Source organism: Mesorhizobium sp. M1143, assembly GCF_040318435.1.
Taxonomy (GTDB): domain Bacteria; phylum Pseudomonadota; class Alphaproteobacteria; order Rhizobiales; family Rhizobiaceae; genus Mesorhizobium.
In genome coordinates this window covers 1-54,805 of the sequence record NZ_JAMYMJ010000016.1, presented here as the reverse complement: position 1 = coordinate 54,805, position 54,805 = coordinate 1, and the positions used below count along the sequence as shown (strand labels likewise).

The 54,805-nt window shown below is 63.7% G+C and carries 58 protein-coding genes and 1 pseudogene (1 of these 59 cut by a window edge); 20 read left to right on the top strand and 39 right to left on the bottom strand.

Annotation, left to right across the window (positions count from 1 at the left end; genetic code table 11):
* Positions 1 to 111 carry the final stretch of a GNAT family N-acetyltransferase gene (locus tag NKH35_RS14030; protein ID WP_023668403.1) on the top strand. Its footprint begins 486 nt before the window's first position, so 111 of the gene's 597 nt are visible here — the last part of the coding sequence; the start codon falls outside the window, past its left edge; its stop codon occupies positions 109 to 111.
* Between the two features lie 3 nt (positions 112 to 114).
* Positions 115 to 3,003, top strand: coding sequence for an EAL domain-containing protein (locus tag NKH35_RS14025; protein WP_023706671.1), 2,889 nt, complete (start codon positions 115 to 117; stop codon positions 3,001 to 3,003).
* Between the two features lie 196 nt (positions 3,004 to 3,199).
* Here the strand turns inward: NKH35_RS14025 and NKH35_RS14020 are convergent, their stop codons facing one another.
* Complete coding sequence (locus NKH35_RS14020) at positions 3,200 to 3,808, bottom strand: YqgE/AlgH family protein (protein WP_023668405.1); 609 nt, start codon at positions 3,806 to 3,808, stop codon at positions 3,200 to 3,202.
* A 215-nt stretch (positions 3,809 to 4,023) separates the two neighbouring features.
* Between NKH35_RS14020 and NKH35_RS14015 the strand changes: the two genes are divergently transcribed.
* From NKH35_RS14015 to NKH35_RS14005, 3 genes are all read left to right on the top strand, one after another.
* Positions 4,024 to 4,830: a protein-disulfide reductase DsbD domain-containing protein gene (locus NKH35_RS14015; RefSeq protein ID WP_352914966.1), complete on the top strand. Its 807-nt coding sequence runs from the start codon at positions 4,024 to 4,026 to the stop codon at positions 4,828 to 4,830.
* 111 nt (positions 4,831 to 4,941) lie between these two features.
* On the top strand, positions 4,942 to 5,424 hold the full coding sequence (locus tag NKH35_RS14010) for a peroxiredoxin (RefSeq protein WP_023698522.1): 483 nt from the start codon (positions 4,942 to 4,944) through the stop codon (positions 5,422 to 5,424).
* An 87-nt stretch (positions 5,425 to 5,511) separates the two neighbouring features.
* Positions 5,512 to 5,991 (top strand): DUF2938 domain-containing protein, encoded by a 480-nt coding sequence (locus NKH35_RS14005; RefSeq protein ID WP_023731307.1) that lies wholly within the window; start codon positions 5,512 to 5,514, stop codon positions 5,989 to 5,991.
* A 63-nt stretch (positions 5,992 to 6,054) separates the two neighbouring features.
* On the opposite strand, the gene NKH35_RS14000 is transcribed toward NKH35_RS14005, so the two are convergent.
* The 13 genes from NKH35_RS14000 to coxB form a co-directional block, all read right to left on the bottom strand.
* Positions 6,055 to 6,639: a histidine phosphatase family protein gene (locus NKH35_RS14000; protein WP_352914963.1), complete on the bottom strand. Its 585-nt coding sequence runs from the start codon at positions 6,637 to 6,639 to the stop codon at positions 6,055 to 6,057.
* Positions 6,640 to 6,669: 30 nt separating this feature from the next.
* Positions 6,670 to 7,206, bottom strand: coding sequence for a ribonuclease HI (gene rnhA, locus NKH35_RS13995; protein WP_023706667.1), 537 nt, complete (start codon positions 7,204 to 7,206; stop codon positions 6,670 to 6,672).
* The gene (locus NKH35_RS13990; RefSeq protein WP_027050051.1) at positions 7,203 to 8,165 is read right to left on the bottom strand and encodes a homoserine kinase; all 963 of its coding nucleotides are present in this window, start codon (positions 8,163 to 8,165) and stop codon (positions 7,203 to 7,205) included. The genes rnhA and NKH35_RS13990 overlap by 4 nt, the downstream gene beginning before the upstream one ends.
* 7 nt (positions 8,166 to 8,172) lie before the next feature.
* A complete protein-coding gene (gene ispH / locus NKH35_RS13985; RefSeq protein ID WP_023692071.1) occupies positions 8,173 to 9,183 on the bottom strand; it encodes a 4-hydroxy-3-methylbut-2-enyl diphosphate reductase in 1,011 nt (336 codons plus the stop codon).
* A gap of 163 nt (positions 9,184 to 9,346) precedes the next feature.
* Complete coding sequence (locus NKH35_RS13980; RefSeq protein WP_352914961.1) at positions 9,347 to 10,102, bottom strand: SURF1 family protein; 756 nt, start codon at positions 10,100 to 10,102, stop codon at positions 9,347 to 9,349.
* Positions 10,099 to 10,485 (bottom strand): DUF983 domain-containing protein, encoded by a 387-nt coding sequence (locus NKH35_RS13975; RefSeq protein ID WP_023709870.1) that lies wholly within the window; start codon positions 10,483 to 10,485, stop codon positions 10,099 to 10,101. Before NKH35_RS13975 ends, NKH35_RS13980 begins: the two co-directional genes overlap by 4 nt.
* Positions 10,486 to 10,498: 13 nt before the next feature.
* The gene (locus tag NKH35_RS13970; RefSeq protein WP_502906978.1) at positions 10,499 to 10,639 is read right to left on the bottom strand and encodes a L,D-transpeptidase family protein; all 141 of its coding nucleotides are present in this window, start codon (positions 10,637 to 10,639) and stop codon (positions 10,499 to 10,501) included.
* A gap of 76 nt (positions 10,640 to 10,715) precedes the next feature.
* A complete protein-coding gene (locus tag NKH35_RS13965; RefSeq protein ID WP_023668416.1) occupies positions 10,716 to 11,597 on the bottom strand; it encodes a cytochrome c oxidase subunit 3 in 882 nt (293 codons plus the stop codon).
* A gap of 1 nt (position 11,598) precedes the next feature.
* Positions 11,599 to 12,225 (bottom strand): cytochrome c oxidase assembly protein, encoded by a 627-nt coding sequence (locus NKH35_RS13960; protein ID WP_023692073.1) that lies wholly within the window; start codon positions 12,223 to 12,225, stop codon positions 11,599 to 11,601.
* An 8-nt stretch (positions 12,226 to 12,233) separates the two neighbouring features.
* Positions 12,234 to 12,389, bottom strand: a complete 156-nt coding sequence (locus NKH35_RS13955) for a cytochrome c oxidase system small membrane protein (RefSeq protein WP_023668418.1) — start codon at positions 12,387 to 12,389, stop codon at positions 12,234 to 12,236.
* Positions 12,386 to 13,330, bottom strand: a complete 945-nt coding sequence (locus NKH35_RS13950; protein ID WP_023668419.1) for a heme o synthase — start codon at positions 13,328 to 13,330, stop codon at positions 12,386 to 12,388. The genes NKH35_RS13955 and NKH35_RS13950 overlap by 4 nt, the downstream gene beginning before the upstream one ends.
* Positions 13,331 to 13,401: 71 nt before the next feature.
* Positions 13,402 to 15,054: a cytochrome c oxidase subunit I gene (ctaD, locus tag NKH35_RS13945; protein ID WP_352914958.1), complete on the bottom strand. Its 1,653-nt coding sequence runs from the start codon at positions 15,052 to 15,054 to the stop codon at positions 13,402 to 13,404.
* Positions 15,055 to 15,092: 38 nt separating this feature from the next.
* Positions 15,093 to 15,947, bottom strand: a complete 855-nt coding sequence (coxB, locus tag NKH35_RS13940; RefSeq protein WP_023685420.1) for a cytochrome c oxidase subunit II — start codon at positions 15,945 to 15,947, stop codon at positions 15,093 to 15,095.
* 405 nt (positions 15,948 to 16,352) lie between these two features.
* On the opposite strand from coxB, the gene NKH35_RS13935 reads away from it, so the two are divergent.
* From NKH35_RS13935 to NKH35_RS13915, 5 genes are all read left to right on the top strand, one after another.
* Positions 16,353 to 16,937, top strand: coding sequence for an invasion associated locus B family protein (locus NKH35_RS13935; RefSeq protein WP_023668422.1), 585 nt, complete (start codon positions 16,353 to 16,355; stop codon positions 16,935 to 16,937).
* Between the two features lie 73 nt (positions 16,938 to 17,010).
* Positions 17,011 to 17,478, top strand: coding sequence for a YbjN domain-containing protein (locus NKH35_RS13930; protein ID WP_352657863.1), 468 nt, complete (start codon positions 17,011 to 17,013; stop codon positions 17,476 to 17,478).
* Positions 17,479 to 17,688: 210 nt separating this feature from the next.
* Positions 17,689 to 19,101: a metalloprotease TldD gene (tldD, locus tag NKH35_RS13925; RefSeq protein WP_023738485.1), complete on the top strand. Its 1,413-nt coding sequence runs from the start codon at positions 17,689 to 17,691 to the stop codon at positions 19,099 to 19,101.
* A gap of 79 nt (positions 19,102 to 19,180) precedes the next feature.
* The gene (locus NKH35_RS13920) at positions 19,181 to 19,456 is read left to right on the top strand and encodes an AbrB/MazE/SpoVT family DNA-binding domain-containing protein (protein ID WP_081725433.1); all 276 of its coding nucleotides are present in this window, start codon (positions 19,181 to 19,183) and stop codon (positions 19,454 to 19,456) included.
* Positions 19,443 to 19,832: a type II toxin-antitoxin system VapC family toxin gene (locus tag NKH35_RS13915; protein ID WP_352914997.1), complete on the top strand. Its 390-nt coding sequence runs from the start codon at positions 19,443 to 19,445 to the stop codon at positions 19,830 to 19,832. Before NKH35_RS13920 ends, NKH35_RS13915 begins: the two co-directional genes overlap by 14 nt.
* 66 nt (positions 19,833 to 19,898) lie before the next feature.
* Here the strand turns inward: NKH35_RS13915 and NKH35_RS13910 are convergent, their stop codons facing one another.
* Entirely contained in the window at positions 19,899 to 21,134 is a 1,236-nt protein-coding gene (locus tag NKH35_RS13910; RefSeq protein WP_352711119.1) for a class I SAM-dependent RNA methyltransferase, read from the bottom strand.
* Positions 21,131 to 21,925: a TlyA family RNA methyltransferase gene (locus tag NKH35_RS13905; protein ID WP_023732097.1), complete on the bottom strand. Its 795-nt coding sequence runs from the start codon at positions 21,923 to 21,925 to the stop codon at positions 21,131 to 21,133. Before NKH35_RS13905 ends, NKH35_RS13910 begins: the two co-directional genes overlap by 4 nt.
* Positions 21,926 to 22,071: 146 nt before the next feature.
* Between NKH35_RS13905 and NKH35_RS13900 the strand changes: the two genes are divergently transcribed.
* Positions 22,072 to 22,473 (top strand): GFA family protein, encoded by a 402-nt coding sequence (locus NKH35_RS13900; protein WP_023687142.1) that lies wholly within the window; start codon positions 22,072 to 22,074, stop codon positions 22,471 to 22,473.
* Here NKH35_RS13900 and NKH35_RS13895 read toward each other — a convergent pair.
* The 8 genes and pseudogenes from NKH35_RS13895 to NKH35_RS13860 all read right to left on the bottom strand — a co-directional run bounded on the left by NKH35_RS13895 (position 22,470) and on the right by NKH35_RS13860 (position 29,089).
* Complete coding sequence (locus tag NKH35_RS13895) at positions 22,470 to 22,754, bottom strand: hypothetical protein (RefSeq protein ID WP_023668429.1); 285 nt, start codon at positions 22,752 to 22,754, stop codon at positions 22,470 to 22,472. The two genes, NKH35_RS13900 and NKH35_RS13895, sit on opposite strands and share 4 nt — an antisense overlap.
* A gap of 145 nt (positions 22,755 to 22,899) precedes the next feature.
* Positions 22,900 to 24,813: a 1-deoxy-D-xylulose-5-phosphate synthase gene (dxs, locus tag NKH35_RS13890; protein ID WP_023732098.1), complete on the bottom strand. Its 1,914-nt coding sequence runs from the start codon at positions 24,811 to 24,813 to the stop codon at positions 22,900 to 22,902.
* Positions 24,814 to 24,914: 101 nt separating this feature from the next.
* Positions 24,915 to 25,834, bottom strand: a pseudogene (locus tag NKH35_RS13885) (pirin family protein).
* Positions 25,835 to 25,844: 10 nt separating this feature from the next.
* A complete protein-coding gene (locus NKH35_RS13880; protein ID WP_023668432.1) occupies positions 25,845 to 26,111 on the bottom strand; it encodes a DUF2277 domain-containing protein in 267 nt (88 codons plus the stop codon).
* A 38-nt stretch (positions 26,112 to 26,149) separates the two neighbouring features.
* Positions 26,150 to 26,401 carry an exodeoxyribonuclease VII small subunit gene (locus tag NKH35_RS13875; protein ID WP_023668433.1) on the bottom strand — a complete coding sequence of 84 codons (252 nt, stop codon included), beginning with the start codon at positions 26,399 to 26,401 and terminating at the stop codon, positions 26,150 to 26,152.
* A gap of 3 nt (positions 26,402 to 26,404) precedes the next feature.
* Positions 26,405 to 27,331, bottom strand: coding sequence for a histone deacetylase family protein (locus NKH35_RS13870; RefSeq protein ID WP_023747548.1), 927 nt, complete (start codon positions 27,329 to 27,331; stop codon positions 26,405 to 26,407).
* Positions 27,332 to 27,402: 71 nt separating this feature from the next.
* Positions 27,403 to 28,386 (bottom strand): hypothetical protein, encoded by a 984-nt coding sequence (locus NKH35_RS13865; RefSeq protein ID WP_352914953.1) that lies wholly within the window; start codon positions 28,384 to 28,386, stop codon positions 27,403 to 27,405.
* Between the two features lie 94 nt (positions 28,387 to 28,480).
* A complete protein-coding gene (locus NKH35_RS13860; RefSeq protein ID WP_023708733.1) occupies positions 28,481 to 29,089 on the bottom strand; it encodes a TetR/AcrR family transcriptional regulator in 609 nt (202 codons plus the stop codon).
* 118 nt (positions 29,090 to 29,207) lie between these two features.
* On the opposite strand from NKH35_RS13860, the gene NKH35_RS13855 reads away from it, so the two are divergent.
* On the top strand, positions 29,208 to 30,431 hold the full coding sequence (locus NKH35_RS13855) for an MFS transporter (protein WP_352914950.1): 1,224 nt from the start codon (positions 29,208 to 29,210) through the stop codon (positions 30,429 to 30,431).
* A 319-nt stretch (positions 30,432 to 30,750) separates the two neighbouring features.
* Here the strand turns inward: NKH35_RS13855 and ribB are convergent, their stop codons facing one another.
* Entirely contained in the window at positions 30,751 to 31,851 is a 1,101-nt protein-coding gene (gene ribB, locus NKH35_RS13850; protein WP_023668438.1) for a 3,4-dihydroxy-2-butanone-4-phosphate synthase, read from the bottom strand.
* Positions 31,852 to 31,924: 73 nt separating this feature from the next.
* Positions 31,925 to 33,040: a chorismate synthase gene (gene aroC, locus NKH35_RS13845; RefSeq protein ID WP_352914948.1), complete on the bottom strand. Its 1,116-nt coding sequence runs from the start codon at positions 33,038 to 33,040 to the stop codon at positions 31,925 to 31,927.
* A gap of 183 nt (positions 33,041 to 33,223) precedes the next feature.
* Here aroC and NKH35_RS13840 point away from each other — a divergent pair, with 183 nt between their 5' ends.
* Positions 33,224 to 33,478, top strand: coding sequence for a DUF1344 domain-containing protein (locus NKH35_RS13840; RefSeq protein ID WP_023685405.1), 255 nt, complete (start codon positions 33,224 to 33,226; stop codon positions 33,476 to 33,478).
* An 84-nt stretch (positions 33,479 to 33,562) separates the two neighbouring features.
* Here the strand turns inward: NKH35_RS13840 and NKH35_RS13835 are convergent, their stop codons facing one another.
* From NKH35_RS13835 to mddA, 3 genes are all read right to left on the bottom strand, one after another.
* Positions 33,563 to 34,150 carry a histidine phosphatase family protein gene (locus tag NKH35_RS13835; protein WP_352914946.1) on the bottom strand — a complete coding sequence of 196 codons (588 nt, stop codon included), beginning with the start codon at positions 34,148 to 34,150 and terminating at the stop codon, positions 33,563 to 33,565.
* Positions 34,151 to 34,196: 46 nt separating this feature from the next.
* Complete coding sequence (gene fabI / locus NKH35_RS13830) at positions 34,197 to 35,018, bottom strand: enoyl-ACP reductase FabI (protein ID WP_352760765.1); 822 nt, start codon at positions 35,016 to 35,018, stop codon at positions 34,197 to 34,199.
* Between the two features lie 224 nt (positions 35,019 to 35,242).
* Complete coding sequence (gene mddA / locus NKH35_RS13825; RefSeq protein WP_023702030.1) at positions 35,243 to 35,977, bottom strand: methanethiol S-methyltransferase; 735 nt, start codon at positions 35,975 to 35,977, stop codon at positions 35,243 to 35,245.
* A gap of 187 nt (positions 35,978 to 36,164) precedes the next feature.
* On the opposite strand from mddA, the gene NKH35_RS13820 reads away from it, so the two are divergent.
* Positions 36,165 to 36,800, top strand: a complete 636-nt coding sequence (locus NKH35_RS13820; RefSeq protein WP_352914944.1) for a TetR/AcrR family transcriptional regulator — start codon at positions 36,165 to 36,167, stop codon at positions 36,798 to 36,800.
* Between the two features lie 19 nt (positions 36,801 to 36,819).
* Here the strand turns inward: NKH35_RS13820 and NKH35_RS13815 are convergent, their stop codons facing one another.
* Together NKH35_RS13815 and NKH35_RS13810 are read right to left on the bottom strand one after the other, a co-directional pair.
* Entirely contained in the window at positions 36,820 to 37,749 is a 930-nt protein-coding gene (locus NKH35_RS13815; protein ID WP_352914942.1) for a DnaJ C-terminal domain-containing protein, read from the bottom strand.
* A 124-nt stretch (positions 37,750 to 37,873) separates the two neighbouring features.
* Positions 37,874 to 38,335 carry an RT0821/Lpp0805 family surface protein gene (locus tag NKH35_RS13810; RefSeq protein ID WP_023687129.1) on the bottom strand — a complete coding sequence of 154 codons (462 nt, stop codon included), beginning with the start codon at positions 38,333 to 38,335 and terminating at the stop codon, positions 37,874 to 37,876.
* A gap of 28 nt (positions 38,336 to 38,363) precedes the next feature.
* Between NKH35_RS13810 and pdxH the strand changes: the two genes are divergently transcribed.
* Complete coding sequence (gene pdxH, locus NKH35_RS13805; RefSeq protein ID WP_352914939.1) at positions 38,364 to 38,993, top strand: pyridoxamine 5'-phosphate oxidase; 630 nt, start codon at positions 38,364 to 38,366, stop codon at positions 38,991 to 38,993.
* A gap of 8 nt (positions 38,994 to 39,001) precedes the next feature.
* Here pdxH and NKH35_RS13800 read toward each other — a convergent pair whose 3' ends face one another.
* Together NKH35_RS13800 and NKH35_RS13795 are read right to left on the bottom strand one after the other, a co-directional pair.
* Positions 39,002 to 39,754, bottom strand: a complete 753-nt coding sequence (locus tag NKH35_RS13800) for a crotonase/enoyl-CoA hydratase family protein (RefSeq protein WP_352914937.1) — start codon at positions 39,752 to 39,754, stop codon at positions 39,002 to 39,004.
* A 31-nt stretch (positions 39,755 to 39,785) separates the two neighbouring features.
* Positions 39,786 to 41,555, bottom strand: a complete 1,770-nt coding sequence (locus tag NKH35_RS13795; RefSeq protein WP_352914934.1) for an acyl-CoA dehydrogenase family protein — start codon at positions 41,553 to 41,555, stop codon at positions 39,786 to 39,788.
* A 448-nt stretch (positions 41,556 to 42,003) separates the two neighbouring features.
* Between NKH35_RS13795 and NKH35_RS13790 the strand changes: the two genes are divergently transcribed.
* Complete coding sequence (locus tag NKH35_RS13790) at positions 42,004 to 43,116, top strand: glycoside hydrolase family 25 protein (protein WP_033003791.1); 1,113 nt, start codon at positions 42,004 to 42,006, stop codon at positions 43,114 to 43,116.
* A 3-nt stretch (positions 43,117 to 43,119) separates the two neighbouring features.
* Here NKH35_RS13790 and purD read toward each other — a convergent pair whose 3' ends face one another.
* Both purD and NKH35_RS13780 read right to left on the bottom strand, forming a co-directional pair.
* Entirely contained in the window at positions 43,120 to 44,403 is a 1,284-nt protein-coding gene (gene purD / locus NKH35_RS13785; protein ID WP_023732108.1) for a phosphoribosylamine--glycine ligase, read from the bottom strand.
* 133 nt (positions 44,404 to 44,536) lie between these two features.
* Positions 44,537 to 45,331: a phytanoyl-CoA dioxygenase family protein gene (locus NKH35_RS13780; RefSeq protein WP_023706642.1), complete on the bottom strand. Its 795-nt coding sequence runs from the start codon at positions 45,329 to 45,331 to the stop codon at positions 44,537 to 44,539.
* Positions 45,332 to 45,422: 91 nt separating this feature from the next.
* Here NKH35_RS13780 and NKH35_RS13775 point away from each other — a divergent pair, with 91 nt between their 5' ends.
* Both NKH35_RS13775 and ubiA read left to right on the top strand, forming a co-directional pair.
* Positions 45,423 to 46,334: a LysR family transcriptional regulator gene (locus NKH35_RS13775; RefSeq protein ID WP_023732109.1), complete on the top strand. Its 912-nt coding sequence runs from the start codon at positions 45,423 to 45,425 to the stop codon at positions 46,332 to 46,334.
* Positions 46,335 to 46,385: 51 nt separating this feature from the next.
* Positions 46,386 to 47,369 (top strand): 4-hydroxybenzoate octaprenyltransferase, encoded by a 984-nt coding sequence (ubiA, locus tag NKH35_RS13770; protein WP_023732110.1) that lies wholly within the window; start codon positions 46,386 to 46,388, stop codon positions 47,367 to 47,369.
* Positions 47,370 to 47,543: 174 nt separating this feature from the next.
* Here ubiA and NKH35_RS13765 read toward each other — a convergent pair whose 3' ends face one another.
* The 3 genes from NKH35_RS13765 to NKH35_RS13755 form a co-directional block, all read right to left on the bottom strand.
* A complete protein-coding gene (locus NKH35_RS13765) occupies positions 47,544 to 48,110 on the bottom strand; it encodes a DUF6101 family protein (protein ID WP_023684357.1) in 567 nt (188 codons plus the stop codon).
* A gap of 184 nt (positions 48,111 to 48,294) precedes the next feature.
* Positions 48,295 to 49,725, bottom strand: coding sequence for an FAD-binding oxidoreductase (locus NKH35_RS13760; protein ID WP_023732111.1), 1,431 nt, complete (start codon positions 49,723 to 49,725; stop codon positions 48,295 to 48,297).
* 18 nt (positions 49,726 to 49,743) lie between these two features.
* Positions 49,744 to 50,709, bottom strand: coding sequence for an L-threonylcarbamoyladenylate synthase (locus tag NKH35_RS13755; protein WP_352914929.1), 966 nt, complete (start codon positions 50,707 to 50,709; stop codon positions 49,744 to 49,746).
* Positions 50,710 to 51,073: 364 nt separating this feature from the next.
* Between NKH35_RS13755 and NKH35_RS13750 the strand changes: the two genes are divergently transcribed.
* Positions 51,074 to 51,526, top strand: a complete 453-nt coding sequence (locus NKH35_RS13750) for a hypothetical protein (RefSeq protein WP_352914927.1) — start codon at positions 51,074 to 51,076, stop codon at positions 51,524 to 51,526.
* Positions 51,527 to 51,685: 159 nt separating this feature from the next.
* Positions 51,686 to 52,075 carry a hypothetical protein gene (locus NKH35_RS13745; protein ID WP_023668461.1) on the top strand — a complete coding sequence of 130 codons (390 nt, stop codon included), beginning with the start codon at positions 51,686 to 51,688 and terminating at the stop codon, positions 52,073 to 52,075.
* Positions 52,076 to 52,127: 52 nt separating this feature from the next.
* Here NKH35_RS13745 and glyS read toward each other — a convergent pair whose 3' ends face one another.
* A complete protein-coding gene (gene glyS, locus NKH35_RS13740) occupies positions 52,128 to 54,596 on the bottom strand; it encodes a glycine--tRNA ligase subunit beta (protein WP_352914925.1) in 2,469 nt (822 codons plus the stop codon).
* Positions 54,597 to 54,805: the final 209 nt, after the last annotated feature.

Here is a 54,805-nt window from a genome sequence, read left to right as displayed (position 1 = left end):
CGGCGCGAAGGACTTCTGCGATCCTACCTCAGGATCAACGGCATCTGGCAGGACCACTACCTCTACGCCCGGATCGCGGACGATCCGCCGGGCGCTGGAACGAAGGACTGATTTTTGACGAATTTCCTGCGAAACGGGTCGCTGTTGGCCTTTGTTCTGGCGGTTGTCGTCACGCTTTGCGCGGCGCTCCCGGCCTTCGCCGTCGAACCGATCAAGATTGCCCGCGACGATGTCGCGCTCGACCTGTCGCGCGCCGTCCAGATCTACGTCAATCAGGGCGAAAACTTCCAGGTGTCGACCGCGCCCGGTCCCGACGGCATCGTCCGGCGCATCGAGGTCGAGGCCAATGACGCGCGCTCGAGCGGTGACTGGGCGGTGTTTGCGCTCGCCAACACCACCGACCAGCAGCTCGACCGGCTGATCGTGGCGCCGCATTTCCGGCTGGTGAATTCCGGCATCTTCTGGCCCGATCTCGGCGCCACCCGCATCGCCGCTATCACCCCCAGCGAGGGATTCGCGCTCGACCGCCAGTCAAGCTCCGACGCCGACGTGTTCCGGGTGACGCTGAACCCGGGAACGGTGATCACCTTCATCGCCGAACTCGCCTCGCCGAAGCTGCCGCAGGTCTATCTATGGGAGCCGGAAGCCTACAAGGACTCGGTCAATTCCTATACGCTGTTCCGCGGCATCGTCATCGGCATCGCCGGGCTGCTGGCGCTCTTCCTGACCATCCTTTTCGTCGTCAAGGGAACCTCGATGTTTCCGGCGACAGCCGCACTTGCGTGGGCGGTACTTGCCTATATCTGCGTCGATTTCGGCTTTCTAAACAAGATCATAGAGATATCGCCCGGGAACGAGCAGATGTGGCGGGCGGGAACGGAGGTGGCGCTTGCGGCGACCTTCGTGGTGTTCCTGTTCGCCTATCTCAACCTCAACCGGTGGCACGGCCATTTCAGCTATGGCGCGCTGGTCTGGATCCTCGGCCTGGTGCTGATTGCGGGTGTGGCCATCATCGATCCGGCCGTCGCCGCCGGTATTGCCCGGCTGTCCTTCGCCGCCACCGCGCTGACCGGGCTTGGCCTCATCATCCTGCTCGGTCTTCGTGGTTATGACCGTGCGATCATGCTGGTGCCCAGTTGGGTGATGGTGCTGCTATGGCTGTGCGGGTCGTGGATGGCGATCACCGGCATGCTCGACAACGACATCGCCCAGCCGGCATTGGGCGGCGGGCTGATCCTGATCATCCTTTTGATCGGCTTCACCGTCATGCAGCATGCCTTTGCCGGCGGCGCGCTGCATCAGGGCCTGTTCTCCGACCTCGAACGGCAGGCGCTGGCCGTAGCCGGCTCCGGCGACACGGTGTGGGACTGGGACGTGCTGCGCGACCGCGTCGTCACCAAGCCCGACGTCAGCATCCAGCTTGGCCTCGCTCCCAACAGCCTGGGGGGTGCGGCCCGCAACTGGCTGCCGGTGCTGCATGCCGACGACCGCGACACGTTCCGCACCACGCTCGACGTGGTGCTCGAACATCGGCGCGGCCGGGTCTCGCAGAATTTCCGCCTGCGCGGCGCCGACGGGCACTACCACTGGTTCTTGCTTCGGGCGCGGCCGGTGATCGGCTCGGATGGCGAAGTGATTCGCTGCGTCGGCACCATGGTCGACGTTACCGAGCAGAAAAAGTCCGAGGAAAGGCTGCTGCACGATGCCGTTCACGACAATCTGACCGGCCTGCCCAACCGCGAACTTCTGATGAACCGGCTGGAAGCCATCATCTCGATCGCGCGCACCGAAGAGAAGGTGCGCCCCACCGTCTTCGTCATCGACATCGACCGTTTCAAGCAGGTCAATGACGGGCTTGGCATCTCGGCCGGCGACACCATCCTGCTCACCATTGCGCGCCGCTTGCACCGGCTGTTGAAACCTAAGGATTCGCTGTCGCGCTTTGCCGGTGACCAGTTCGCCCTGATGCTGCTCTCCGAACAGGAACCCTCCCGCATCGCGGCGGTGGCAGACGCCATCAAGCACGCCATCAACAACCCGATCACCTTCGCCAAGCGCGAGATCGTGCTGACTGCCTCGATCGGCCTGATCACCTGGACCTCGGCGCAGACTTCGGCAGAAGACATGGTCAAGGACGCCGAGCTTGCCATGCACCAGGCCAAGCGCTTCGGCGGCGACAGGATCGAGCCGTTCCGGCCGGCCTTCCGCACCGTCGGCACCGACCGGCTGCAATTCGAATCCGATCTGCGCCGCGCCATCGAGCGGCGTGAGTTCACCCTTGCCTACCAGCCGATCGTACGGCTGGAGGACGGCAGCATTGCCGGCTTCGAGGCGCTGCTGCGTTGGGACCATCCGCGCCGCGGCATGATCCCGCCGGGCGATTTCATCCCGGTCGCCGAAAGCTGTGGCCTGATCGTGCAGCTTGGGCTGTTTGCCATGCAGCAGGCGGCCGAAGACCTCGCCGGTTGGCAAAAGCAGATCGGCGACACGCCGCTGTCGGTGTCGGTCAATCTGTCCAGTCGCCAGCTGATCCGCCGCGACCTGGTCAGCGATGTCCGCTCGGTCATCGCCCGCGCCAATCTGAAGCCGCGCTGCTTCCGGCTCGAACTTACCGAATCGCTGGTCATGGACAATCCAGAGCAGACATCGCATGTGCTGACCAAGCTCAAGCAGCTCGGCATCGGCCTGTCGCTGGACGATTTCGGCACCGGCTATTCCTCGCTCGCCTATCTGACCCGCTTCCCCTTCGACACCATCAAGATCGACAAGAGCTTCGTCGACGACGCGACGCCGAAGCGGGCGGTGCTGCTCAAATCCATGGTCAACATGGCGCATGAACTCGGCCTGTCGGTGGTGGCCGAGGGCATTTCCGACGAAAGCGATGCGCTGGAACTGCGCCAGATGGGCTGCGAGTATGTGCAAAGCTTCATGTTCGGCGCGCCGATGCCAGGCGACCAGGTGCTGAAGGCGTTGAAAGAGCAGTACCCGATGACGCAGGCGTGATGGGTGAGGCATGCGTCGTGCAGGCGCGTGGTTACATTGGAATGAACCCCGAAAATTAGCTGAAGCGACCGCGCCTTCGTCATCCTAGGGCGAAGCAAGGAGCGCAGCGACGCGGCGCAGACCCTAGGATGACGAAAGTGGCGGGCGGCTTCGGCTAGTCGCGAAGGTTCGGCGGAACGTCGGCGAATGCGAGGCCTCAGGCGTGCCCCGCGGCCAGGCTCAGATGCGCCAGATCAATCCCGATCGATGCCAGGATGCGGTCGTACTTCCGCTCGATGTCGGCGTCGAACAGCAGCTCCGGCGTGGCCGGACAGGTCAGCCAGCCATTCTCGGCGATCTCGGTTTCCAGCTGGCCGGCGCCCCAGCCGGAATAGCCGAGCGCCATCAATGCGCGCCGCGGGCCGCGGCCGGACGAGATGGCGCGCAATATGTCGACCGTCGCGGTCAGGCAGATATCGTCGGAGACGGTGAGCGAGGATTCCACCCGGTAGTCGCCCGAGTGCAGGACGAAGCCGCGGCTACGGTCGACGGGGCCGCCATTGCGCACGACGAAGTCGCGAGCCTGCGCCGGCAGCCTGATCGCCTCCTGCTCGTTCATGATGCCGAGCTGCACCAGAAGATCGGGAAACAGCATCTGTTGCGTCTGGTTGATGATCAGGCCCATGGCGCCTTCATCGCTGTGCGCGCAGATGTAGATGACCGAGCGCGTGAAGCGATCGTCCTTCATGCCGGGCATGGCAATCAGGAACTGGTCGTCAAGAAAGCCGCGTCCACCGGCTGTCTTTTTGTGGCGCAACAAGTCCATGGACTGGAGCGTAACGCGTTTCCGGGACGCCGAAAAGATGCGCCGCGTGCGATTCGGCCAAAGCCCAACGGTTGGAACAACGGAATCTTGACTGCGAACTTCACTCGGCCGATTGCTTGAAGCCAACTGTTCCTTGCCCGAAGGTCACGCAAATATGATACGCAGAGCGCCATGAAAACATTGCGCGGCCATGAACTGACGATCAAATCAACGCCATGCAAAGCTTGAAAATCCTGCTGCTCGGCGCCGCCATCGGATGCGGAGCAGCCCTTCCCGCCGCCGCCTCGTCTTCCGACTGGTACAACAGCGAAGGCGGCAGGGTGCGGCTGGTGACAACAGGCAAGGCCGACGAGGCCGGCCGCATACAGGGCGTGCTCGACATCGCGCTCAAGCCCGGCTGGAAAACTTATTGGCGCGATCCGGGCGACGCCGGCGTGCCGCCGCAGATCGACGTTTCGGCCAGCACCAACATCACCGATGCGGCGTTTTCCTTCCCGCCGCCGCAGCGCCATGACGACGGCTACGGCAAATGGGCCGGCTACAACCATCCGGTCTCGCTGCCGGTGACATTCACTTTGTCGTCGCCTGGGGATGCGGCCGTCATCGATGCCGACATCTTTCTTGGCATCTGCGAGACGATCTGTATTCCGGTGCAGACGCGGCTGAGCGTCGATCCCGGCGCCGATCCCGACAATGCCGAGGATGCGGCGCTGGTGAAGGCTGCACTCGCCACCTTGCCCGCGCCTGCCAAGCCCGATTTCGGGATCAAGGTGCTGCCGGGCGACCATGAGACGCTGATCGTCGAGGCGACTTTTCCCGGAGATCCGGAGGCGGCGGATTTATTCGTCGCCGGGGGACGCGACTATATGTTCGGGGCGCCTGCACGCAGCGAAAAGGACGGCCGGCTGGTATTTACCATTCCGATCCTCGACCGGCCGTCGACGACACCGACCGATGGCGGGTTGTATTACACCCTGACAAGTGCCGAAGGCGCGGTCGAGGGCGTTCTGCCGTTCCCCTGATACCGAACCCGATCCGGGCTTTCCCTTGATCCAGGCCTTGTCGGCGGTTGCGGGAGATGCCCGATTTCGCTATCGCAAGAAACCTTCCCTGCTTTTCACACGAGGACCATCATGACGATTGCCGTTGGCGACAAACTGCCCGATGCGACCTTCAAGGAAATGACCGCCGACGGCGCCAAGGTGATCACCTCGGCCGAGATTTTCGCGGGCAAGAAGGTCGTGCTGTTCGGTGTTCCAGGCGCCTTCACGCCGACCTGCAGCAACAATCATCTGCCGGGCTATCTCGAGAACCACGATGCCATCCTGGCCCGCGGCGTCGACACCATCGCCGTCGTGTCCGTCAACGATGTCCATGTCATGGGCGCCTGGGCCAATTTCACCGGCGGTCAAGGCAAGATCCTCTATCTCGCCGACGGCAATGGCGACTTCGCCAGGTCGATCGGCCTCGACTCCGACTATTCCAGCGGCGGCATGGGATTGCGCTCGAAGCGCTTCTCGATGATCGTCGACAACGGCAAGGTCACGGCGCTCAATGTCGAGACCAAGCCAGGAGTCGACACATCGGGTGCCGCTCACATTCTGAGCCAGCTCTAAACCGCGGCGGCCGCGTCGGCTCATGAGCGCCATGGCCTGACGACGACGCGCTTCCAGCCGGATTGCCTGCTTTGGGGGACATCGACGATGTTTGACATCATCTGGCGCAGCGTTGCGATCGGCATCGGCGCCACGGTGCTGATGGATCTTTGGGCGCTGTTCCTGCATCTGGCGCTCAGCCAGCCGCGGCCGAACTGGGGGCCGCCCGGACGCTGGGTCTGGCACCTTAGGGAAGGCAAGGTTTTCCACGACGATATCGCCCAAGCCGCATCCTATGCGCATGAGCAGGCGCTGGGCTGGGCTTTCCACTATGTCACCGGCATCGTCTACGGCTTCATCCTGGTGGCGCTGGTGGGCACGGCATGGCTGGACGCGCCGACCTTCCTGCCGGCCTTCATCCTCGGCATGGTCACCATCGGCGCCGGCTGGTTCCTGCTGGCTCCCGGCATGGGCGCCGGTTGGGCCGCCTCAAAGCGCCCCAACGCGATGCAGATCCGCGCCTTCAACGTGATCTCGCACACGGTGTTCGCGCTCGGCCTCTACGGCACGGCCCTGCTGATCCGCTGAGGACAGGTTCTATTCGCGCGGCTTCATCGCGGCAACGGTATCGATGATCTCCTGACATCCGCTTTAGCGCGGCGCCAGACTAGCTATCGGCCGCCATCCGTGGACGACGCGGCGCGTGCCGACATCATAGGCGAAGTAATTACCACCGCCGGCCCGCTGATCCGCCTCGCGGCTGATTGCGCGGCCGCTGAGCGAGAGCAGCAGCAATGTTCCGACGCCGCCATGGCCGACGAAGGCAATGTCGCCGCCGTCGGCAGCACCCAGCACCGTTTCGACCTCGCTGACAATGCGTTGCTGGGCGTCGATGGCCCGTTCCCAGCCGCGGATGCTTTTGTGCGGGTTGGCGAAGAACTGGTCGGCGACCACCTCGAACTCCGGCGGCGGCAGGAAGCCGGTTGCCGACCGAACGTTCTCATGCATGCGCTCCCTCACCTCGACCGCGAGGCCGAGGTGTTTGCCAAGAATCTCGGCGGTTTCGATCGCCTTGCGCTCGGCCGACGAGACGACACGGCGGATCGATCCGACCCATGGCTGATCGAGCATGGCTGATGCTCGCGCTCGTCCGATCTCGGACAGCCCCCAGTGCGGCACGGGAACGTTGGCATCGATCTGAACCTGGGGATGGGTGATGTAGTATACGATCGGCATGAGTGAGATCCCCTTGCCGATAGCTTGAGCTCAATAGCTCTGGGTCGAGCGCCGTGCCCGTGGCGCCGGCTGCTTCTCGGATGCCGCCGGCTTCAGCGCCACTTTCAGCGCCGCAGGTTTGGCTGAGCCCCTCTTGAACGGCGCCATGCCTTCCCTTGCGAGTTCGTCGGCGCGTTCGTTCTCGGAGTGGCCGGCATGGCCCTTGACCCAGTTCCAGGTCACCTTGTGGCGCCGATTGGCCTCATCCAGCGCCTGCCACAGTTCACCGTTCTTGACTGGCTTCTTGTCAGCGGTCTTCCAGCCGTTTTTCTTCCAGCCGTGGATCCATTTGGAGATACCGTCCATGACATATTTGCTGTCGGTGTGAAGCTCGACGGCGCACGGCTCCTTCAGCGCATTCAGCGCCGAGATGGCGGCCAGCAGCTCCATACGGTTATTGGTCGTCTCGGCCTCGCCGCCCGACAATTCCCTGGTCTTGCCGTTGAAGCGCAGGATGGCGCCCCAGCCGCCGGGACCGGGATTGCCCGAGCAGGCGCCGTCGGTGAAGATTTCAACCTGCTTGGTCATGTCAGTCCGTATTCCGAAGGCGACCTGATCGCGCGGTGGAAGCGCATGCGGCGGATATATTCGGTCGGATCGCGCTTCATGACCAGCCCGCCCTCGGGAACCGTCAGCCAGTCATAGAGCCGGGTCAGCATGAAGCGCAGCGCCGAACCGCGCGAAAGCATCGGCAGCGCTGCTTTCTCGCCATCGCTCAAAGGCCGCACGCTCTGATAGCCGGCCAGCAGCGCCGTGCCTTTGGTCAGGTTGAAGGAGAAATCCTTCTCGAAACACCAAGCATTGAGGCAGGTGGCGACGTCATAGGCGTAGAGGTCGTTGCAGGCGAAATAGAAGTCGATGAGGCCGGACAGTCTTTCGCCGAGGAAGAAGACATTGTCGGGAAACAGATCGGCATGGATGATGCCTGTCGGCAGGCCTTGCGGCCAATGGCGTCCGAAGTCGGCGAAATCAGCGTCGACCTCGGCCGCCAGTCCCGGCTCCACCTCGTCGGCGCGGTCGCGCGAGGCGTTCCACAATTTGCGCCAGCCCTCGATTGCCAGTGCGTTGTCACGCGTCATCGCAAAATCCTGCCCGGCCAAATGCAGTGCGGCGAGGGACTTGCCGACCTCCGCGCAATGCGCCGCTGTCGGCCGCCGCAGCGACAGGCCTTCGAGGAAGGTGATGATGACCGCGGGACGGCCGGCCAGCGTGCCGATGACGGTGCCGTCATGCGCGGTCACCGGCAGCGGACAGGAAATGCCTTTGCGGGCGAGATGGCCCATCAGGCCGAGGAAGAACGGCAGGTCGGCCTTGTCGACGCGCTTCTCGTAGAGCGTCAGTATGTAAGAGCCGCTTGAGGTGTGCAGCAGGAAATTCGAATTCTCCGTGCCTTCGGCGATACCCTTGTAGGACAAGAGTTCGCCGACTGGATATGCCCTCAGGAACGCGCCGAGTTCGCCCTCATTGACGTCGGTGTAGACCGCCATGGGCTGTTCACGCGGCTCCGTTGACGAAGGCCATGTCGGCCCGCGTCAGTTCTACATCGCGCAGAACCCGCATGACTGGAAAATCCTCCGTTTCGGTGGCCGTGATCGCCAGGTCGATGTTCACCTCGAAGCGCTGGCGGAAGGCGTCGATGATCTCGTCGACGATGATCTCCGGCGCCGACGCGCCGGCAGACAGGCCGAGCGTCGAGATATTTGTGATGTCATTCCACGGAATTTCGGCGGCGCGCTGTACGAGAAGCGACATGGTGGCGCCGGCGCGCTCCGCCACTTCGACAAGACGGCGCGAATTGGAGGAATTGGGCGCACCGACGATCAGATAGAGATCGGCGCCGGCGGCGGTTTCCTTGACCGCTTCCTGGCGGTTGGTGGTGGCGTAGCAGATCGATTCGGCGGCCGGTGCATGCAGTTGCGGGAAGCGCTCCTGCAGCACCCGCAATATGCCGGCAGTGTCTTCGACCGACAACGTTGTCTGGCTTACGAAGCCGAGCGCTTCCGGGTCGGCGGGGGCAAAGGTCCCAGCGTCGGCTTCGGTCTCGATCAGCGTGACGGCGCCTTCAGCCAGTTGGCCCATGGTGCCGATCACTTCGGGATGGCCGGCATGGCCGATCAGAAGCACATGGCGGCCGAGCCGCTGATGGCGCATCGCTTGCTTGTGCACCTTGGACACCAGCGGGCAGGTGGCGTCGAGATAGAAGAGCTCGCGTGCCTTGGCGTCGGCCGGCACCGATTTCGGCACGCCGTGGGCCGAGAAGACAACCGGCGACTTGCGGTGCTCGGCCGGGATTTCCGAGAGTTCCTCGATGAAAACCGCGCCAAGGCTTTGCAGGCCCTCGACGACATAGCGGTTGTGCACGATCTCGTGGCGGACATAGACCGGCGCGCCGTATTTCTTCAACGCCAGCACGACGATCTGGATCGCGCGGTCGACACCGGCGCAAAAGCCGCGCGGCTGGCAGAGCCGGATCGTCAGCGGTGGTTTTGTGGCAGTCTGCAGCATGATTCCAGATCGGTTGATCGTATCGTGACGCGAAATGAGGTGTGCACCCCTGCCCTGTCAAGGGCAGTTGAGATCAGGTTGAATGGTCGGCCTGATCTAACTCTTTGTTGGAGCATGATCTTGTCCGAAAACCGGTTCCCACTTTTCGGGATGATGCTCTGGATCATTCAGTCTTTGCCGGACGGCGCAGCCTGACGATCAGAACCGCGGCAAGAGCCGCCGCCAGGCCATACCAGGTGAAGGCATATTGCAGATGAGAGTTCGGCAGGTCGATGATGGTGACGCCGCCGACCGGCAGCCCGCCCGGGTTCGGCGTCTTGTCGGCGTCGATGAAGATCGGCACCAGCACGGCGCCGGCCGGCAGGCCGGCACTCGCCGCCATGACATCACGATCCTTCCAGTAGAAGATGTTCTTGGCCACGTCATTGTCGGGCAGCATCATCGACGGCTTGCCCGGCAGCGGGTTGCGCGCCAGGCCGGTGACCGTGACCTTGCCGGTCACCTGCCCTTGCGGCCGCTTGGCGGCATCCTTGAGATCATAGGGAACGAAGCCGCGGTTGATCAGGATATAGCGGCCATCGTCGAGGGCCAGCGGGGTGTAGACGTTGAAGCCGGCGTCGCCGTCCCAGGTGGCGTAGAAATGCCGCTCGCCGGAGTGCAGGAACGTCCCGCTGACGGTGACCGGCGTGTAGTCGACATCACCGGTTGCGGCGAATTCCTTCTCGACGTCCGCCAGCGGCTGCGGCGCTGAATGGGTGCGCTGGTCGATGGTCTGCAGAAGGGCTTCCTTCCAGTACAGGCGCTGCACCTGCCATGTGCCAAGCCCGAGCAGGATGACGAACACCACCAGGCCGAGGCCGAGCAGCAATGCCGTCTTCGGCCGCGAGCGGCCGGCGGGCTTGGTCAGCGCCTCGCTCATTGCCCCTGGTCCAGGCGGCCTTCGGCCGCCTTGTTGGCGTATTGAAGCGTCAGCAGCACCCCCTTGATCAACCTCAGCGCCGTCAGGCACAGTCCCACGGCCAGCGGTATCCAGATGATGAAATGCAGCCAGAGCGGCGGGCTCAGCGTCACCTCCACCCACAGCGCCAGCCCCACGACGATGAAGCCGATGATCAGGATAACGAACACCGCCGGGCCGTCGCCGGCATCGGCGTAGGAATAGTCGAGGCCGCAATTGTTGCAGCGCTTGCCGACGGTGAGGAAGCCGGAAAACAGCCGTCCTTCGCCGCAGCGCGGGCAGCATCCGTGCAGGCCGGCCGAGATCGGCTCAATGGGTGGCCAGATCGCCCTATCTTCACTCATGGATAGTCATGCTTTACGGCTCGATTTCGATCAGCGTTCCATCCGGCACCATAGTCCAGATTTCGTCCATGTCGCAGTCGGTAACCCCAATGCAGCCATCGGTCCAGTCGACCAATTGAAGCAGCCAGCCCGACCAGCCGTATCCGTTGGCCATTGATGGGCGCCGAAAAGACGAAAGGCGACCGCGTTGCCGCGACCGCCCTTCTGATTTGTCGGTTCGGTGAAAGCCGTCAGTGGCCTTCGATCACCGCGCCGACCGATCCCCAGACGTAGATCGATGCGAACAGGAACAGCCAGACCACGTCGACGAAGTGCCAGTACCAGGCAGCCGCCTCGAAGCCGAAATGCTGCTTGGGCGTGAAGTCGCCTTTCCAGGCGCGGATCAGGCAGACCAGCAGGAAGATGGTGCCGATGATGACGTGGAAGCCATGGAAGCCGGTCGCCATGAAGAAGGTGGCGCCGTAGATGGAATCCTTGAAGCCGAACGGAGCGTGCATGTACTCGTAGGCCTGCACCATGGTGAACAGCATGCCGAGGCCGACGGTCAGCACCAGGCCGTTGATCAGGCCCTTGCGGTCGCCATGGATGAGCGAATGGTGCGCCCATGTCACAGTGGTGCCCGACAGAAGCAGGATGATGGTGTTGTAGAGCGGCAGATGGAAGGGATCGAGGACTTCGAGACCCTTCGGCGGCCAGACGCCGCCAGTGAAAGCGGTGCGGGCGTAATTCTGCACTTCGCTCGGAAACAGGCTGGCATCGAAATAGGCCCAGAACCAGGCAACGAAGAACATCACTTCCGAAGCGATGAACATGATCATGCCGTAGCGCAGATGCAGCGACACGACGCGCGTGTGGTGGCCCTCATGCGCTTCCTTGATGGTGTCCGACCACCAGGCAAACATCGTGTAGAGGACGATGACGAGGCCGATGAAGAACAGCCATGGATTGGCGATGTTGTGGCCGAAAATCGGGAAATCGCCGTTCTTGAGATACTGCATCAGGGCGACGCCGCCGACTGCAGTCACCAGCGCGCCGATCGACCCCAGGAAGGGCCACGGGCTCGGGTTGACGAGATGGTAGTCGTGTTGTGGTTTTGCGTGCGCGTCTGCCATATCAACCCCCGAGATTTGCTTCGGTATCTGAAACTTTGCTGCTGCTGTCCGGCGTCGATGACGCCACCGGCTTGTTCTTTTGGACCGGGAACATGGTGTAGGACAGGGTGATCGTCTTCAAGTCCTTCAGTTCCGGCACGTTGACGATATCGGGATCCACATAGAACACGACCGGCATGTCCAGCGTCTCGCCGGGCTTCAGCGTCGTGTCGGTGAAGCAGAAACACTCGACCTTGTTGAAGTAGGGGCCCGCCAGTTCCGGCTGCACGTTGAAGGTGGCGCGGCCGGTAACGGCGCGGTCGAACTTGTTGGTGGCGCTGTAATGCGCCTGCGTGGTCTCGCCGATCTTGATGGTGACCGAGCGGGCGACCGGCTGGAACTGCCAGGGAATGCCGTTGGTGTTGGCGTCGAAGCGCACGGTGATGTCGCGGTCGAGGATGCGGCCGGCATATTGCTTTTCGGCGCGCTGCGTCGTGCCGCCATAGCCGGTGGCCTGGCAGAACATCTTGTAGAGCGGCACCGCGGCGTAGGCCATCCCGATCATGCCGCCGAAAAAGGCGACGCAGACGGCGGCGACGACGCGGTTGGTGTTCTTCTTCCTGGGATCGGTCACGGTCTGGCGGGTCATCATCGGCCTCATCCGGTATGGCCGAATTTCACGATGGTCGCGACGTAGAAGATGACGACCAGAATCGCCAGCGCGACGCCGATCGCCGCCGAACGGTTGCGCCGCGCCTTCTTCTGGCTTTCGGTCAGCGTGACCAGTTCAAGCTTCTTGTCGATCATGGTCATGCTCCACCGATGGCCAAAGCGCGACCGACGACACAGTCGGCAAGATAGATGGCGAAGATGGCGAAGAGGTAGAGCAGCGAATAGGCGAACAGAGCCTTGGCCGGCTTCATGACGCGGTCGCTATCGGTCATGCACAGCACTTTCCAGGCATACCAGACGAAGCCGGCGCCGAGAGCCACTGATGCGACGCCATAGAAGGCGGTAGTGAAACCGAGCACCCAGGGCAGCACGCCGATCGGCGCCAGGATCAGGGCGTAGGCAAAGATCTGGCGGCGGGTCGAGGCCTGGCCGGCAACGTTCGGCATCATCGGGATGCCGGCCTTGGCGTAGTCGTCGGACTTGAACAGCGCCAGCGCCCAGAAGTGCGGCGGCGTCCACAGGAAGATGATCAGGAACAGGACGAGGCTTTCCAGGCTCACCGTTCCGGTCACCGCGGCCCAGCCGATGACCGGCGGGATGGCGCCGGCGGCGCCGCCGATGACGATGTTCTGCGGCGTCGAGCGCTTCAGCCACATCGTGTAGACGACGGCGTAGAAGAAGATGGTGAAGGCAAGCAGCGCCGCCGACAGCCAGTTGACCAGCACGCCCAGCGTCATCACCGACAGCACCGAAAGCACAAGGCCGAAGCTCAGGGCTTCGCCGGGCAGGATGCGGCCGGACGGTACCGGGCGGCCGGCGGTCCGGCTCATCACCGCATCGATGTCGGCGTCGTACCACATGTTGAGCGCACCCGAGGCGCCGGCGCCGATGGCAATGGCCAGGATGGCGATCACCGCCAGCAGCGGGTTGATGGTCACGGGCGCAGCGACCATGCCGACAAAGGCCGTGAACACCACCAGCGACATGACGCGCGGCTTCAGCAGGGCGAAGAAATCGCCCGACGTGGCTTCCGACATGCGAAAGCCCGCTTCGTCAATCATTGGGTCGTCGACAAGGGCCATGCGTACATAAGTCCAATCATTCCGTTGGCCGAAAACCGCCGGCGGGCCGGCGGTTTCGTATTCGGGCTGCCTTACTTGATCTTCGGCAGCTGTTCCCACTGGTGGAAAGGCGGCGGCGAAGGCAGCTGCCATTCGAGCGTCGTTGCACCCTCGCCCCACGGGTTGGCGCCGGCGACGCGCTTCTTCTGGAAGGCCTCGAACACGCCATAGAGGAAGATCACCACGCCGACGGCCGATATATAGGAGCCGTAGGACGACACCATGTTCCAGCCGGCGAACGCGTCGGGATAGTCGATGGTGCGGCGCGGCATGCCGGCCAGGCCGAGGAAATGCTGCGGGAAGAAGATCAAATTGACGCCGATGAAGGTGACCCAGAAGTGGGTGTTGGCGATCACCGGCGAGTACATGTAGCCGGTCATCTTGGGGAACCAGTAGTACCAGCCGGCGAAGATGGCGAAGACCGCACCCAGCGACAGCACATAGTGGAAGTGGGCAATGACGAAATAGGTGTCATGCAGCGAGCGGTCGAGGCCGGCGTTGGCGAGCTGGACGCCGGTGACGCCGCCGACCGTGAACAGGAAGATGAAGCCCAGCGCCCACAGCATCGGCGTCTTGAACGAGATCGAGCCGCCCCACATCGTCGCGATCCAGGAGAAGATCTTCACGCCTGTCGGTACGGCGATGACCATGGTGGCGAAGACGAAGTAGCGCTGCGTGTCGAGCGACAGGCCGGTCGTGTACATGTGGTGCGCCCAGACGATGAAGCCGACGGCGCCGATCGCGACCATGGCGTAGGCCATGCCGAGATAGCCGAACACCGGCTTCTTCGAGAAGGTCGAGACGATGTGGCTGATGATGCCGAAGCCCGGCAGGATCAGGATGTACACTTCGGGGTGACCAAAGAACCAGAACAGATGCTGGAACAGGATCGGATCGCCGCCGCCATCCGGGGCGAAGAAGGTGGTGCCGAAATTGCGGTCGGTAAGCAGCATGGTGATGCCACCGGCCAGAACCGGAAGCGACAAGAGCAGCAGGAAGGCGGTGATCAGAACCGACCAGGCAAATAGCGGCATTTTGTGCAGCGTCATGCCCGGCGCGCGCATGTTGAAAATGGTGGTGATGAAGTTGATGGCGCCGAGGATCGAGGACGCGCCGGCAATGTGGATCGACAGGATCGCCAGATCCATGGCCGGCCCGGGCTGGCCTGAGGTCGACAGCGGCGGATAGAGCGTCCAGCCGCCGCCAACGCCATAGGCGCCGGGCGCGCTCGGCATGAAAGCCGAAGCGATGAGCAGCAGGAAGGCCGGCGGCAGCAGCCAGAACGAGATGTTGTTCATGCGCGGGAAGGCCATGTCAGGCGCGCCGATCATGATCGGCACCATCCAGTTGGCGAAGCCGCCGATCAGCGCCGGCATGACCATGAAGAAGATCATGATCAGCGCGTGCGCGGTTCCGAAGGCGTTGTACATGCTCTTGCCGCCGTCGATGGCGGCATCGCCGTTCATGCCATAGACCATCTGCGCCAGACCGGTGAAGATCTGGATGCCCGGCTCCTGCAGCTCCATGCGGATGACGACCGAAAGCGCGCCGCCGACGATGCCCGCGAAGATCGCGAAGATCAGGTAGAGCGTGCCGATGTCCTTGTGGTTGGTGGAGTACACCCACCGGACCCAGCCATGATAGGGCTTGTGGTCGTGGTCGTCGTGAGCTGCAGCTTCTGCCATGGTCGGCTCCGTTCCCTAATTCTTGCTAACCCGCGGCATCAATTGCCGGCGGCCGCTACCTTGTTGGTACCGTCGACCTCGGCCATCAGCGCCTTGTTGGCGCCGGGGAGGTCGGTCTTGGCTGCTGCCAGCCAGGTCTTGTACTGCGCGTCGGATACGACGCGGACGGCGATCGGCATGAAGGCATGGTCCTTGCCGCAGAGCTGCGAGCATTGGCCGTAATAGATGCCTTCCTTTTCCGCCTTGAACCACGTCTCGTTGGTGCGGCCGGGAACCGCGTCCATCTTGATGCCGAAGGCCGGAACGGCAAAGGAATGGATCACGTCGGCTGCGGTAACCAGGACGCGCGTCATGGTGTTGACCGGCACGACCAGCTCGTTGTCGACCGCCAGCAGGCGCGGATAGACCTTGCGGTCTTCCTTGCCGATCGCGGCGCGGTCGGCGTCCTGCAGGATGGCCGAGTTGAAGGAGAGCGTGTTCTCGGTCTGGTACTCATAGTCCCAGTTCCACTGATTGCCCGTTACCTTGACGGTCAGCTTGGCCTCTTCCGGCGGCGTGTACTGCGCCGTCAGCAGTTGGAACGAGGGAATGGCGATGAACAGCAGGACGACGACCGGCCCGACTGTCCAGATGATCTCGATCAGCGTGTTGTGGCTGGTCTTGGACGGAACCGGGTTTTTGCTGGCGCGGAACCTGAAGATGCACCAGGCGAGAAGCGCCAGAACCAAAGCAGTGATCGGGACGACGAACCACATCGTGTAGTTCCCGAACCACTCGATCTGCCGCATCATGTCTGTCGCCGGCGGCTGAAAAGTCATCTCCCACGGCTGCGGCTGGGCCGCATGGGCGGAGGCACCGGCGAAAAATGCGGCGGCGGCGCCTGCTGTTGCCATCAATTTGGCGCTTGCTGGGAATTTTCTCATCGCCCTCTTCATCTCCCGGTTCCTCGCGATCGCGACGCAAGAATATCGAACAATGCCGGGATGGGAATCCCGGACAGTCCCAAGGGTGGTTCAAACCATACTCTATTTCCCTCCGCAAGAAAGGAGCGGGCGAAACCGTGCGGCATTTTTGCGCGCAAGTGCTGCCGCGCCGTTTCGACGGCCTCGTGGCCCGCGCGGGTCGTCGACAGACAGGCTATGCGGGCTTGTGTCCGGAATGCGCCCGACGGTCGCAATTCGGGCGAATTTGCTAGGGAAAAGCGCATTATTGCGCCTGCCGGGGCTGACCGGCGGTCGCCCTATCCTTTACTTGGCCTTGGCGCGGCTTAAAGTGCCGTGATTCGCAATGGAGCCGTCATGACCTCTTGGCTTTCGAGAAACGCCTGGCATTCGAAGAGCGCCTGGCATTCGAAAAGCGCTTGGCTTTCGAGAAGCGGGGCGAAGGTCGTTTTTCTCGCCGCCCTGATCGGTATCGGCTCGTCCGCAACCGGCGTCGCCAATGCAGCGCAGCCCAGCGGCACGGTCAAGTCAACGCATGGCGCGTGGTCGATCATCTGCGACACGCCGGCCGGCGCCACCTCGGAACAATGCGTGATGATGCAGAACGTCGTTGCCGAGGATCGCCCGGAAATGGGACTGTCCGTCGTCGTCCTGCGCACCGCCGACAACAAGGCCGAGATCCTGCGCGTGCTGGCGCCGCTCGGCGTTTTGCTGCCCAATGGCCTGGGCCTCAATGTCGACGGCAAGGATATCGGCCGCGCCTATTTCGTGCGCTGCTTCCAGGACGGCTGCTATGCCGAGGTCATTCTCGAAAAGCCGCTGCTCGATACGCTGAAGACCGGGACGTCGGCCACCTTCATCGTCTTCCAGACGCCGGAAGAAGGCATCGGCATCCCTGTCGACCTCAAGGGCTTCGCCGACGGTTTTGCCGCCCTGCCCTGAGCTTGATGCTTGCGAAACCGTCTTTCCTGACGCACAATTCCCACGGGTTTGATCTTTGGCTGTGGGGGTCATCATGCGTGCTTGTTCTGTGCTTTTGTCGACCGGTCTGATCCTGACCGGCGCCGTTTCCGTCGCCTTTGCCGAGGATACCGAAATCATCACGGCGCCCGATCCGGCCGTCATTTTCGAGCTTGCGAAAGGCTATGGCTCGGCAAAGATGGACAAGGACGACGGCGGCGATCCGATGGTCTCGGGCCGGCTTCAGGGCATGAAATATGTCATCTACTTCTATGGCTGCGAAAACCATGAGAAGTGCAAGTCGATCCAGTTCTCCTCGGGCTATACCGACCCCTTCACGGCCGACCAGGCCAATGAATGGAACAAGAAATACCGCTGGGTGAAGGCCTTTTCGGGTGACGGGTCGAACTTCAAGATGGATGTCATGTTCAGGGGCGGGGTTACCCGCTCCTACCTCGAAGAGCAGTTCTCGAACTGGGATTCCATGACCAGCGACATCAAATCGTTCGTGGACGAGAAGTAGAGCCCTAAAGCGCGTCGCGCTGAAACGGATTCATACGACGCGCTTTAGGTCTTTGTTTGATGCATGTCGTTATCCCAGAACCGCGGCACACTTCTGGGCGACATGCATTAGCGCTCCACTGTCCGGCTGCGGATCGTCATTGCGGATTGTGCAGGCGCGTCTTCGCGCCTACATCGTGGCAACACCATTCCTCTTGTGAGCGGACCTGCCATGAACAGCCTGACCGGCCAATTCGACATTTCAGACGATCGCATCAAGCGGATCGTCGCCGACACACTGAACGGCGCCGATGATGGCGAACTGTTCCTCGAATACAGCGAGAGCGAAGCGCTGATGTTCGACAATGGCAGGCTGAAGACCGCCAATTTCAACACCGACCAGGGTTTTGGCCTGCGCGCCGTGGCCGGCGAGGCCAGCGGCTACGCCCATTCCAGCGATCTTTCGGAGGCGTCGCTGCTGCGCGCCGCCGACGCGGTCTCGACCGTCAAGGGCGGCTATTCCGGCACGCTTGCCGCGGCACCCGCGCGCACCAACCGCCATCTCTATGGCGAGGAGAACCCGATCCCCTCGCCTTCCTTCGAGGTCAAGGCCAAGCTGTTGCAGGAGATCGACGCATGGCTGCGTGCCGAGGACCCGCGCGTGCGCCAGGTGACGGCCTCGCTCGCGGCGTCCTGGCAGCATGTCGAGATCGTGCGCGCCGACGGCCAGATCGTGCGCGACATCCGCCCGCTGGTCCGCATCAACGTTTCCGTCGTCGTCGGCGACGGCGACCGCCAGGAAAGCGGCTCCTATGGCATGGGCGGGCGCAAGGCGTTCGGCGAGTTCCTGGTCGAGGACGCCTGGAAGCATGCTGCCAGGGAGGCCCTCAGGCAGGCGCTGGTCAATCTCGAAGCCATTCCCGCGCCGGCCGGAACGTTCGACATCGTTTTGTCCAGCGGCTGGCCGGGCGTGATGCTGCACGAAGCCGTCGGCCACGGGCTGGAGGGCGACTTCAACCGCAAGAAGACCTCCGCCTTTGCCGGCCTGCTCGGCCAGCAGGTCGCCGCCAAGGGCGTTACCGTGGTCGATGACGGCACCATGCCGGAGCGGCGGGGTTCGCTGACCGTCGACGATGAAGGCACGCCTTCGGCCCGCAATGTGCTGATCGAGGACGGCAAGCTTGTCGGCTACATGCAGGACCGCCAGAACGCCCGGCTGATGGGCATGAAAGCCACGGGAAACGGCCGGCGCGAAGGCTATGCGCACCAGCCGATGCCGCGCATGACCAACACCTATATGACGGCAGGCGACATGGAGCCGGACGAGATCATCGCCTCGGTCAAGAACGGCATCTATGCCGTATCCTTCGGCGGCGGCCAGGTCGACATCACCTCGGGCAAGTTCGTGTTCGGCTGCACCGAGGCCTACATGATCGAAAATGGCAAGGTGACGCAGCCGATCAAGGGCGCCATGCTGATCGGCAACGGACCGGACGCCATGCACCGCGTTTCGATGATCGGCAACGACATGAAACTCGACACCGGCATCGGCATGTGCGGCAAGGCCGGACAAGGCGTGCCGGTCGGCGTCGGCCAGCCGCATCTCAGGATGAACCAGATGACGGTCGGCGGCACCAGGGTTTGAGCGAGGAGACGTCGGCGGGCTTGAATAGTTCCCCTCACAGGGATATCTTACCTTTGTCTTACACAAGGGTAATACCGCAATGGGTGCAATAGAAAAGCTTATAACGACCGTCTCGACCAAGGGACAAGTCATCCTGCCCAGCGCTATCCGCAAACGGAGGGACTGGGGCGCGGGCACGCGCCTGCAGGTCGAAGACACACCGGACGGTGTACTTTTGAGACCGGCGCCTGCCTTTGCCCCGACACGACCAGAAGATGTCTTTGGTGTCCTGCCGCACAGTGGCAGACCGAAGACCTTGGAGGAGATGGACGCGGCCGTCCTTGCTGAAGCACGGCGGCGCCATGCTCGCGATTGATACCAACGTTTTCGTCAGGTATCTGACGAACGACGATCCCGAGCAGTCCCCGCGAGCCCGGCGGCTGATCGACGGTCAGCCCGTTTTCGTCGCCGTCACGGTGATCCTGGAGGCTGAGTGGGTGCTGCGCAGCGGCTATGGTTATGATCAGGCCTCGATCGTCAATGCACTGCGGGTGTTCGGCGGGCTTCCCACTGTCGAGATAGAGGATGCTGCGATCGTCTCTTCCGCGGTCGATCTAGCCGAGACGGGAATGGATTTCGCCGATGCGCTCCATCTGGGCAAGTCCTCGCACTGCTCAGCATTTGTGTCCTTCGACCGTAAGTTCATCAAGGCCGCACAAGCGGCCGGGTACGAAAGCGTTCGCGAAGGCTAGTTTGCCAGCCGGCTACGTCTTGCGGGGGGCGGCAAACTCAAGCACGGCCTTGTGAAAATCGGCGGATTAACGTCGCCGTTTCGGCTTCTCCAGCAGCGCCACGGCCTCGACATGCGGCGACCACAGGAACTGGTCGATGGGCGTGACGCTCTTCAAGATGTAGCCGCCGTCGATCAGGATGCGCAGGTCGCGTGCCAGCGTCACCGGATTGCAGGAGACGGCGGCGACGAACGGCACATCCGAGCGGGCGATCTGCTTCGACTGGTCCTCGGCGCCGGCGCGCGGCGGGTCGAAGACGACGCCATCGAAAGCATTCAGCTCCTTGAACGTCAGCGGCCGCCGGAACAGGTCGCGGCGTTCGCCGGTTACCCGCTTCAGGCCGGTGGCGAAGCGCGATCCGCGGTCGAGCGCCGAAAGGGCTGCCGCGTCGCCTTCGACCGCGTGGACTTCGGATTTGGCCGCCAGCCGAAGCGCAAAGCTGCCGCAGCCGGCGAAAAGATCGGCGACTTTCCTGGCCCGTTTCAGGTGTCCGCCAACGATATCGGCCATCGTCTGCTCGGCGGCTTGCGTTGCCTGCAGGAAGGCGCCAGGCGGTATGGCGACAGCGACGGTGCCGAACATGACCACCGGCTTTTTCGGCTCGATGACAATCTCGTCGTCGATCGAAAGCCGGGCAAAGCCATTGGCCATGATGAAGTTGGAGGCGACCCGGCGCTGGTTCTCGCCCAGCTTGCCCGACTCATAGACAGCGACGTCAAGCCCCGAGCCCGTCACAGTGACCGCCATCCGGAACGATTTGGTGGTGGCGCAAACCAGGTCGGCGACTGATCGCAAGCGATCGAGCGCGGCAACGATCTCCGGCAGTGAGATCGGACATTCCTCGATGGGGATGATTTCCGGCGACAGATGGCGATGGAAGCCAAGCAGCATGCCTGTGTCGGCGCGCCTGGCGGCAAGCACGACGCGGCGGCGTGTGTGTGGCGCACACGGCACCAGGGCGCCGATGTCGCCGGCAATGCCTTTCAAGGCGTGCACGACCTTGTCGCGTTTCCATTGCTGGTAAGCGTCGGCTTGCAGATGCTGGACGGCGCAGCCGCCGCATTCGGTGAAATGCCGGCAGGCCGGATCGATACGCAGCGGCGACGTCTCCAATACCGCCATCAGCATGGCGCGATCCCTCTCGCGCGCGGCGGTGACGGTCTCGCCGGGCAGGGTGAAGGGAATGAACAGCTCGCCGGTTTCCGTCTCGGCGACGCCGTCGCCCTGCGAACCCAGTCTCTTGATGGTGAAGCCCGTGCTCATCGGTCCTTGGTCCCGGCATCCTTGATCCCGGCATCCTTGATCCCGGCAAGCAGGAATTCGCGGTTGCCGTCCCCGCCTTCGATCGGCGACATGTGCAGACCCAATGTACGCCAGCCAGGGACGCCTTCGAGCCATTCCTGCAGCAAGCCGGCCACACGGGCAGCGTCATAAGGGTCTTTCAACAGACCGCCCTTGCCGATTGCCTCGCGGCCGGCCTCGAATTGCGGCTTGACCAGAAACACCGCACGAGCGCCGTCCCGTGCCAATGCCAACGCCGGTGGCATCGCCAGTTTCAACGAGATGAAGCTGACGTCGGAGACGATGAAATCCGGGATGCGGCCGCCGAGATCGGCAGCCGTGAGCTCGCGAGCGTTGAGGCCCTCGATCACGGTGACGCGCGGGTCGGACGAGACACCGGGATGCATCTGGCCGTGGCCGACATCGACGGCAGTGACATGGGCCGCGCCGCGTTCGAGCAGCACCTGGGTGAAGCCGCCGGTCGAGGCGCCGATATCGAGAGCTTCACTACCCGCAGGATCGAGACTGAAATGGTCGAGCCCGGCGATCAGCTTCAGCGCCGCGCGTGAGACATAACCCTGCGCCGGATCGTCGATGACGATGAGACAGTGCGGCAGAACCGTCTGGCCGGGCTTGCGGGCGACCACGCCGTCGACCGTCACGGTGCCGCGCTCGACCGCGTCGCGGGCGCGCGAGCGGCTCGCAAACAGGCCGCGCTGGACGAGCAATTCGTCGAGCCGCTGGCGTGTGCTGGCTGGCAGAGGGGAGTTCATCGGCCTTCATGGCGAAAGCCGGCCGCGAAGGCAAGGACATTGGCATGGGAGGACGTCGAGACCCGGGCCGCAAGCCAGTCCGCCCGGTTGAATATCGCAGCCAGTCCGGCAAGATGTAGAGGCTCAGGCAATGCGGAGGAAGACGAATGCTGACGGGAACCTGCCATTGCGGCGCCGCCCACTGGACCCTGGAAGGCGATCCCGGCCCGATCACGGCCTGCAATTGCACGCTTTGCCGCCGCTATGGCACGCTCTGGGCCTATGACTTTGTCGACGAGCGTATCCGGCTTGCGGGGCCTGTGCAGTCCTACACCCGCGCCGGCAAGGAGACGCCGTCGCTGGAAATCCTGTTTTGCCCGACATGTGCCTGTGTGCTTGCCTGGCGCGGTTTGCGCCGCAGCGACAGCGGCCGCACGCGTATCGCCGTCAATGTCAGGCTGGCGCCGCCGGAGGCGGTCGCCGACCTGCCGATCGACCATTTCGACGGGCTGGACACTTATGACGACCTGCCGCGCGATGGGCGCTGCGTGCGCGATATGTGGTTTTAGAAGATCGTCCGTGAGACCTGCCGTTCAACGGCCGGCATCAGGCCGTCGCTTCCGTCATCTGAAGCCTGCTTGCGCGGGCGCTCGACAGCAACGACTGGTGCGTCCGGCACGACGACAAGCTGCGGCACCTGCTTGTAGGAAAAAGCGCCCCTGATATCGCCCATCTTGCGGGCGACGATGCCTGCCACCGCCTGTTCGAGCTTGCGGTCATAGCGCGTCTCGGCCATGGCCGGCGCGGCGATGACGGCCAAAAGGGCCGCGCCGCACAGAAGCGTTCGCATTGTTTTTAACTCCCTGCCTGGAGGCAGTTCTAGCAGGGCGGCGTTGAAAAACGGCCAAAAGAGAAGGTAAGCGAAACGCCAAAGAGAAGCGTTAACAAAGTGTTAGGCTTGCACAGGCAACTGCTTCAGCTGCGTGAGGTTTGATTCAGGCGCGCTGCGCGCGCGCGGAATGGCCGAGCGCGACGAACACGGTGCGCACGATGCCGGCCGCGTCGAGCCCGGCATCGGCATACATTTTTTCCGGCTTGGCGTGGTCGGTGAACTCGTCCGGCAGCACCAGCGGCCGAACTTTCAGACCGCTTTCCAGCAAGCCTTCATGGGCGAGGAACTGCAGCACGTGGCTGGCGAAACCGCCGACAGCGCCCTCTTCCACCGTCACCAGCACTTCGTGCGAGCGGGCAAGACGGCGGATCAAATCCTCGTCGAGCGGCTTGGCGAAACGGGCATCCGCAACCGTTGTCGACAATCCGGCCGCGCCGAGTTCCTCGGCCGCCAGAAGACAGTCCTGCAGTCTTGTGCCAAAGGACAGAAGCGCCACCTTGGTGCCTTCCCTGACGATGCGGCCCTTGCCGATTTCGAGCACCGAGCCGCGCTCCGGCATGTCGACGCCGACGCCATTGCCGCGCGGATAGCGGAAGGCGATCGGGCCTTCGTCATAATAGGCGGCGGTGCGCACCATGTGGCGAAGCTCCGCCTCGTCGGCAGCCGCCATCACCACGAAGCCCGGCAGCGTCGCCAGGAAGGTGGTGTCGAAGGCGCCGCAATGAGTGGCGCCGTCGGCGCCGACGAAACCGGCGCGGTCGATCGGGAAACGCACCGGCAGTTTCTGGATCGCCACGTCATGGACGACCTGATCGTAGGCGCGCTGCAGGAAGGTCGAATAGATGGCGGCGAAGGGCTTGTAGCCCTCGCTGGCCAGGCCGGCGGCGAAGGTCACGGCATGTTGCTCGGCAATGCCGACATCGAAGGTCCGGGTCGGAAACGCCTCGCCGAACAAATCGAGGCCAGTGCCGTTCGGCATGGCGGCGGTGACGGCGACGATGCGGTCGTCCAGGCGGGCCTCCTGGACCAGGCTCTCGGCGAACACCTTGGTGTAGGCCGGCGCATTGGCCGGGGCCTTGGTCTGCGCGCCGGTGATGACGTCGAACTTGTTGACGCCGTGATATTTGTCGGCCGCGGCCTCAGCCGGCGCGTAGCCCTTACCCTTCTGGGTCACGACATGGATCAGCACCGGGCCGTCGGCATGGTCGCGGACGTTCTTCAGCACCGGGATCAGATGCTCGAGATTGTGGCCGTCGATGGGGCCGATGTGGTAGAAGCCGAGCTCCTCGAACAGCGTGCCGCCGGTGACGTAGCCGCGCGCATGCTCGACCGCCCGCTTGATGGCGCGATCGGCGCGTTTGCCGAGATAGGAGGTCAGCTTCTTGCCGAAATCGCGCAGCCCAAGATAGGTCTTGCCCGACGCGAGCCGGGCCAGATAGGCGCTCATGGCGCCGGTCGGCGGCGCGATCGACATGTCGTTGTCGTTCAGGATCACGATCAGGCGAGCATCAAGCGCGCCGGCATTGTTCATGGCTTCATAGGCCATGCCGGCGGACATGGCGCCGTCGCCGATGACGGCAATGACATTGTTGTGGCCGCCCGAGAGGTCGCGCGCCATGGCCATGCCGAGGCCGGCGGAAATGGAGGTCGAAGAGTGCGCGGCGCCGAACGGGTCGTATTCGCTCTCGGCGCGACGGGTGAAGCCAGACAGGCCGCCTTCTTGCCTGAGCGTTCGGATGCGGTCGCGGCGGCCGGTCAGGATCTTGTGTGGATAGGCCTGGTGGCCGACATCCCAGATCACGCGGTCTTCCGGCGTGTTGAAGACATAGTGCAGCGCCACCGTCAGTTCGACGACACCGAGGCCGGCGCCGAGATGCCCGCCCGTATGCGAGACGGCATCGATCAGCTCGGCGCGCAGCTCCGAGGCCAGCTGCGGCAGCTCGCTTTCGTCAAGCTTCTTCAGGTCGGCTGGAATGCGGACCTTGTCGAGAAGCGGCGTATGCAGCGTTGCGTTCACTGTTAAAGGGCCTGCTCAGCTATAATGCGCGTCGATCATGGCGAAATATGCCTGCGTCGCCGGAATGTAAATGCGTGTCAGTGACGCGGGTGATGCTGACGTTAATTGTCCGGTAACGGAATGAACTCTTCCTCATCTCCGGGAACGATATCGAAGCGGCCCGTCTTCCATTCCTGCTTGGCCTGTTCGATGCGTTCCTTCGACGACGAGACGAAGTTCCACCAGATGTGGCGCGGGGAGCCGAGCGAAGCGCCGCCGAAGAGCATGAAATGGGCGCCACGCTCCGACGACACGACGATCTCGTCGCCAGGCCGGAACACCAAAAGCCGTTCGGCCGGAAAGCGGTCGCCCGAGATCGAGACATCGCCGTCCAGCGTGTAGATGGCGCGTTCCTCGGCGTCGGCGGGAATTTTGACGCTGGCGCCGGGCGCCAGGCGCAAATCGGCGTAGAGCGTCTCGGTATCGGCTCTTACCGGCGAGCGCAGTCCCTGGAAATCGCCGATCACCACGCGGCCGGAAACACCTTCGGCATCGATCTCGGGCAGAAGGAGCGCGGCCGTGTTCTCGAACACCGGCGCCACTTCCTCCTTGCCGTCGGGCAAAGCCAGCCATGTCTGCAGGCCGGAGACCGACATTGGCGCGCCGCGCAGTTCTTCGGGCGTGCGCTCGGAATGGACGATACCGCGGCCGGCGGTCATCAAATTCACGTCGCCCGGCTGGATGACCATCTCGGTGCCGAGTGAATCGCGGTGCCTGATATTGCCGTCGAACAGATAGGTGACGGTGGAAAGCCCGATATGGGGTGCGGGCGCACATCCATCGCCTGCCCGGCGCGCAAGATGGCCGGCCCCATGCGGTCGAAGAAGATGAAGGGACCAACCAGCCGCCGCTTTGCCGTCGGCAGAGCGCGGCGAACCTGGAAGCCGCCAATATCCTTGGCGTTTGGAATGACCATGAGCTCGATCTGGTCGCTGGCGAAGGCATCGCCAGGCTCAGGGTCCTTGCCGGGGAAGAAACTCATCTGGATGTCCTCAGGCGAAGCGGAGCGCCGATTTGGCTTTTGCCTTGGCCGCCACCTCTTCACGATTGCGCGGATGATGCGTGGTTTCCAGCGAATGCAGCAATTCATGCGCCGATTCGGCGATCGCCTCGACGGCACGGTCGAAGGCTGCCTGGTTGCGCTGCGAGGGGCGCGTCGTTCCGCTCAGTTTGCGCACGAATTGAAGGGCGGCGTCGCGGATCTCGTCATGGGTCGCCGGCGGCTCGAAATTGAACAGGGTCTTGATGTTTCTGCACATGCTTGAACTCCTATCTGCTTTATGCCCGCCCCATTCCACTACTCCGCGTCGAGCGGCTCCGTTCCCACCGGTTTGCCATCACGCGACAGCCTGATCTTCTCGACCTTGTCTTCGGCCGCCTTCAGCAGCCGGTCGCAATGGGCCTTCAGCGCCTCGCCGCGCTCATAGATCTTGATCGATTGGTCGAGCGGCACGTCGCCGCGTTCCAGATCATCGACGATCTTTTCCAGCGCGTCGAGTGCCTGCTCGAAGCTCATCGCCTTCACGTCTTCATTTGCTTCGCCAGCCATACTTTACCCCTTCATCAGCCGCCCGACATGGGCGGCGACCGAAAATGCCAGTCCCTGCAGATCGTAGCCGCCCTCAAGCAGGCTGACGAGCCGGTTGCCGCTGTGGCGCCCGGCGCGTTCCAGCAACTGGCCTGTCGCCCAGTCGAAATCATCCTCGCTGAGGTTGATCTCGGCCAGCGGGTCGCGATGGTGAGCGTCGAAGCCTGCGGAAATGATGATCAGATCGGGCGCGAAATTGTCGAGCGCCGGCAGGACGCGCGACAGCAAGGCATCGCGAAACATGTCCGAGCCGGTCTGCGGCGCCAGCGGGGCGTTGACGATGTTGCCGGCGCCGGTTTCGCTCTTGGCGCCGGTGCCGGGATAGAGCGGCATCTGGTGCGTCGAACAATAGAGCACCGAGGGATCGTCCCAGAAGATGTCCTGCGTGCCGTTGCCGTGATGGACATCCCAATCGACGATAGCGACGCGCTCGGCGCCGTGTTTCTTTTGCGCATAACGCGCGGCAATCGCCGCGGTGTTGAACAGGCAAAAGCCCATCGCCGTGGTCTTTTCGGCGTGGTGGCCGGGCGGACGTGAGGCGACGAAGGCATTGGCGACGCGGCCCTCGAAGACGTCGTCGACGGCGGCGTTGGCCGCACCGATGGCGGTGACCACCGCCTGCCAGCTTTTCGGGCTGGCGCTGGTGTCGGCGTCGATCGAAGCGATGCCGCTCTCAGGGATCGCGGCGCGGACGCGGGCGACGAAATCCTCGGGGTGGGCGTAGAGAATGGTGGCCTCGTCGCCTTGCGGCGCCGTTACCCGATCGAGTGCGGTGAAGGCCTCGTCGTCGAGCACGCGCTCGATAGCGCGCAAGCGGTCAGGCCGCTCCGGATGACCGGGGGGCGTCAGATGTTCGAGGAAGATCGGATGGGTGTAGAGCCTGGTGACCATGACCCGATATAGGCGCGCCCGGCCGTTTTGACCATGGTTTGACGCCGCACCGCCCCGACGTTCAACAGGGATTACACCCCGGGCGCCGGCTGCGTCCAGCGCGAGCCGCCGAAGGAAGCCAGCGCCTTATCCCTTAGTTCCCTGAACTTGGACGACGCCTCGGCCAGCCGCTGGTCCCATTCGGCGTTCGGCACCTGGCCTTCGATGGTCTTGAAATAGACCTGCATCAGGCAGGCGATGGCGAAGGGTTCGATGAAGGCCGCCTTGAAGGCCCAGGCAAGGAGGACGGCGAGCACGAAGGCCCAGCCGCCGAGCTGCCCCGGTATGAACCACATGATGGCGGCGGCCGGCGCCAGCATCAAAAGGAAGATGACGAAGGACACGCCCCACATGATGACAGCCAGCCAGACCACGTTCTTGACCATGGTCTTGCCGTTCTGGGCATAGAGCACGACGCCTTGCCGGGCGGTTTCGAAGGGTGAGGACGAGTTGATGCGGATATTGTAGCCGAGGATGATCTCGTCGACATAGGTCAGCGACAGGCGGATCACCGTATTGATGAAAGCGACCAGGCCGCCGAGGCCCGGAATGGGCAGGAAGGCGGCGATGCCGCCGATCAGGCCGGTGATGGCGCGGATGGCGCCCTTGACCAGCTGGTCGAGCACGAAAAGGATGTTGGCCTCGGCGAAACGTTCCTTCACCACATCCTTGGCGTAGGCGATCTGGTCCTGGCCATTGGGAATCTCGCGGCCGTCGATCAGATGCACCATGACGGCGATATGGCCGGCCTTGACGACATAGAGGATGTATTCGCGGATCCAGTACAGCGCGATCGAAACGACGCCGATGCCGACGATGCCGCCCCAGAGCGCAAAGGAAAGCGGCCCGTCGGGATCGGTGGAGACATGGCCGACGCCATAGCCGACGGAGGCGCCGCTGCCGGTCGCCACGATATAGGCGAGCGTGATGCCGAAATAGACGATCATGCGAAAGACGATGAATGGCCATGTCCTGATCATGATGGACACCGACCTGCCGATTTCGAAATCCCACATGCGCCCGAATCTCCCCTCAGAGATGGACGGCGAGGATGAACCCGGGCCGGGAATTGTCAATCTCGGCAAATGCCGGGTCTCGGCCGACCAGATTTCAGGCCGGCTGCGAACCCTGTTTTTTGAGAAGGCCTTCAAGCAGTTGCTGGAAGGCTGCCACCACGGTCTTCGACGTCGCTTCGGGGTCGTTCGAATTGGCGATGCGCTGCGCCGCCTGGCTGCTGGCGCCGTTGATCAGCCGGGCGGCGGTTTCGGGGTCGACGCCGGGGACGACCACCCCCTCCTGCTGCAGAGCCGTCAGATGATCGGTCATCGAGCCGACGCAGGCATTGGCGTTCGGCCATTGCGCCGGATCGCCGAGCACAGCCGGACCGTCGCGAAACATGATGCGCTGGATTTCCGGCTCCAGCGCCATCTCGATATAGGTCGTGCATTCGTCGACGAAACGCTGCCAGCGGCTTGGCGCCCGCGACGCAATCTCATGGATGCGGACGGCCATCTCGCCATCGATTTCGGCGATGACGGCCTGCAGCAGGCCCTTCTTGTCGCCGAAATGATGATAGAGCGCACCGCGCGTCAGCCCGGCCGAGGCGGTGAAGTCGTCCATCGACGCGTCGGCATAGCCGATCGTGCCGAAAGCGTGGCGGGCCGCCGTGATCAGCTTGGCGCGCGTTTCGGCAATCATCTCCTTGCGGGGTCTGTGCATGGTTCTGGCCTTGTTCACATACGTTTCGTATGCCAATTGACATACGCGGCGTATCGACTACCTATATTCATACGCATCGTATGTAATTGTCGAATTGGCCTTTGTCGAGGAACCAGCCATGCAAAACCCATACTCAGAAATCTTTCGTGCCCCTGGAGCCAAGGGGTTTGCCGCCGCGGGCTTCCTCGCGCGGCTGCCGATCGCCATGGCGCCGATCGGCATCGTGGCCATGCTGTCGCAGACGCGCGGCGAATACTGGCTGGCGGGAGCTGTCTCGGCGACATTCGCGCTGAGCAACGCTTTCGTGGCGCCGCAGATATCACGGCTGGTCGATCGCCTTGGCCAGACGCGGATCGTGGTTCCGACCACCATCCTCACCGTGCTCGCCTTCGCGGTGCTGATTGCCGCAGCCAATCAGGACTGGCCGGTGTGGACGCTGTTCTTGTCGGCGCTGGCGGCCGCCGCCATGCCCAGCATGCCGGCCATGGTGCGTGCGCGCTGGACCGAGATTTTCCGCGGTCGGCCACAAATGAACACCGCATTCGCCTTCGAGTCGGCGGCGGACGAACTGGTCTATATCGCCGGCGCGTCGCTGTCGGTAGGCTTGAGCGCCGCGCTCTTCCCCGAAGCCGGCGTCCTGGTGAGCACGCTGTTCCTCGCCCTTGGCTCGACCGCCTTCATCCTGCAGCGCTCGACCGAACCGCAAGTGCGGCCGGTGGACCATGTCTCCAGCGGCTCGGCAATCCGCTTGCGGCCGGTGCAGATCATCACCTTCGCCCTGATCTTCGTCGGCGCCACCTTCGCGACGACGGAAGTGAGCACGGTGGCGATCACCAAGGAACTCGGCCAGCCGGGCGCCGCCAGCCTCGTCATCGGCGTCTATGCGCTGGGATCGTTCGTGCTCGGCCTCGTCGTCGGTGCGCTCAACCTGAAAGCGGCGCTGCAGCGCCAGTTGGCCCTCGCGGTCGCCCTCGTTGCGCTCGGCACATTGCTGCCGCTCACCGCCGACACGGTGCCGCTGCTGGCGCTGACCGTTTTCATCAGCGGCGTGGCGATCTCGCCAACCTTCATCACTGCCTTCGGCCTGATCGAACGCCACGTGCCGGAAGCGATGCTGACCGAAGGCATCACCTGGGTGATGACAGGCATCGGCATCGGCATGGCGCTCGGTTCGTTTGCCGCCGGTGCGGTGGTGGATGAATTCGGCGCCCGCAACGGGTTCTGGGTCTCGGTGGCGGCCGGCGTCATCGCATTGGTCACGGTGTTGCTGGGCCAGCGCAGCCTGGCCACCCACACATGCGAGCTGGACGGATGCGACGCGGCCGCCGTTCCCGCGGAGTAAGGACGCGGCCTGACGTTCGCTTTGGAGACCACCGCAAACGTTCGGAATTAGGTGAGGCCTCTGGCGTCGTCATCACGGAGCGACGCGAAGCGAAGCGCAGACCCGAGGACCCATTCCATTACCTTGACCGAAGGGTGCAGCGGAGCAGAATTCTGCACCGTTGCAACGCGTCGAAGTCGCGGCATGGGTCCTATGTCTGCGCCGCGTCGCTTCGCTCCTTGCTTCGCCATAGGATGACGACCGCGGAAAGGCTTCGGCCAATCACAAACGCATGTGACCTGCCCGCGCAATCCTTCCGACGCGCCATCCACCTGAGAAACTAGATAATCTCAGTTTTCGCGATGTGAATCCCAAAGCCTTCAAGCCCGACATAGTGGCGCTCGCGCGAGGCGATCAGGTTGATCGAGGAAATGCCGAGGTCCTTCAGGATCTGGGCGCCGAGGCCGATTTCTCGCCACTCGTTCTCACGGCGGCGGGCCTCTTCGTGGTCCTCACGGTCGGCACTCATCGGCCGGTTGCGCTCCTGATGGGCGACGCCGACCGAACCCTCTCGGAGGTAAACGATGACGCCGCGCTTGCGTTCGCCCATCGCCTTCATAATGGCGTCGAGCCGGTGGCTGGTGCCGAACACGTCGGTCACCACATCCTCGGAATGCAGCCGCACCGGCACGTCCTCGCCGTCACGGATGTCGCCGAAAACGACCGCGACATGGTGCATGGAATCCCAGGGCAGCGTGTAGGTGAAGACCTGTGCCTTGCCGCCGAGTGTGTCGATTTCGGAGCAGGCGACGCGTTCGACCAGCGTTTCCTTGCGCTGCCGGTAGGCGATGAGGTCGGCGACCGAGACCTGCTTGAGGCCGTGTTCCTCGGCAAAGCTCGCAACCTGCGGGCCGCGCTTGACGGTGCCGTCGTCATTGACCAGCTCCGAGATCACGCCGACTGGCGGCAGGCCGGCAAGCTTGCAGAGATCGACCGCGGCTTCGGTATGGCCCGAGCGCATCAGCACGCCGCCTTCCCTAGCGATCAGCGGGAAGATGTGGCCGGGCCGGACGAAATCCGAACCGCCGACATTGCCGTTGGCCAGGTTGCGCACGGTCAGCGTGCGGTCCTCGGCCGAAATGCCGGTGGTGGTGCCATGCTTGAAATCGACGCTGACGGTAAAGGCCGTGGTGTGGGCGGAATCATTGTCGGCGACCATCGGCTGCAGATTGAGCCGCTTGGCCTCCTCGCGCGGCATCGGCGTGCAGACGATGCCGGAGGTGTGACGGATGATGAAGGCCATTTTCTCCGGGCTGCAATGCACGGCGGCAACGATCAGGTCGCCCTCGTTCTCACGCCCGTCATCGTCCATGACGACGACGATCTCGCCGCGTTCGAAGGCGCGGATGGCTTCGACGATTTTCTTCTGATCGTATGGCATTGGCTCGCTTCGCTCGCAGGGAATAGGGTTGGGCAGTAGGAGTTAGGGAAGGAAGGACGGGCTGGCCTATTGCCTAATCCCTACTGCCTAATCCCCGGCCTGTCTGTCCCCGGTGCCGCAGATAATGGTCCGCGATGGCGCAGGCAACCATGGCTTCGCCGATCGGCACGGCACGGATGCCGACGCAGGGATCGTGGCGGCCCTTGGTCATGACGTCGACGTCGTTGCCGTCCTTGTCGATGGATTTGCGCGGCGTCAGGATCGACGAGGTCGGCTTGACGGCGAACCGGGCGACGATCGCCTGGCCGGTCGAGATGCCGCCCAGAATGCCGCCGGCATTGTTGGACAGGAAGACCGGCTTGCCGTCATTGCCGATGCGCATCTCGTCGGCATTCTGTTCGCCGGTGATGCGCGCGGCCTCGAAGCCGTTGCCGATCTCGACGCCCTTGACGGCGTTGATCGACATCAGGCCGGACGCGATGTCCTGGTCGAGCTTGGCATAGATCGGCGCGCCAAGGCCGGCTGGCACGCCGTCGGCGATGATTTCAATAACCGCGCCCACCGAGGAGCCGGATTTGCGGATGCCGTCGAGATAGCTGGTGAAGACCGGAACCGAGGCCGGATCGGGGGTGAAGAACGGGTTTTCGGCGTCACCGATGAAATTCCAGTTCCAGTTGGCGCGGTCGATCGATTTTTCGCCCATCGAGACCAGCGCGCCGCGCACCACCATTCCGGGCACCACCTTGCGCGCCAAGGCGCCGGCCGCCACGCGAGCGGCCGTCTCGCGCGCCGAGGAACGACCGCCGCCGCGATGGTCGCGCACGCCGTATTTGACTTCATAGGTGTAGTCGGCGTGGCCGGGACGGTACTGGCGGGCAATCTCGCCATAGTCCTTGGAGCGCTGGTCAACATTCTCGATCAGCATCGAGACGGGCGTGCCGGTGGTGATCATCGTCTCGCCGTCCTCGTCGAGGATGAAGCCGGATAGCACGTTCACCTCGTCCGGTTCGCGGCGCTGGGTCACAAAACGCGACTGGCCGGGACGGCGCTTGTCGAGTTCGGCCTGTATCTCTTGCCGTGTGAAGCGGATGCCGGGCGGGCAGCCATCGACCACGCAGCCGAGCGACGGGCCATGGCTTTCGCCCCAGGTGGTGACGCGGAAGAGATGGCCGAACGTGTTGTGAGACATGAATTTTAGCCCTGCCCGGCAGCGGACCGGATCAAAGGTGCGTTCTATTGGCGTTTTCCACAGCGGTCAAACTGTGATCCGGCGGTTTTAGTTTTGACACATTCGGTTGGTTTCTGCTCTCTTCCATCCGCCCGTTGAAAGCTCGCCGCCATCCGTGCAGGCGCAATGACAAAGAGGACGACGATGCGTACCCTGATTGGCGCTGCTGCCGCCATGTTGCTGATTTCCACCGCCGCCTATGCCGGCCAGACCGAAGGCCTGATCAAGAAGGTCGACAAGGACGCGCTGACGCTGACGCTGGAGGACGGTAAGTCCTTCAAGCTCAACGCCGAGACCGATCTCGATTCGCTGAAACCGGGCATGGATATCGTCATTGCCTATGACGTGACGAATGGCGAGAACGTCGTCACCGACATGGAACTGCCCGACACCGAGTAACACCGACATCGCACAGGCCCTTGCCGCTCGGCGGAGCCCTGCCCGGATAAACAGGACGGTCGTCCTGTTTTTATCTGCTCGAACCTAAAGGCAATCCAGACGCCCGTCCTGCAGCCTGAGCACCCGGTCCTGCCGCACTTCCAGGTTTGCCGCTTCGTGTTCGGAAACACCCTTGACCATCCGAAACAGGGTCCGCACGACGCCACCATGCGTGACGCAGACCGTCTGGCGGTCGAGCGCGTCGAACCACGGCTTCACCCGTTCGAGCAGCATCTGGTAGCTTTCGGCGCCCTCGCCCGGCGGCTGGAAATTCCATTTGTTGCGCCGTCGCGCCTTCGCCGAGCCCGGCATTCGCGTATCGAGTTCGGCATAGGTAAAGCCCTGCCAGTCGCCAAAGTGCACCTCGACCAGACGCGGGTCGGTGCGGTAGGCATCGGGATCGAGTTGCATCGCCAAGCGTAGCCGCTGCATCGTCTCGCGCGTCCGCTTCATCGGACTGGCGACAAAGTCGAAATCCTCAGGGTTCTGGATCAGCTCGGCCAGCCGCCGCCCATTGCGGGTCGCCTGCTCGCGGCCGAGTGCGTTGAGATCGGTGTCGGCCTGGCCCTGCAGCCGCGACTCGGCATTCCACTGCGTCTGGCCATGGCGCACGATGTAGACGAGCGGAACCATCAGGTCTTCCGGAAATCAGGACAGGCAGGCGGAAACCGCGGCAGAGCTATTCCTTGACGGTCGAAATATCCGGCGCGTCGACCGACTTCATGCCGACGACGTGATAGCCGGAATCGACATGGTGCACCTCGCCGGTGACGCCACGCGACAGGTCCGACAGGAAATAGACGGCGGAATCGCCGACTTCTTCCTGGGTGACGGTCTGCTTGAGCGGCGAATTGTATTCGTTCCACTTCAAAATGTAGCGGAAGTCGCCGATGCCCGAAGCAGCCAAGGTCTTGATCGGCCCGGCCGAGATAGCGTTGACGCGGATCTTCTTGCCGCCGAGGTCGACGGCGAGATAGCGCACGCTGGCTTCGAGCGCTGCCTTGGCGACACCCATGACGTTGTAATGCGGCATAACCTTTTCGGCGCCATAATAGGTCAGCGTCAGCAGCGAGCCGCCATCGGTCATCAGCGCTTCGGCGCGCTTGGCGATGGTGGTGAAGGAATAGACCGAAATGTCCATGGTGCGCAGGAAATTGTCGCGCGTCGTCTCGACATAGCGTCCGGTCAACTCGTCCTTGTCGGAAAAGGCGATGGCATGGACGAGGAAGTCGAGCTTGCCGCCCCAATGCCTAGCGACATTGGCAAACACCTCGTCGAGGCTCGCCGGATCAGTGACATCGCAATGACCGGCGACAAAGGCGCCCAATTCCGCAGCCAGCGGCTCGACGCGCTTCTTGAACGCCTCGCCCTGATAGGTCAGCGCGATCTCGGCGCCATGGTCGACGCAGGCCTTGGCGATGCCGTAGGCAATCGATCTGTTGTTGGCGACGCCCAGTATAAGCCCGCGCTTGCCGGCCATTAGGCCCTGTCCACCCGCCATGTCAGCGCTCTCCGAAAGGTTTTCTGCTTTGGAGTGCCTATCGCACAGGCAGAAAGGCGCATCAAGCACAGACGGGGCGCGCGTTCAATTCAGACACTCGGCGTGACAACGAATGGGGGATAATAAGGTTGTTGTGAGATTTGAACGCCTCACTGCGGCCAGCGCGCCTTGATGGCCCAGGCCCGGCCGACCAGCCGAATCGGCTGGCCGGCAACGCATCGGCCCTATCCAGCCATTTTGCGCCAGGGAATGAGCATTCCCACCTGCTTGCGGTAGCTTCGGTACTGATCGCCGAACATCGCGACGAGATCGCGTTCCTCGAGGAAGATGCCGAGCAAGATGTAGCCGGTGCTGCCCACCGCGAACAGGAGATGGCCCCATGTCATGGACGGCGTCGCCCAGAAGGCCAGGAGGAAGCCGACATAGAGCGGGTGCCGGACCCATTTGTAGAACAGCGGCGTCCTGAACACGGGCGGCGCCGGTTCGCTCTTGCGCAAAGCGGCGAGAACCTGGCGCAGGCCGAACAGTTCGAAATGGTTGATCAGAAAGGTGCTGGTCAACAATACCGCCCAGCCGAGCCAGAACACGCCATGGATGACGGCGACCCAGACCGGGTTCTCGACCGTCCAGACGAGACCGGGAATCGGCCGCCATTGCCAGTAGAGCAGCAGCAGGATGAGGCTGGCCAAAAGCACATAGGTGCTGCGTTCGGCCGCGTGCGGGACAATCCGTGTCCACCAGCGCTTGAAAACCGGCCGCGCCATGATGCTGTGCTGGGCGGCGAAAAGGCCGAGCAGCAGTGCATTGCCGATGACGGCTTCGACCGGACTTCCAGCGACTCCGGAATCGATCGATTTCGGCACGACCATGTTGCCGACGAAACCGACCGCATAGAGAAACGAACCGAGAAAAATCAGGTATGCGGCAACGCCGTAGATAAGGGTGATTACGCCCGCCATGACTGCCCCTCCATGCAAGCATCAGGATTCGGTCGGTCGACCGAATTCAGTGTCAAAAACCATAAATTCTCTGACGAGTCAACTTGATCGGTCGCTCGACCGAGATAGAGTGGAGGGACGTCCAGCCCCCGACAGGAGAAGCTATGATCCGCCCAGATTGCACCGCTACCAGCGGCAGCCACGCCGCATGACGGACGCTGCCGAAGCCGTTACCCCGCCGCAGAACAAGCAAAAGCGCGACACGCGCGCCGAACTGATTTCGGCTGCCGAGTTATGCGTCCATCGAGGCGGTTATGCCGATCTGTCGACGCGCCGCGTTGCCGAGATCGCCGGCGTTCCGCTCAGCCAGATCCATTACCATTTCGGCTCCAAGGAACGGCTGTTCCTGGCCCTGCTCGACCATCTGAACGAGGGCCTGCTGAAGCGCCAGGCGGAGACTTTTGCGGCACCGATGCCGCTGTGGCAACGCTGGGAGCGCGCTTGCGATTTCCTCGACGATGATCTGGCGTCCGGCTATGTCCGGATCCTGCACGAGATGATCGCGGCAAGCCTGTCGAGCCCCGAGATCGCCAAGGCGGTGCGCCGCGACCTGCGCGGCTGGTTCGAACTGCTGGACGGACTGGCGCAAGAGGCGGAGCGGCGGTTCGGCGGCCTCGGGCCATTCTCCGCCGCCGAAGTAACCAGCCTGGTCAGCGCCGCCTTCCTCGGCAGCGAGACGATGATCCTGCTTGAGATCGAGAGCCCGCATGTCCCGGTGCGGCAGGCGTTGCGCCGCTTCGGCGAAACCATCCGGCGGATGGAGGAAGCAGCGCCCGGCAGCTAGCCAGCCAAGTCGGGCCGCGTCAGCCTTTGCGGCTGCGCATCAGCGCTTCGAGTTCGCTGTCGCCGCCTTCCGGTAGCATGATGCGGACATGGGCGTAGAGATCGCCATGGCCACCCGCCTTTTCCGGCAAGCCCCTGCCCTTCAGGCGCAGCACCTTATCGGAGCTCGACCAAGCCGGAATGTTGACCGCCAGCCTGCCGGTCGGCGTGTCGACCGGCACCTTGGCGCCCAGCACCGCGTCGGCCAACGCTACCTCCAGATCGGCATGCAGGTCACGGCCCTCGATGCGGTAGCGCGGGTGCCTGCGGATACGGATCTTGACCAGCGCATCGCCCGGCTGTCCCGGCCCCTGCTCGCCCTGGCCCTTCAGCCGGATGGTCTGTCCGTCCTCGACATAGACCGGCAGCTTGACCGCAATCTTGCGGCCGTCGGGGAACATCGCCGTCACCTTTTCGGCGGTCGCTATCTCCTCGATGGTGACGTCGAGCGTGACGTTGAGATCGGCGGCGGTCGCCTGCTGGCGGCGGTCGCCTGTTCCGGCGCCACGCGCGCCTGAAAAGGCGTCGCCGAAAATCTGGCTGAAGATATCGCTGTTGCCGTCGAACGGATCGCCGCCCGGACGCCCGGATCGGAATTCGAAGCGCGAGCCGCCGGCGCCCTGCTGGCGGCGGAAGTCACCAAACGGATCACCGCCGCCGGCTGCGCCCTCGAAGCCCTGGAATTTCGGCTTGCCGTCGGCGTCGATCTCGCCGCGGTCGAAGGCCGCACGGTTCTTCTCGTCGCCGACGACCTCATAGGCCTGATTGGCGGCGGCAAAACGGTCCTTGGCCTTGGGATCATTCGGATTCTGGTCCGGATGATACTTCTTGGCGAGCTTGCGGTAAGCCGATTTTATGTCCTTGGCCGATGCGTTCTTGGCAACGCCCAGCACCTCATAGGGGTCGCGCATGCGTCCTGCCCTGGAAAATGAGTTAAATCCACGTTGGCCCTTATATGCGCTCCCATAGGAAGAAATTCCAGTGGCGCGCAGGCTTATCGAGGGTTGAAATTGCGATGCCCGCAAACCTCGAAAATCAGAGCGGTTTGAAGTCCTGCATGTGCCAGCCGCCGGCCGCGGCGATGCACAATTGCCCCTTGAACAAAGCGACGCCGTCGAAGCTTTCGCGCGAGGCGGTAAAGCTGCGGCAGGCCTGGCCGTTGTCCTGCACTTCGGCGAGTTCGGTGATGGAGCCCCGCGAGCCGGTGTCGGCATTCGCCCACGGCACGGCCTGGCCGCGAAGCTCCTCGATGTCGGCCGAAGACACCGCATTGCCGATCGTGGTCTGGTCGGAAGCGCTGTCGGCGTCCGTCGATGTCACCCTGGCCGGCGCGCTTGAGGTGACGATGGAACGATCGACCTCGGCCTTTTCCAGGCTGAAGCCGCCGGCGCCGCAGGCGGCAAGCGGCAGGGCGATAATCACGATCACGGCTTTCGAACTGGCCGAAGCGATAACGCTCCATTGCCCGCTGTCAAAAGCTTGCGCGATACGCGACAATCGGCAACCTCCTGAAGCTCGAGACAATTTGAGAAAAACTATGAGTGACACTGAGTTAACAAGTAGTGACTTTACCAAAGCCGCCGAGCCGTTCCGGCTCTTTGCTGAGTGGCTGGAGGACGCCAAGAAAAGCGAAATCAACGACGCCAACGGCGTAGCACTTGCAACCGTCGATGCCGACGGCATGCCGGATGTGCGGATGGTGCTGCTCAAGGGTTTCGATGAAAGCGGCTTTGTCTTCTACACGAATTTCGAGAGCGCCAAGGGCCGCGAGATTCTTGGCAGCATGAAGGCGGCGATGTGCTTCCACTGGAAATCGCTGCGCCGCCAGGTGCGCATACGCGGTCCGGTGGAGATCGTCAGCGACGCTGAAGCCGACGCCTATTACGCGACGCGGCCGCGCGGCAGCCGCATCGGCGCATGGGCTTCGAAACAGTCGCGGCCGCTGGAAAGCCGCTTTGCCCTGGAGAAGGCGGTGGCCGAATACACGGCGCGCTACCCTATCGGCGAAATCCCGCGGCCAAAGCACTGGTCGGGCTTCCGCATCGTGCCGCAGGCGATCGAGTTCTGGCACGACCGGCCATTCCGGCTGCACGATCGGCTGGTCTTTTCGCGCAACGCCGAAGGCGGCTGGGACAAGACACGGCTTTATCCCTGAGGAGAGGTTCAGGCCTTCTTGCGCGTCATGAAGGCCGTCAACGCGGCGCGCGCTTCGTCGGACTTCAGCCGCTCGGAGAAATGCTCGCTCTCCACCTTGATGCGGGCGACAAGCTCGTCGCGCGGGGCGCGCATCAGGTCACGAGCGATCTTCAGCGCCTGCGGCGGCTTGGCGGCGATCGCGCCGGCCGCTGCGAGTACCGCGGCTTCTAGCCCGTCCTCCTCGACCACCTCATAGATCAGGCCGGCGGCCTTGGCGCGTTCGGCGGAAAAACCTTCGCCGAGGCCAAGCAGCGCGAAGGCGCCCTGCCTGCCGAGGATGAGCGGCGCCAGCAGGCTGGAGCCCGCCTCCGGCACCAGGCCGAGGTCGACGAAGGGTGTGCGGAACACAGTGGGCGGCGTGGCGAAAGTCAGGTCGCAATGCAAATTGAGCGTGGTGCCGATGCCGACCGCAATGCCGTCGACGCCGGAGACCATCGGCTTCTCCGTTTTGGCCAGCGCCATCAGGAAGTCCCAGACCTCGTTGCCGCCCTCACCGCCGGTGGCGATGACCAGGAAATCGGCGAGATCGTTGCCGGAAGAGAAGGCGCCAGGCACACCGAGGAAGACATGGACGCGAACCGCCGGGTCGGCATCGCCATCGGCCAGCGCCTTGGACATTGTCGCGTACATGGCGCGCGTCAGTGCGTTCTTCTTGTCGGGACGGTTCATGCGGATGATCTGGATGGCGCCCTGGCGCTCGACGAGGATATGGTCTGTCACGGTCATTCTTCCCTGGTGAGCGCTCTGGTATTCAGGCCGTTATCAGCGCCTTGCCGGCGGTAGCGAGGCTCTCGGCGCCATCGATGACGCGTTCCTTCAAGGCGCTGACTTCGCCGAGCAGGTTTTCGGCGAAAAAGCGGCAAAGGGCGATGCGGCTCTGCTGGGCAAGTCCGCCACGCGCCAGATAAGCGCCGCCGGCAGCAAGCGAGATCAGCCTGAGATAGGGGGTCGCACCGGCTTGCGCTTCGTCCAGACGGCCGTCGGCCAGCAGCTTCTGCAGGAAGCGCGTCGCCTCGGTGAGATCGTCGAACGCCTGGTCAAGCGCTTCGGCCGTGCGGCCGAAGCCCTGCAGGTTCGAGGTCCGCACCTCGTCGGCGATGGCCTTCAGTTCGGCGATATAGCCATGCACATGCTCGCCGCCGCCAAGCGGCAGTTTGCGCACCACCAGGTCGATCGCCTGGATGCCGTTGGTGCCTTCATAGATCGGCGCGATGCGGGCGTCGCGATAGAGTGCGGCTGCCCCGGTCTCTTCGATGAAGCCCATGCCGCCATGGACCTGGACGCCCAGCGACGCAACGTCGACGCCGACATCGGTGGAAAACGCCTTGGCCAGCGGCGTCAGCAGATTGGCGCGATCGCGCCAATGCGCGGCCTCCTCGCCTGCCGACAGACGCGCGAAGTCGATGGCGTGGGCGCAGGAATACGAGATGGCGCGGGCGATCTGGGTCAAAGCCTTCATGGTCAAGAGATTGCGCTGCACGTCGGGGTGATGGACGATCGGCGCCATCCCGGCGCCTGAAAAGTCGGATGCCTTGCCCTGGCGGCGCTCGTTGGCATAGGCGATCGCCTTCTGTGTCGCGGCTTCCGCCACCGCCACGCCCTGCATGCCGACGCAAAGCCTCGCGTTGTTCATCATGGTGAACATGCAGGCGAGCCCCTTGTTCTCCTCGCCGATCAGCCAACCGATGGCGCCGGGCGGAGCACCCTGGAACCCGTCGCCATAGATCATGGTGCAAGTCGGCGAGGCATGGATGCCGAGCTTGTGCTCGAGGCCGGAACAGAAGACGTCGTTGCGGGCGCCAAGCGAGCCGTCATCATTGACCAGGAATTTCGGCACCAGGAACAACGAAATACCGCGCGTGCCGGCCGGTGCGTCGGGCAGCCGCGCCAACACCAGATGGATGATGTTGTCGGTGAAATCATGCTCGCCATAGGTGATGAAGATCTTTTGGCCGAAGATGCGGTAGGTGCCGTCGCCGGCAGGCTCGGCGCGGCTGCGCAGGGCTGCGAGATCGGAACCGGCCTGCGGCTCGGTCAGGTTCATCGTCCCCATCCACTCGCCGGAGACGAGCTTTGCCAGATACTTTGCCTTCAGCGCTTCGGAGGAATGCTTGTCCAGCGCCTCGACGGCGCCCATGGTCAGCGTCGGGCCGATGCCGAAGGCCATGGCGGCGGAGTTCCACATTTCGAGCGCGGCCATGCCCAACATGGTCGGCAGGCCTTGGCCGCCAAATTCTTCCGGCCCCGACAGCGCGTTCCAGCCACCGTCGATCCAGCTGCGGTAAAGCGCCTTCCAACCGGGCGGCATGGTCACGGCTGCATCCTTCAGCATCGCGCCGTGTTCGTCGCCGATCTTGTAGAGCGGCGCCACCTCCTCGCTGGCGAAGCGGCCGGCCTCGGCCAGGATGGCGTCGACAAGGTCTTCGCCGAGGTCCCCGAACGCGCCGCTGTCGAGTGCCGGCTTGAGCCCGGCGACATGCTTGAGCGTGAACGAAATGTCGTCGACCGGGGCCTTGTACATGCCGCTTCTCCTCCGCTGCTCCGACCGCTCGATCCTAGGACCCGGGCCGATGCAAAACCACCCGCCTCTGGGCGGCCTCCGGCTTTCTTTTTACGTAAACGTCAAACTTTGTCACGCGGATTTTGTAGCGAACTCCGTCGTCCACGGGTGGAGCGGGAGCGTAGCGGACGCCGAGTACCATGTCGCGACCTCGCGCTAGGGGCGCAACGGTGCAGAATTCTGCGCCGTGGCAACGCTTCGAAGTCGCGGAATGCATACTATGGTCCGCGCCGCGTCGCTTCGCTCCTTGCGTCGCCATAGAATGAAGAAGTCGCGAGAGCGACAGGACTCCTGCCCGAAAGCACTTCCTTAACCATACCGGTCCACCATCGGTGTTTGGTCAGCGGGGGTCCCCTGTTTGAAAACGCCGGCGCATATTCTTCGCCGCTCAGCGATCGCTCTCGCGGCGATGATGGCGCTGATATCAGCGGCTACAGCCTCGGACTTTTCCGAGCCTTGGCGGGATGGCGACCGCGCGCTGGTAGTCGACGCCTATGAATACAATTCCATCGATTGGGCGCAGCTCGCCACCGACAAGCGCGTTGTCGGCTTCATCAACAAGGCCTCCGACGGGTTGCCGCCGCCCTATTTCTGTTATGGCGACGAAACCACGGTCAAACTCTGCAAGACGCTGTGGAAACGCTTTGCGGTGACGCGCGAGCTGTTCCAGACGCGCAAGGTGGTGGCCAAGGCGCTCGGGCTGAAATGGGGCGCCTATCATCTTGCCCGCCCCGGCAATCCGCTCGAGCAGGCCAACAGTTTCATCGATTTCGCCGAACCGGCGCCGGACGATCTCCTGGCCCTCGACCTCGAAGGCAACGACCCCTCGCAATGGATGTCGCTGGACGATGCCGAGGAATTCGTGCGCCAGGTGCACCGGCGCCTCGGCCGTTTCCCGATCCTCTACACCAACGGCAAGACCGCCCAGTACATCGCCGACAACCGCTATCAATACCGGCTGTTGTCGCGGCTGCCGCTCTGGTATGCGCGCTACAAGCCCGACATCGACGTGCATTTTCCGATGGGCAACTGGCAGGGCTATGCGCTGTGGCAGTTTTCGGCGCAGGCCAATTGCGGGCGCCTGCGCTGCCCCTACCGCGTCGCCGGCACGCCCAACGACATCGACGTCAACGTCGCGCCGATGGACGCGGCGGCACTGCGCCAGCAATGGCCCTTCGGCGGCCTGATCGACGTGCCGCCCGACTACCTCGCCTCGATACCGGTGCCGGTGTCGCGCGCGGCCGGGCTCGCCGGCAAAGTCACCATCACATACGCCGATGTGGCGACGCCACCGACGGTCGAGGAAATGGTGGCGGTGCTCGGCGCGCGCTGGCAGACATTCCGCGCCGCCTTCCGCATGCCGGTGGTCAAGACGGTGCCGCGCCGCGCGCGCTTCGGCATTGCCGAGTATGTCGCCTGGAAGCGAACCACGTATCGTTCGGAGGCTCTGCTCGAGGCCGCCTTCTCGCAGGCCGCCGACCCGGTCAGCACCGCTTCGACGGAACTGGTTCGCGAGCGCTGAGGCTCAGGTGGCGCTGGCTTTCTCCCGCGCCACCGCCTGCCAGCCTATGTCTCGGCGGCAGAAGCCTTGCGGCCAGTCGATACGGTCGAGCGCGGCGTAAGCGCGGCTTTGCGCTTCGCCCACCGTCTTGCCTGATGCCGTGACGTTGAGCACGCGGCCGCCATTGGCGACCAGCGCGCCGCCATTGATGGCGGTGCCGGCGTGGAAAATCTCAACACCATCGCCGGCCGCCTCTTCCAGCCCGCGGATGACCGAGCCTTTTTCCGGCGTCCCGGGATAGCCCTGTGCCGCCATCACCACGGTGAGCGCGGCATCGTCGCGCCAGCGGATCGAACTGTGCGCCAACTGGCCGTCGACGGCGCCGTTGAGCAGCACCAGCAGATCGTCCTTCAGCCGCATCATCAGCACCTGACACTCGGGATCGCCGAAGCGGGTGTTGTATTCGATCAGCTTCGGCCCTTTGTCCGTGATCATCAGCCCGGCGAAGAGAATACCGGCGAACGGCGCCCCAAGCTCGGCCATGCCGCGCATGGTCGGCTCGACGATCTCGCGCATGGTGCGCTCGACCATTTCGGGGCTCATCACCGGCGCCGGCGAATAGGCGCCCATGCCGCCGGTGTTGGGGCCGGTGTCGCCGTCGCCGACGCGCTTGTGGTCCTGCGCGGTGCCGAAGGGCAGTGCCGTGGTGCCGTCGCACAAGCAGAAGAAACTCGCCTCCTCGCCGGTCATGAATTCCTCGACCACGACCTCGGCACCGGCGTCGCCAAAGGCGCCGTCGAAACAGGCATCGAGCGCGGCTTGCGCCTCATCCAGCGTCATGGCGATGGTGACGCCCTTGCCGGCGGCAAGCCCGTCGGCCTTGATGACGATCGGCGCGCCGACCTTTTCGACATAGGCTTTCGCCGAGGCAAGATTGGTGAAGCGGCCATAGGCGGCGGTCGGGATGTCGTATTTGGCGCAGAGGTCCTTGGTGAAACCTTTCGAGCCTTCGAGCCTCGCTGCGCGCTTCGACGGGCCGAAGACGCGGATGCCTTCGCCGCGCAGGTCATCGGCAATGCCGGCGACTAGCGGGCCTTCCGGCCCGACGACGACGAGGTCGATCGCGTTGTCCTTGCAGAAGCTGGCAACAGCGGCATGGTCGGCGATGTCGAGCTTGACCAGTTCGGCCTCGTGGGCGATGCCCGGATTGCCGGGCGCGGCATAGAGCCTGGTCAAAAGCGGCGAGGCCGCGATCTTCCAGGCCAGGGCATGTTCGCGGCCGCCGGAGCCGATCAACAAAACGCGCATGCCGATGTCCCTTGTCATTTCACGACAGGGACTGCGCTATTGCCCCGGGCGGCGCGGGTCAAGAGTTTTACCTTGCGCCATACCGGTTGCGCACGGGAACGTCGCGCCGAGAGCACGGCGTCCCCGGCCGGTATCAGCTCTGGAAGACGACCGGGAACCAGTCCTCGCGCAGTTTCTGGCCGGGCTTCATGTCATGGCCGGGATAGGGCGGCGAGGTACGGCCGGGGCGCTCGACATAGCGCGCATCGTCGCCGACCCAGCGCAGCGACAGCGCCCGGCGACGCGCCGCGGTCGGATTGCCGCGCGCACCATGCGCGGTGCGGAAGTCGAACAGGATGGCGTCGCCCGGCTCCATCTCCCATTCGAGCACCTTCAGCGACGGGTCCTTGTCTGGATCCGGCACGGGCAGATAATCGCCCTCGCCGGCATAGAAATTGCTGTCATCGAGCCAGCGCACCGGCAGGATCATCTTGTCCCATTTGTGCGAGCCGGCGATCAGCCGCAGCGTCGCTTCCTTGACCGGATCGATCGGAATCCAGAAGCTGACGGTCTGGGTGCCATCGACGAAGTAATACGGGATGTCCTGGTGCCAAGGCGTCGGCTTTTGCGTGCCCGGTTCCTTGACCAGCACATGGTCGTGGAAGAACTGGGCGCTGCGCGACTGCATCGCCGCTGCCGCGAGTTCCGCGGCCGGGGAATTGCGCACCACGTCGACGAATTCGGGAATGCGCTCCCAATTGCAGTAATCGTCGAAGAAGCTGCCCTTGCCGTTGGCGATGTCCGAAGCCGTGGCGCTGCGGTTTTGCATGTTGCGCTCGATGCCGGCGGCGATGGTGCCGACCCAGTCCTTGAAGGCGCCGCGTATGCAGACCGCGCCGTCGCGCTGGTAGTCGGCAATCGCTGCGGCATCAATATGTCTGGCGGCCATCTCATGTCTTCCCTGTTTCGATGACCGACTATCGCAGTCGCCGCACATCGCGTAAAATAATAACTTCTCATCTCTCTTATAGCTTTACTCTATGAACCTGACCCTCACCCAGCTGCGTTACCTCGTCACTGTTGCCCGTCACGGCAGCGTCACCGCGGCCGCGCGGATGCTGAACGTCTCACAGCCGTCGATCTCGGTGGCGATCGACAATGTCGAAGCGACGCTCGGCCAGAAACTGTTCGTGCGCCAGCGCGGCAGCGGCATCGCGCTGACCTCGTTCGGCCGCAGCGCGGTGGCGAAGGCAAAGCAGGTGCTGGCCGAAGCGGACGAACTGGTTGGGCTCGGGACGCGCGACGCCGATGTCGGGGGCGAACTTGTGCTCGGCTGTTTCGAGGATCTGGCGCCCTATTTCGCGCCGGCGCTGATCCGCGCTTTTTCGCAACGCTGCCCGGCGGTCACCGTGGTGGTCCGCGACGAGACCTTCGAGACGCTGGGCCGGCGGCTCGGCGATGCGGCAATCGATCTCGGCCTGACCTACGATCTCGGCCTGCCCTCGCACTTCGCCCGCATCCTGCTGCATGAGCTGCGGCCACACGCGCTTCTGCCGCAAGGCCACGCACTGGCCAGCCAGGCGAGCGTCAGCCTGGCGGAGCTGGCGACCCATCCCTTGATCACCACCGACCAGCCGCATAGCTGGCAGCATATGCTGGACCTGTTCCTCAGCCGCGGCCTGTCGCCGGTCTCGCAATCGACGGCGAGTTCGTTCGAACTGCAGCGCAGCATGGTCGCCAACGGCTTCGGCGTCGCGGTGAGCTACACCAGGCCCTATGGCGACAGGAGTTATGACGGGCTGCCGCTGGTCTGCAAGCCGCTGTCCGATCCGCTGCCGATGCAGCGCATCATCCTCACCCATGACACAAGGCAAAGGCTGTCGAAGGCGGCGCTGGCCTTCACGGAGGTGGCGAAGGAATGGTTTGCCAGCCACGATATTTTCACCGCCTGAGCGACAATGCGGCCGCTTGACGGCGCACGCCGCTGCTGCCACTCCAGCACGATGGAAACCATCCAGTCGAAAGCCGCACAGGGCCGCGTCGCCGACGCGCCGAGCGGCCATTGGGTCTACAAGATATTGCCGCGCTGGCTGTGGCCTTACGCGCAGCTTGCGCGCTGGGACCGGCCGATCGGCTGGCAATTGCTGCTGTGGCCCTGCTGGTGGTCGGCAGCGCTTGCGGCCAGCGCCTATCCGCGCCCGACCGACCCGTTGCTCACATTGCTGCCGTCGCCGTGGGTCCTGTTCCTGTTTTTTGTCGGCGCCGTCGCCATGCGCGGCGCCGGCTGCACCTATAACGACATTGTCGACCAGGACATCGACAACAAGGTCGAGCGCACCCGTTCGCGGCCCCTGCCGGCCGGCAAGGTGACGCGCCGCCAGGCCTGGATATTCCTGGTCATCCAGGCATTGGTCGGCCTCGTCGTGCTGTTGCAGTTCAACGACTTCGCCATTCCGCTCGGCATCGTCTCGCTGGTGATCGTCGCCGTCTACCCCTTCATGAAGCGCTTCACCAACTGGCCGCAATTCGTGCTTGGTCTCGCCTTCTCCTGGGGCGCGCTGATGGGCTGGGCGGTGGAGTTCGGCGATCTCGATGGCTCGGCCATCATGCTCTATATCGGCTCGATCCTGTGGGTGATCGGCTACGACACCATCTACGCGCATCAGGACAAGGAAGACGACGCTATCGTCGGCGTGCGCTCGACAGCGCGGCTGTTCGGCGACAACACCAAGACCTGGCTGGTCGGGCTTTATGGCGGCACGCTGGTCTGCTTTGCCATCGCCTTCGCCTCGGTGCAGGCGCCGGTGGTGGCGCTGGCCGGGCTGATCGCCGCCGGCGCGCATATGGCGCGGCAGATAGCGGTTCTGGATATCAACGATCCCGATCAATGCCTGCGGCTGTTCAAATCGAGCAACCAGGTCGGCTGGCTGATCTTCCTCGGCCTGATCGGCGGTGCGCTGTGGGTGGCGCTGAAGCCGCTGGTGTAGGCTCCCTCTTCCTTCTCCCCTTGTGGGAGAAGGTGGATCGACGCGCAGCGCCGAGACGGATGAGGGGTGCTCCAGCGGAGTGAGGCGTTGGCGTTCCCTGGAACACCCCTCATCCGTCTTGCCGCTTCGCGGCAATCCACCTTCCCCCACAAGGGGAGAAGGAAGAGGAGCGCTCTATTCTCTCGAAATAATCTCCTGGCCATCAATAACCAGCCTCAGCCCGAGGTCGCCGGCCCTGCGGCGGGCGAGGAAGCGCGGGCGGCGCGTGGTCGAGACCCGGCCCTTGCGGCGATCCTTGGCCGGCAGCGCCTTGATGGCGGCGCCGAGCGATTCCTCAAGCGTGCGGGCAATGCCGTCGGATTCGATCAGCAGCATCTGCAGCCGGTAGGCGTCGGCCCAGGCGCGCCAGTCGGCGGCGACGTCGTCGAGATCGTCGGCCACCAGCAGCGGCACCGACAGCATCGGGTCGTTGTGCAGGAGTTCGAGGGTTACCGTGACATTGCCTTGCGCATCCTCCATCGCGCGGGCGGCGACGCCGCGAAACGCGTTGGCGGGCAGCGCGATGATCGCCGGCACGCCGCTCATCTCGAGCGTGCGGCGGATGACGGCGCCGCGCTGGTCGATGGTGAAGGTAACGTCGCCATAGTCGTCGCGCGTGGCATAGCTCACCACTTGCGGCAGGCGGAATGGGTCGAGGCGCATGTTGCGCCCGGCCCAGACGGGCTTCAATACACTGTTCATCTGCTGCCTTCCTGTGTTTCTCCTGAGAGCCGCTTTCACGGATCCCACCGGGCCAGTTTTCCCGGCCTCGTTGTGTGAAACATTAGCGCGAGCTTCTGCCGCGCGGCTTAAGAAAGTCAGTTAAATTTTGCTGATCTCAGGCGATGGTTATCGGAATGAGACCAGCCACAAAATGTTGAAAGGATCAGATAACCTTACCGGGATTCATGATGCCGGCCGGATCGAAGACGGCCTTCACCCGGCGCATCAGTTCGATCGCCATTGGCGGCGCGGTGGCGATCAGTTCGTCGCGCTTCAACTGGCCGATGCCATGCTCGGCCGAGATCGAACCGTGGAAGGAGCGCACGACATCGTGCACGGCATGGTTCATGGCGTGGTAGAGGCCGAGAAACGCTTCGTCGTCACCGCCCTCCGGCCGGGAGATGTTGTAGTGCAGATTGCCGTCGCCCATATGACCGAAGCAGACCACGCGCGCCTGCGGACTGACCGAAGCCACTGCACCGGCCGCCTTTTCGATAAACGCCGGGATGGATGCCACCGGCACCGAAATATCATGCTTGATCGAAGCACCTTCGGGCTTTTGCGAATCCGGCAGCACCTCGCGGAAGTTCCAGAACGCGTCGCCCTGCGCCAGGCTGGCCGCGATCACCGCGTCGCCGACGATGCCTTGCTGGAGGCCTGCCGACAGCACTTCTTCGATCAGCCCCCTGGCGTCCTCGGCCGAACGGCCCGACGACACCTGCATCAACACATACCATGGCCAATCCTGCGCCAGCGGCCGCGTGACGCCCTGCGCATGGCGCAGCGTGAAATCATACGGACGCCGGCCGATCAGCTCGAAGGCGGTGAGTGCCGCCCCTGCCCGGTCCATCGCCAGGCTGAACAGCGAAAGCGCTGCTTCCGGCGACGACAGGCCGGCAAAGGCCACTTCGCGCCCCTTGGGCTTGGGAAACAGTTTCAGCACCGCTGCGGTGATGATGCCGAGCGTGCCTTCGGCGCCGACGAACAGGTTCTTCAGATCGTAGCCGGTGTTGTCCTTCTTCAATTTGCGCAGATCGTCGAAGACCTCGCCGGTCGGCAGCACCACTTCGACGCCGAGGCAGAGTTCGCGCGCATTGCCATAGGCAAGCACGCCGGTGCCGCCGGCATTGGACGAGAGATTGCCGCCGATCTGGCAGGACCCTTGCGCGGCGAGCGACAGCGGAAACAGCCGGTCGGCGGCATCGGCCGCTTCCTGCAGCGTCTGCAGGATAACGCCGGCCTCGACGGTTACCGTATTGGAGAAGACGTCGATCTCGCGAATGCGGTTCAGCCGCGACAAAGAAAGCACGATCTCGCGGCCGGATGCGTCAGGCACCTGGGCGCCGACCAGCCCGGTGTTGCCGCTTTGCGGCACGACCGGCGTTCCCGTCTCGCTCGCCAGCCGCATGATACGGCTCACCTCGTCGACGCTGCCGGGACGCAGCACCAAGGCGGTCCTGCCATGCCACAGACCGCGCCGCTCGGTAAGATACGGTGCAATATCGGCTTGGTCGCTCAGTGCATATTTTTCGCCGACAATGGCAGTGAAGCGGTCGATGAGGGCGGGATCGAGATCGAAGGGGGAGTCGTTCATGGGCGCAAACTATGGCGCTCAGTCGAGCTTGTCACGGGGGGCAGCGGCACGAAACAGCCGATCGTTGATCGCCTCGCCGAGCCCCTCGAACGGGATCGGCTCGACGGCGATCGTCGCCGCACCGCTGCGGTCGAGTTCCTGCAAATACGCGAACAGATTGCTTGCGGCTTCGCGCAAATCGCCTGATGCCGACAGGTTGCGCAAGGCGGCCGCCGCTTGCCAGCCTTCGGCGCGGCGGACGCCAAAGGCCAGCAAGGCCTCGCCTTCAACCACGTTTTGCGCGTCGAGCCGCACCGCGGCGCCCGGCGCATAATGCGACGCCCGCCTGCCGGGCGCCTCGATGCCGGCGGGCGCGCCGCGCTGCAGCTTGAGGCCGGTGACGGCCTCGATATCGGCGGCAGCGATGCCGCCTGGCCTCAGCAGCCGCACGCTGTTGCCTTCGACCTTGACGATGGTCGATTCCAGCCCGACCGGGGTGGCGCCGCCATCGACCACCAGCCGGATTTTGGCGCCGAGATCGGCCGCCACGGCTTGCGCCGTCGTGGCGCTTATCTTGCCCGAAGAGTTCGCGCTGGGCGCGGCCAGCGGCCGGCCGAGCCTGGCGATCAGCTCGCCGCCGAAGCCCCTCGGCATGCGGAGCGCGATCGTATCGAGCCCGGCGGTGACCAGCGGATGGATGCCGTTGCCGGGTCGGAGCGGCAGCACCAGCGTCAGCGGCCCCGACCAGAACGCCTCGGCCAGCCGCTTCGACAGCGGGTCGAAGATCGCAATGCGCTCGGCCATCGCGAGATCGGCGACATGGGCGATCAGCGGGTTGAAGCGCGGCCGGCCCTTGGCTTCGAAGATGCGGGCGACGCCGACGCCATTGGTCGCGTCGCTGGCCAGTCCATAGACGGTCTCCGTCGGGATAGCGACGACGTCGCCGCCCTCGAGCAGCGCCAACGCCTGCTCCATCGCTTCGCCGACGGATAGTATCTCAGCCACTCGCTTCACCTCACAGGCACCGGACCTAAAGCGCGTCGCGCTGAACCGGATTCATGCGACGCGCTTTAGGTCTTTGTTTTGATGCATGTCGTTCTCTCAAAACCGGGGCCACTTTTGAGCGACATGCATTAGAGCGGTTCAGCGGTTCGCTGAAACGCTCTAAGTATTTGTTTTTGCGCAATTCCGGACGGAAAACCGCTACTCACTTTTCCTGGAATTGCTCTAATACGGCAGTGGTTTTCGGGCAAGCCGGCGTTGGCGAATTATCAATGCCTAAAATGCTACGTTTCCCTGCAAGCCGGCATCAATCCTAAGGCTATTTGCGGTTAGGGCTGGCGGCTTGTCGGGCAAGGGGACGGTTTCGATGTCGATGCGTGTGCTTGGAGCGCTTGGTTTCACCCTGGCGGCGATGACCGGTGGGGCGCACGCCTCGTCGATCGTCTTTCTCGGCGTCTCGACCTCGACGCCATCGGTCATCAAGGTTGGCGGATCCGAACCGGTCAGGACCGCCTCGACGCCATCGATCGTCGCGCTCGGCGATGCCCAGCCCGATGTGACTTATGAAAAGGTCGCGGCGATCCCCGAAAAGCCCAGGCAGGACCCGATGATCATTCGCGGCGGCATCGTCGGCGGCGCCTTCGCCGCGCCGGCTCCGACCACGGCGCGCGCCGCGGCGCCGGCCACTGAGCCGACGGCAGAGACCGCACCAGCCGGAACTGCAACGGCATCGAACGGCAAGCCCGAGTCGCAACCGGCAGCGCCGCAGCCGGCAGCAACACCGCAGCAGCCGATCGAGGGCGTCGGCAAAGCCGAGTAGGCCATTCAGCCAAAACAGTCGGCCAAGACAGTCGGCCGATCCATGCCGCTTGACGCCGATCGACGCCCCGGCGCAGGATCGGCTTGGCGGCGGCGGCCCCAATTTCGCCAATCGGGTTTGGCATGAGCGCGCCGGGTTCTAGGAGAGCGAGGGGTTATCATGAACATGACGAAATCTTTGACTATTGCCGGCCTGTTGCTGGCGTCACCTATAGGTGTCGGCGGCGCGCAGGCCGGTGACGAGCTAGGGTCCTACGTCGCGCGCATTTCCGATCGCGACCACCATGCCAGCGACGGCTATGAGCTGAGCAGCGCAGCACAGATGGTGCGGCAGGACCGTGCCAACTGGCACAAGTTCCACCGGCGCGATGCCGACGACCAGGGCGATGACTGGTTCCGCAGCAACGATGATCGCGCGTATCTGGAACGCATGCTGAAGCGCGGTGGCGCGATGAGCTCCTCGACACGGAACGCCATCGTCAATGGCGAGCCGCTGATCCAGGTCGACGTCTATTCAGACAGCGTGCATGTCAGCATTTTGGAGGACTGAAAACAAGACGGGCGGCGTGTGAACGCCGCCCGTGTTCGGGCTTGTCCGTCCCTTAGCCAGCTATTCTGGAAAAATCCGCGACCTGATCGGTGGCCGTGCGGATGCGAGCCAGCAGCGCCAGGCGGTTGGCGCGCACGGCCTGGTCCTCATCATTCACGAGAACGCGTTCAAAGAATGAATCAACCGGTTCACGCAACACGCTAAGCGCCAGCATGGCGGCGGAAAAGTCTTCGTTTTGAATCGCTTCGCCGGCTTCTCTCTCCGCCTGATTCACCGCCGCAAACAGCGATTTCTCGGCCTCCTCGCGAAACAGCGCCGGCTCAACAGTCGCGGCGACGCGCGTTTTCTTCTTCTCCTCGGCAGCCAGAATGTTGGCCGCGCGCTTGGCGCCGGCGAGCAGGTTCTTGCCGTCCTCGGTGTCGAGGAAGGACCCCAGAGCTTCGACGCGACGCACGATCTGCAGGAGGTCGTCCGACTGCGATTGGCCGATCTCCCCCCTTGTGGGGGAGATGCCCGGCAGGGCAGAGGGGGGCGCGCCAGAATGAGAGGTCGGCGGGACAGCGCCCCCCTTTGTCGGCTTCGCCGCCCCCACAATGGGGGAGATTGGCGCGCTTCCACCACCTGCCAGCACGGCGTCAATGAGATCATGCCGAGCGCCCTGGTCGCGGAGATAGACTTTCAGGCGGTCGTGGAAGAAGGCGAGGAGGTCGGGGCCAAAGGCCCGTCCAGCCTTGGACGCGAGATAACTCTCCGTTTGATAGGCACTGTCGAAGAGCGATGTCAGCGGCAGTGAGATCCCATTCTCGATCAGGATCCTCACCACGCCCAGTGCGGCCCTTCTCAGCGCGTAAGGATCCTTCGAGCCCGTGGGCTTTTCATCGATCGCCCAGAACCCGACCAGCGTATCGATTTTGTCGGCGAGTGCGACGGCAATCGACACCGGATCGGTCGGCACGCTATCCGACGGACCTTGCGGCTTGTAATGTTCCTCGATCGCCGCGGCCACGGACGGATGCTCGCCCTGCAGCAGCGCGTATTTGCGGCCCATGGCGCCTTGCAGTTCGGGGAATTCTCCGACCACTTCGGTGGTGAGATCGGCCTTGGCGAGCACCGACGCACGCCCGGCGAGCGCGGCAATCTCCCCCCTTGAGGGGGAGATGTCGCCGAAGGCGACAGAGGGGGTCGTCTCGCGTGGAGCGCCAACTCCCTCTTTCTTTGCAAAGCCAGATTGCGTCGCGGCAGCCGAACCGACCCCCTCTGGCCTGCCGGCCATCTCCCCCTCAAGGGGGGAGATCGACTGCGCCACTGTTGGCGCCAGTTCCTCCGCCAGCCGCTTGATTCGCTCTACCCGCTCGCCTTGCGTGCCGAGCTTGGCGTGGAAAGTCACCCCGAGATGGTCGAGGCGGGCCATGCGTTGGTCGAGCGGCTTTTTCAGATCGAGCCCGAACTTTTCCGCCGATGCTTCAAGCTGCTCGAGATCGGGCAGATCGCCCTGGTCGGTCCGCCAGAAGTACAGCGCATCCGACAGGCGCGCGCGCACCACCTTGCCGTTGCCGTGCGCGATCTCCTTGCCGCCATCCTTCGCCTCGATGTTGGCGGTGAGGATGAAGCGGTTGGAAAGGTTTTCGCCGTCGCCTTGCGGACGGGTGACAAAGCATTTCTGATTGGCGCGAATGGTCAGCCGCACCACCTCGGGCGGAATGGCAAGAAAGGCCTGCTCGAATTCGCCCATCAGCACCACCGGCCATTCGACCAGGCCCGACACTTCTTCCAGCAGCCCTTCGTCCTCGACCAGATCGAGCCCGTTGGCGAAGGCGAGGTTGCGGGCGTCGGCAAGGATGATCTCCTTGCGCCGGTCGCCGTCGAGCACGACCTTGGCCGCTTCCAGCTTGGTCACGTAGTCGTCGAAGCGGCGCACGGTGATTTCACCCGGCGCCATGAAACGATGGCCATAGGTGATATTGCCCGAGCGGATGCCATCGATCTCGAAATCGACCACCGCCGGCTCCTCGGTCTCCGGGCCGAAGGTGCACAGGATCGTCTGCAGCGGCCGCACCCAGCGCAGCGAACCGGGCTTAGCCGAAGCCGGCCCCCAGCGCATCGATGTCGGCCACGGGAAGCTGCGGATGATGGCCGGCACCAGTTCGGCGACGATTTCTTCCGCCGCCCTGCCCGGCTTCGAAATATGGGCGACGTAGAAATCGCCCTTCTTCGGATCGGAATGGACATGCGCCTCGGCAACCGAGGCAAGGCCTGCCTTGCGCAGAAAACCCTGCACCGCCTGGTCCGGCGCCGCCGTCGACGGCCCCTTGATCTCCTCGTGGATGTCCTTCGAGCGCGCGGTCAGGCCCCTGACATCGAGCGCCAGGCGCCGCGGCGTCCAGTATTCGCGCGCGGCGTCATAGGTCAGACCCGCCTCGACCAGACCGTCGGTCAGCATCTTCCTGAGATCGCCCGCCGCCTTGCGCTGCATGCGGGCGGGGATTTCCTCGGAGCGAAGTTCTAGCAAAAGATCAGGCATCAGAGTTTCTCCACCCGCATGCCTTCTCCCTGATTGCGCGTCCTCGCGCCTCCGGCGCTGCGGTTGCGCGGCCGGGCGGGGATTTCCTCGGAGCGGAGTTCCAGCAACAAATCCGGCATCAGAGTTTCTCCACCCGCATGCCTTCTCCCTGATTGCGCGTCCTCGCGCCTCCGGCGCTGCGGTTGCGCGGCCGGGCGGGGATTTCCTCG

Bases quoted from the DNA above. Each gene is read 5' to 3' on its own strand.
- NKH35_RS13820 (WP_352914944.1), top strand. From the start codon at position 36,165: ATGACGGACGCTGCCGAAGCCGTTACCCCGCCGCAGAACAAGCAAAAG.
- NKH35_RS13990 (WP_027050051.1), bottom strand. From the start codon at position 8,165: ATGGCGGTCTACACCGACGTCAATGAGGGCGAACTCGGCGCGTTCCTG.
- NKH35_RS13790 (WP_033003791.1), top strand. From the start codon at position 42,004: ATGATGGCGCTGATATCAGCGGCTACAGCCTCGGACTTTTCCGAGCCT.
- NKH35_RS13960 (WP_023692073.1), bottom strand. From the start codon at position 12,225: ATGACCCGCCAGACCGTGACCGATCCCAGGAAGAAGAACACCAACCGC.
- mddA (WP_023702030.1), bottom strand. From the start codon at position 35,977: ATGGCGGGCGTAATCACCCTTATCTACGGCGTTGCCGCATACCTGATT.
- NKH35_RS13915 (WP_352914997.1), top strand. From the start codon at position 19,443: ATGCTCGCGATTGATACCAACGTTTTCGTCAGGTATCTGACGAACGAC.
- NKH35_RS13920 (WP_081725433.1), top strand. From the start codon at position 19,181: ATGGGTGCAATAGAAAAGCTTATAACGACCGTCTCGACCAAGGGACAA.
- NKH35_RS13855 (WP_352914950.1), top strand. From the start codon at position 29,208: ATGCAAAACCCATACTCAGAAATCTTTCGTGCCCCTGGAGCCAAGGGG.
- NKH35_RS14005 (WP_023731307.1), top strand. From the start codon at position 5,512: ATGTTTGACATCATCTGGCGCAGCGTTGCGATCGGCATCGGCGCCACG.
- NKH35_RS13835 (WP_352914946.1), bottom strand. From the start codon at position 34,150: ATGGTTCCGCTCGTCTACATCGTGCGCCATGGCCAGACGCAGTGGAAT.
- NKH35_RS13965 (WP_023668416.1), bottom strand. From the start codon at position 11,597: ATGGCAGACGCGCACGCAAAACCACAACACGACTACCATCTCGTCAAC.
- NKH35_RS13970 (WP_502906978.1), bottom strand. From the start codon at position 10,639: ATGGCCAACGGATACGGCTGGTCGGGCTGGCTGCTTCAATTGGTCGAC.
- NKH35_RS13745 (WP_023668461.1), top strand. From the start codon at position 51,686: ATGAACATGACGAAATCTTTGACTATTGCCGGCCTGTTGCTGGCGTCA.
- NKH35_RS13910 (WP_352711119.1), bottom strand. From the start codon at position 21,134: ATGAGCACGGGCTTCACCATCAAGAGACTGGGTTCGCAGGGCGACGGC.
- NKH35_RS13775 (WP_023732109.1), top strand. From the start codon at position 45,423: ATGAACCTGACCCTCACCCAGCTGCGTTACCTCGTCACTGTTGCCCGT.
- ctaD (WP_352914958.1), bottom strand. From the start codon at position 15,054: ATGGCAGAAGCTGCAGCTCACGACGACCACGACCACAAGCCCTATCAT.
- NKH35_RS13975 (WP_023709870.1), bottom strand. From the start codon at position 10,485: ATGAGTGAAGATAGGGCGATCTGGCCACCCATTGAGCCGATCTCGGCC.
- NKH35_RS13935 (WP_023668422.1), top strand. From the start codon at position 16,353: ATGACCTCTTGGCTTTCGAGAAACGCCTGGCATTCGAAGAGCGCCTGG.
- NKH35_RS14010 (WP_023698522.1), top strand. From the start codon at position 4,942: ATGACGATTGCCGTTGGCGACAAACTGCCCGATGCGACCTTCAAGGAA.
- NKH35_RS13955 (WP_023668418.1), bottom strand. From the start codon at position 12,389: ATGACCATGATCGACAAGAAGCTTGAACTGGTCACGCTGACCGAAAGC.
- NKH35_RS14015 (WP_352914966.1), top strand. From the start codon at position 4,024: ATGCAAAGCTTGAAAATCCTGCTGCTCGGCGCCGCCATCGGATGCGGA.
- NKH35_RS13930 (WP_352657863.1), top strand. From the start codon at position 17,011: ATGCGTGCTTGTTCTGTGCTTTTGTCGACCGGTCTGATCCTGACCGGC.
- NKH35_RS13895 (WP_023668429.1), bottom strand. From the start codon at position 22,754: ATGCGAACGCTTCTGTGCGGCGCGGCCCTTTTGGCCGTCATCGCCGCG.
- NKH35_RS13870 (WP_023747548.1), bottom strand. From the start codon at position 27,331: ATGGTCACCAGGCTCTACACCCATCCGATCTTCCTCGAACATCTGACG.
- ispH (WP_023692071.1), bottom strand. From the start codon at position 9,183: ATGCTGCAGACTGCCACAAAACCACCGCTGACGATCCGGCTCTGCCAG.
- NKH35_RS13765 (WP_023684357.1), bottom strand. From the start codon at position 48,110: ATGAACAGTGTATTGAAGCCCGTCTGGGCCGGGCGCAACATGCGCCTC.
- NKH35_RS13750 (WP_352914927.1), top strand. From the start codon at position 51,074: ATGTCGATGCGTGTGCTTGGAGCGCTTGGTTTCACCCTGGCGGCGATG.
- glyS (WP_352914925.1), bottom strand. From the start codon at position 54,596: ATGCCTGATCTTTTGCTAGAACTTCGCTCCGAGGAAATCCCCGCCCGC.
- NKH35_RS13815 (WP_352914942.1), bottom strand. From the start codon at position 37,749: ATGCGCGACCCCTATGAGGTGCTGGGCGTTGCCAAGAACGCATCGGCC.
- NKH35_RS13980 (WP_352914961.1), bottom strand. From the start codon at position 10,102: ATGAGCGAGGCGCTGACCAAGCCCGCCGGCCGCTCGCGGCCGAAGACG.
- NKH35_RS13795 (WP_352914934.1), bottom strand. From the start codon at position 41,555: ATGTACAAGGCCCCGGTCGACGACATTTCGTTCACGCTCAAGCATGTC.
- fabI (WP_352760765.1), bottom strand. From the start codon at position 35,018: ATGGCGGGTGGACAGGGCCTAATGGCCGGCAAGCGCGGGCTTATACTG.
- NKH35_RS13875 (WP_023668433.1), bottom strand. From the start codon at position 26,401: ATGGCTGGCGAAGCAAATGAAGACGTGAAGGCGATGAGCTTCGAGCAG.
- NKH35_RS13860 (WP_023708733.1), bottom strand. From the start codon at position 29,089: ATGCACAGACCCCGCAAGGAGATGATTGCCGAAACGCGCGCCAAGCTG.
- coxB (WP_023685420.1), bottom strand. From the start codon at position 15,947: ATGGCAACAGCAGGCGCCGCCGCCGCATTTTTCGCCGGTGCCTCCGCC.
- ubiA (WP_023732110.1), top strand. From the start codon at position 46,386: ATGGAAACCATCCAGTCGAAAGCCGCACAGGGCCGCGTCGCCGACGCG.
- purD (WP_023732108.1), bottom strand. From the start codon at position 44,403: ATGCGCGTTTTGTTGATCGGCTCCGGCGGCCGCGAACATGCCCTGGCC.
- NKH35_RS13865 (WP_352914953.1), bottom strand. From the start codon at position 28,386: ATGTGGGATTTCGAAATCGGCAGGTCGGTGTCCATCATGATCAGGACA.
- rnhA (WP_023706667.1), bottom strand. From the start codon at position 7,206: ATGACCAAGCAGGTTGAAATCTTCACCGACGGCGCCTGCTCGGGCAAT.
- NKH35_RS14000 (WP_352914963.1), bottom strand. From the start codon at position 6,639: ATGCCGATCGTATACTACATCACCCATCCCCAGGTTCAGATCGATGCC.
- NKH35_RS14020 (WP_023668405.1), bottom strand. From the start codon at position 3,808: ATGGACTTGTTGCGCCACAAAAAGACAGCCGGTGGACGCGGCTTTCTT.
- NKH35_RS13880 (WP_023668432.1), bottom strand. From the start codon at position 26,111: ATGTGCAGAAACATCAAGACCCTGTTCAATTTCGAGCCGCCGGCGACC.
- aroC (WP_352914948.1), bottom strand. From the start codon at position 33,040: ATGTCTCACAACACGTTCGGCCATCTCTTCCGCGTCACCACCTGGGGC.
- NKH35_RS13760 (WP_023732111.1), bottom strand. From the start codon at position 49,725: ATGAACGACTCCCCCTTCGATCTCGATCCCGCCCTCATCGACCGCTTC.
- tldD (WP_023738485.1), top strand. From the start codon at position 17,689: ATGAACAGCCTGACCGGCCAATTCGACATTTCAGACGATCGCATCAAG.
- NKH35_RS13780 (WP_023706642.1), bottom strand. From the start codon at position 45,331: ATGGCCGCCAGACATATTGATGCCGCAGCGATTGCCGACTACCAGCGC.
- NKH35_RS13905 (WP_023732097.1), bottom strand. From the start codon at position 21,925: ATGAACTCCCCTCTGCCAGCCAGCACACGCCAGCGGCTCGACGAATTG.
- NKH35_RS13900 (WP_023687142.1), top strand. From the start codon at position 22,072: ATGCTGACGGGAACCTGCCATTGCGGCGCCGCCCACTGGACCCTGGAA.
- NKH35_RS13950 (WP_023668419.1), bottom strand. From the start codon at position 13,330: ATGGCCCTTGTCGACGACCCAATGATTGACGAAGCGGGCTTTCGCATG.
- NKH35_RS13840 (WP_023685405.1), top strand. From the start codon at position 33,224: ATGCGTACCCTGATTGGCGCTGCTGCCGCCATGTTGCTGATTTCCACC.
- ribB (WP_023668438.1), bottom strand. From the start codon at position 31,851: ATGCCATACGATCAGAAGAAAATCGTCGAAGCCATCCGCGCCTTCGAA.